The organism is Mesorhizobium sp. A556, assembly GCF_054489545.1.
Genome location: NZ_JBTMXA010000012.1, coordinates 55,804 through 110,294, shown reverse-complemented (window position 1 = coordinate 110,294; position 54,491 = coordinate 55,804). Strand labels below are relative to the sequence as shown.

Genomic DNA, 54,491 nt, shown 5'->3' with positions numbered 1-54,491 from the left:
GCGCTCACCAACATCAAGGCGTTGAACGCCATCGCCGGGCGGCGCGGCCAGAGCCTGGCGCAGATGGCGCTGGCCTGGGTGCTGCGCAAGGGCCGTGTAACCTCGGCGCTGATCGGGGCGAGCCGGCCGGAGCAGGTGGAAGACTGCGTCGGAGCATTGAAGAACCTTGACTTCAGCGATGCCGATCTGGCCGAGATCGACACATATGCCCACGACAGCGGTATCAATCTCTGGGCGGCTTCCGCCGAATTGAAAGGACCGGTGCGGAAGTAGGGGCCACCGTCCGGCCGCCGTGCCAGAGAGGATTTGATACCTTTTACGTGGCGGCAATCAAGAGGGCAGGCGGGGAACTGCGCCGGCACGGTAGCAAAAGGGGACGTTCATCGCTATTTCATGGGGGCCCGGAAAAACGGGCGATGATCAAGATCGAAGGCAGGGATCATGGCGGCAAGGAATGCGCTGACGAAAAATCAGACATGCGTGCTGGAAAAGCTTGAAGCCGCCGGCGCGCCGCTCAGCGCCTATACCTTGCTCGACCAGTTGCGCGAGCAGGGGTTTCGCGCGCCGCTTCAGGTCTACCGGGCGCTCGATACGCTGGTGAAGTCGGGGCTCGTGCATCGGCTGGAAAGCCTGAACTCCTTCGTCGCCTGTGTCGAGCCGCACGACCACAGCCATTCGATGACCGCCTTCGCCATCTGCGACATATGCGGCCAGGTGACCGAATTTTCCGATCCCGACGTCGGCCACCATCTGGATGAGTGGATGCACTCGACGGGTTTTTCCGCCAAGAAAGCCGTCATCGAGTTTCGCGGCACCTGCGCGAAGTGCCAGGTCGAGGCGGCGTAAGCGGCGGCTCGGCCAGCTACGGACGCCGCCCGGATTCCTGCACCAGTACCTCTCGCAGCACCTGGAACGACTGGTCATCCAGCATTTGCGAGACATTGAACCGCATATAGTTCGTGGCCGATTGTGAGGGGCTGAAGGCATTGCCCGGCGCCAGCACGATTTTTTGCTGGAGTGCCGCGCGGGCGATGTCTGCGGCATCGACGCCACCCGGCAGGCTGCACCATAGGAACATGCCGGCTTGCGGCTCGATCCAGGGCGCTATTCCGAGCGTTCTCAGTTTTGCCGAGACGTCGAACATGGCGCGCGCGAGACGGCTGCGCAGGCCCTCCAGATGCTTGCGATAGCCGCCGTCGCTCAGGGTCTTCAGGATCAGTTCGGCGGCAAGCCGCCCGCCGCCGAACGACGTTGCGATCTTGAGATCGATCAGGCTTTCGATCCATTCGGGCCTAGCTGCCACGAAGCCGCAACGAACCGAAGCGGACAGCGTTTTTGAGAAACTGCCGATGTGAATGACGCGATCCAGCCCGTCGAACGCCGCCAGGCGCGGGGCCGGGCTGTGCTCGAAATCGGCGAATATGTCGTCCTCGATGATGGTCAGCGCGAACTGGTCGGCAAGCTTGAGCACCCTGTGGGCAACGACCGGAGACAGGATCGCACCGGTCGGATTGTGGATGGCCGAATTGGTCAAATAGAGCCGCGGCCTGTGTTCGGAAAGGACGGCGGCGAACTGGTCGATGTCCGGACCGGCGGGGGTGTAGGACACGCTGACGATCTTGGCGCGGTGTGCGCGCAAAAGCGCCTGGAAATTGAAATAGCAAGGATCGTCCACCAGCACCGTGTCGCCGGGTTCGAGCAACATCCGGCAAAGCAGGTCCATCGCCTGGGTACCGGACTCGGTCAGCATGATCTGGTCCGGCGAGCACTCCATGCCTTTCTCCGCCATCCGGCGGGCGATGAGCTGACGCAGCGGCGGGAGACCCAAGGGAGAGCCGTAGTCACCCAGTGCGGGAACGTCCGCCCGCGACAGCGACCGCAGCGCCTTCCTGATGCCCGCTTCGGGCAACCACGATGTCGGCAGCCACCCGCAACCGGGTTTCATGGTGCTGTCGCTTGTCTCCAGCGATTGCCTCGAAATCCAGAAAGGATCGATGACCCGGTCCAGCTTCGGGCCGATTTCCGAAAGGGACAGGGGAGCCGTCAGGCCGGCGACATAAAAGCCGGAGCCGGGCCGGGAATGGATGACGCCTTCGGCGGCCAGCCGCTCATAGGCCTCCACCACCGTCGAGGTCGACACGTTCAACATGACGGCCAATCGCCGGATCGACGGCAGTTTCGCGCCTTGGGTCAGGCTGCGGGCGGCGGTGCGCTGCCGGATCGCGGCCATGACCATGGCCACCCGACTGGTTCCAGCCGCCTGCTCATCCATCTGTACTGCACCTTGCACCATTACAGTTTGGCGAAAGTGTACCGGACTGTCACTGGTAACACCAGCGGCCGCCATGGATAAGAGCGGCGCAATTGAAGGAGCGTGCCATGGACCGGATTAAAAGCGGGTGGACCAACGGTCTCATCGGCGTCGTGATCTTCAGCGGGTCGCTGCCCGCCACGCGCGTGGCGGTGATGCAGATCGATCCCGTCTTCCTGACCGTCGCCCGTGCGGCGATTGCCGGCGTGCTGGCTCTTTGCCTGCTGCTGGTGTTCAAGGAGAAACGCCCGTCGCGTGGCGACATGCTATCGCTGATCGTCGTCGCATTGGGAGTCGTGGTCGGCTTTCCCCTGTTGAGCGCGCTGGCGCTTCAGCATGTGACATCGGCACACTCGATCGTTTTTATCGGCCTTTTGCCGCTGGCGACGGCTATTTTCGGGGTTATTCGCGGTGGCGAGCGGCCGAAGCCGGCATTCTGGTTGTTTTCGGTGCTGGGCAGCGCGCTGGTGGCGGGTTTTGCCCTGACGCAGGGGCTCGCGGCCTCGCCCATCGGCGATACGCTGATGTTGGCGGCCGTCATCGTCTGTGGGCTGGGTTACGCGGAGGGCGCAAGGCTTTCGCGTCGGCTGGGAGGCTGGCAGGTCATTTCCTGGGCACTGGTGATATCGTTGCCGATCATGGCCGTGCTGGCGATGGTTCTCGTTCCCTCGACGTTTTCCGGCATCGAGACGCCTGCCTGGCTCGGCCTGGCCTATGTCTCGCTGTTCAGCATGTTGATCGGTTTCGTGTTCTGGTATCGCGGCCTGGCGCAAGGAGGCATCGCTGCCGTTGGCCAGTTGCAGCTTCTGCAACCGTTCTTCGGCCTGGCGCTGGCCGCGACCCTGCTGCATGAGCCGGTAACCGGGGCGATGCTGGCGGTGACCGTTGCGGTCATCCTGTGCGTGGTCGGCGCGCGCAAATTCGCCAGTTGAACCGGGGCTAACCCTCGAACCACGCTGTCAGTGCGCCTCGTCCCAGTTGGCGGCGGCGCGGGCGTCGACTTGCAGCGGCACGCGTAGCGCGACCGCCGGCATGGCGGCGTTTTCCATCACCGTCTTCACCACCGGCATGGTCACTTCGGCTTCCGCTTGCGGCGTCTCGAAGATCAGTTCGTCGTGCACCTGCAACAGCATGCGCGCCGACAGGCCGGCCTTGGCCAGCGCGCCGTCCATGCGCACCATGGCGCGGCGGATGATGTCGGCGGCCGAGCCCTGGATCGGCGCGTTGATGGCGGCGCGCTCGTTGTTGGCGCGGATCGAGGGGTTGGAGGCGCGGATTTCGGGATAGTGGGCGCGGCGCCCGAAGATGGTCTCGACATAGCCGTTTTCGCGCGCGAACGCCTTGGTCGCCTCCATATAGTCGCGAATGCCCGGAAAACGCTCAAAATAGCGCTTGATGTAGTCGCCGGCTTCCTCGCGGGCGATGGAAAGCTGGTTGGCCAGCCCGAAGGCGGATATGCCGTAGATGATGCCGAAATTGATGGCTTTGGCGCGCCGGCGCACGTCGGAAGGCATGCCTTCGACCGGTACGCCGAACATTTCCGAGGCGGTCATGGCGTGGATGTCGACGCCGTCGGAGAACGCCTGAACGAGCTGCGGGATTTCGGCCATATGTGCCAGGATGCGCAGTTCGATCTGGCTGTAATCCGCCGAAATCAGCACATTGCCCTTGTCGGCGATGAAGGCGGTGCGGATCTTGCGGCCCTCGGCGGTGCGGACCGGAATGTTCTGCAGGTTCGGTTCGACCGAGGAAAGCCGGCCCGTCGAGGTCGCCGCCAGCGCATAGGAGGTGTGGACGCGTTTCGTCTCGGGGTTCACATAGCCGGGCAGGGCGTCGGTGTAGGTCGATTTCAGCTTGGTCAACTGACGCCAGTCGACGATCTTGCGCGGCAGCTCATAGCCCTCGGCGGCCAGTTCTTCGAGTACTTGCGCGGTTGTCGACCATTGACCGGTCTTGGTCTTCGAGCCGCCGGGCAGGCCCATGCGCCCGAACAATATGTCGCCCAACTGCTTGGGCGAGCCGATCGTGAATGTCTCGCCGGCGAGTTGATAGACCTCGTCTTCAAGACCCGCCGCGCGCTGCGCGAGTTCGCCCGACAGCCGCGACAGGATCTGCCGGTCGATGGAGATGCCGCGCTGCTCCATGGCGGCCAGCGTGCGCACTAACGGCCGCTCCAGCCGCTCGTAAACGGAAACCAGACCCTTGGCGGCAAGGCGCGGCTTCAACACATGCCACAGCCGCAGGGCGATGTCGGCTTCCTCGCCGGCATAGGCGGTGGCGCGCTCCAGCGCGACATGGTCGAACGGGACGGCGCTCTTGCCGGTGCCGACGACTTCCTTGAAGGCCATGGCTGCATGGCCGAACCATTTTTCCGACAGCGATTCCAGATTATGGGCGTTGGTGCCCGCGTCGAGCACATAGGAGATCAGCATGGTGTCGTCATACGGCGCTATGTCGAGCCCGTGCCGCTGCAGGACCGTCATGTCGAACTTGGCGTTCTGCAGGATTTTGAGCACCGAAGCGTCGGTGAGCAGCGGCTTGATCGCGGCCAGCGCCTCGCGGACGGGAATCTGGTTCTCCACCAGCCCGCCGCCGAGCAGATCGCCGGCGCCCGATTGGTGCGTCAGCGGCACATAGGCGGCACGGCCGGGCCGGACAGCCAGCGCGAAACCGCACAATTCGGCCTGCATCGGGTCCTGGGTCGTGGTCAGGGTATCGAGCGCGACGATGCCGGCCTCCAGGGCCTCGGCAAGCCAGGCCTGCAGCGTCGGCAGGTCGCGGATCGTGACATAGGCGCTGGTGTCGAACTTGCTGGCGACAGCGGATTCGGCGCGTAGCGCGGAAAGCAGCGATGGCGTCCTGCCTTCCCCGGACCCGGCCGCTGGTGTCGGCTGGCCGGCTTCGTCGCTTGAAGAAAAGAGGGAGGGCTGACCGCTGCCCACATCCGGCCCATGCGCCGTGTCGGCCCGCTCCACGGCAATCTTGGCGGCTTCGATCTCGCCGGCGGCGGTGCCGGTTGCTTCGGCCACCCGGCGCGTCAGCGTGGAAAATTCCATCGTCTTGAGAAAAGCGATCAGTTTCGGGCCATCCGGCTCATGCAGCATGAAACCTTCCAGCCCGTCAGCAACCGGCACGTCGATCTTCAGCGTCACCAGTTCGCGCGAGATGCGGGCCTTGTCGGCATTGTCGATGATCGACTGGCGGCGCTTTTCCTGCTTGATTTCGCCGGCACGCGCCAGAAGCTGGTCCAAATCGCCGAACTGTTCGAGCAGGAGGGCCGCCGTCTTGGGGCCGATGCCCGGCACGCCCGGCACGTTGTCGACGGAATCGCCTGTCAGCGCCTGCAGGTCGATCATCTTTTCGGGCGGTACGCCCCATTTCTCGATGACTTCCGCAACGCCGATCTGGCGGTCCTTCATCGGGTCGTACATGCCGACGGTCGGGCCGACCAGTTGCATCAGATCCTTGTCGGACGAAATGATGGTGGTATCGCCGCCGGCCTCGCAGGCTAGCCGTGCATAGGTGGCGATGAGGTCGTCGGCCTCAAACCCTTCCATTTCGATGCAGGGCAGGTTGAAGGCGCGCGTCGCCTCGCGGATCAGCCCGAATTGCGGGATCAAATCCTCTGGAGGGGCTAACCGGTTGGCCTTGTATTCAGGATAGAGCTGGTTGCGGAAGGTCTTGGACGAATAGTCGAAAATGACGGCGAAATGCGTCGGCACAACGCCGGCGTCGGTGTTGCGGGCATCCACCATCAGCTTCCACAGCATATTGCAGAAGCCGGCGACAGCGCCGACTGGCAGCCCGTCGGACTTGCGCGTCAGCGGCGGCAATGCGTGATAGGCGCGGAAGATGTAGCCGGAGCCGTCGACAAGGAAGAGATGATCGCCTTTTTTCATGGGCGAAGGGATAGCGCGGCACGGCTTCGCGGTCCATGCCAAAGGCGTTTGCAAGCGACGGTTCCGGCAAAATCCTGACAAGCCGGCCGGTAACACGTATGTTACGAACTTGTAATTTTCGTGCCCTTGAATCGCCACCTTCCGGATCACAAATACAAGGCATCGGCAATTATCGCCGAGTCCGGAGCAAGGCCCGTCCCCCGCCTATACCGGACATTGCGGCAGCCTATCCCCCTCTCCGGGCTGCCGCACCGTTTAATGTGCCGCCGTGGTTCCCCCTCCGCCACGGCGGCATTTTTTTGCCGGGCTGGTCCATGCCTGCGGGCTTTTCGTTTTCGCCGTGTGGCTCTAGGGTGCCCGCAGAATCGAAAGGCCCTCAAAGAATGTCTTCTGTTGCTCCCGTTCTCGACCGTCTCGACCACAATCTCGATCAAAGCCTCGATCGGTTGTTTACCCTGCTCAAGCTGAAGTCGATCTCCACCGATCCGGCCTATGCCGCCGACTGCCGCAAGGCGGCCGAGTGGCTGGTCGCGGATTTGAAGACCATCGGCTTTACCGCCAGTGTGCGCGATACGCCCGGCCACCCGATGGTGGTGGCTCACCACGCCGGCCCTGCTGGTGCGCCGCACGTGCTGTTTTACGGCCACTATGACGTGCAGCCGGTCGATCCGGTCGAACTGTGGGACAACGACCCGTTCGCCCCTTCGATCAAGGAAATCGCACCCGGCCACAAGGTCATCACTGGACGCGGTTCGGCCGACGACAAGGGCCAGTTGATGACCTTCGTCGAAGCCTGCCGCGCCTGGAAACAGGTGCATGGCGGCTTGCCCTGCGAAATCACCATCCTGTTCGAAGGCGAGGAGGAATCCGGTTCGCCATCGCTGAAGCCGTTCCTCGCCGCCAATGCGGAGGAACTGAAGGCCGATTTCGCGCTGGTCTGCGACACCGGCATGTGGGACCGTGATACGCCCGCCATCGCGACGGCGCTGCGCGGGCTGGTGGGTGAGGAGATCACCATCCAGGCCGCCAACCGCGACCTGCATTCGGGCGAGTTCGGCGGCGCTGCCGCCAACCCGATCCGCATCCTGGCGAAAATCCTCGCCGACATTCACGATGTGGATGGCCGCGTCACCCTTCCCGGCTTTTATGACGGGGTCGAGGAAACGCCGTCGCAGGTGCTGAAATCCTGGGAGACGCTCGGCGAGACGGCGCAGGATTTTCTTGGGCCGATCGGCCTTTCGGTTCCCTCGGGCGAAAAGGGGCGGTCGATCCTGGAACTGGTCTGGGCGCGGCCGACGGCGGAGTTCAACGGCATCATCGGCGGCTATACCGGCAAGGGTTTCAAGACCGTGATCGCGGCGCAGGCATCGGCCAAGGTTTCCTTTCGCCTCGTCCACAAGCAGGACCCCGGCAAAATCCGCGCCGCCTTCCGCAAATTTGTCGAGGAGCGGTTGCCGGCCGACTGCTCGGTCGAATTCCATGAGCATGGCGGCTCGCCGGCGATCCAGCTTTCCTACGATTCACCCTTCCTGACCAAGGCCAAGCAGGCTTTGTCGGACGAATGGCCGAAGCCGGCGGTCATGATCGCCATGGGCGGCTCGATCCCGATTGTCGGCGATTTCCAGACCTATCTCGGCATGGAGTCGCTTCTGGTCGGGTTCGGCCTTTCCGACGACCGCATTCATTCGCCCAACGAAAAATACGAGCTTTCTTCTTTCCACAAGGGACAGCGCTCCTGGGCGCGCATCCTCGACGCTCTGACCCGCTGAAAGTTTTCTGATGACGAATATCCGCTTCCACAAGAACGACCTGCCTGACCTGTCGCATTATGATGTCGATGCGGTTGCCATCGATACCGAGACGCTGGGGCTCAATCCGCATCGCGACCGGCTATGCGTGGTGCAGATTTCGCCCGGCGACGGCTCGGCCGACGTGATCCAAATCGAGCAGGGCCAGAAGCGGGCGCCGAACCTGGTCAGTCTGCTTCGGAATCGCAAGGTGACCAAGCTGTTCCATTTCGGGCGCTTCGATATTGCCGTGCTCTATCACGCCTTCGGCGTCATGGCCGAACCGGTGTTCTGCACCAAGATCGCCTCGCGGCTGACACGTACCTATACCGATCGCCATGGCCTGAAGGACCTCTGCAACGAATTGTTGGGCGTCAGCCTTTCCAAGCAGCAGCAATCCTCGGACTGGGCGGCGGAAACATTGTCGCCGGAGCAACTCGAATATGCCGCTTCCGACGTGCTCTACCTACATCGACTACGCGACGAACTGGCCGGACGGCTTGCCCGCGAAAACCGCGAAAAGGAAGCCGACGCCTGTTTCCGTTTTCTGCCGACGCGCGCCAAGCTCGACCTGATGGGTTGGTCGGAAGCCGATATTTTCGCCCACAGCTAATTCGTCACCAGGCCTAAAGCGGGGAACTCTGACGGCAAAGCGGCGTTCATGTGTTCATCGGAACGTAGGGAGGGGAGAAAAAATGACAGCCAGACAACCGATTTCCACCGCACCCAAGGACGGCTCGCGGGTCACGGTCCACTGGACCGACGGCGATGGCGTGGCGAATGAATCCATCGCCCGCTGGGACAAGGAAGATGGCGCATGGTGGGCCTATACAGACGGCCATACGCAAAAGAAAATCGAGCCGACAAGCTGGCGGCCGGCTTCATCGGGCGATGACGACGACGAATAATCCCTATCTGGCGGGCAAGTCCGCTTTGCCATATTCTTTTAACGCAACTTGACCCGATTCGGAGCGTCGCTCCCGATCCCGTCTTTCTTTGGAGGGAACTGCCATGGGTATTGAAAGTCTGCTCGTCTTCCTCATCATCGGTGCAATCGCCGGCTGGCTGGCCGGGCTTATCGTCCAGGGTTTCGGTTTCGGCCTGATCGGCAACATCGTCGTCGGCATTGTCGGCGCTCTTATCGCCGGCTGGTTGCTGCCTCGCGTGGGCCTTGCCTTTGGCGGCGGCATGCTGGCCGCCATCATCCATGCCGTTATCGGCGCGGTGATCCTGCTGTTGATCATCCGGCTCGTAAAGCGAGCGTAGCCAAGCCTTCGACAAAGGCTGAACTTCAAAACGCCGCGCGTTCGATGAGACGCGCGGCGTTTTGTTTCGACTGAAGTCTGGTGGGTGGGTGGAATTCCGCCCCCGGGCGCCGCTTTAGCCGCCGCTCAGAATGTCCAGGATGGATGTCTCTCGCTTTTTCAGCGGCCCGCCGACATCGCCGGGCGGCACCGGGCGCTTGATCGACGCGGTCGGGCTGTCTTCGACCGGCATCGCAACCTTGCCTTGCGCCTGCGTCGGTTGTACGGCGCGCGCCGGCACGGGCGAGGCTGCAACGGCCCGGCCGACCGGGGCGGGCGGGGCAGGCTTCTGCGCCGGTACAACGGGCGAGGGCGCTTCATCCCGCGCGATATTTGCCATGGGCGTGGATTTCCAGGTGCCGGGCAGCGGCGCGATCTTCACGCCTTCATGGGCCGCGACCATGAATTCATGCCATGCCAATGCCGGCAGCGCGCCGCCCGTGACCCTTTTCATGGGCGTGCCGTCGTCATTGCCGAACCAGACCCCGGTCGTGAGATTGGCGGTGTAGCCGATGAACCATGCGTCGCGCGAATTCTGGCTGGTGCCGGTCTTGCCGGCCGAGGGCCATGCGAAGGCCGCTTTCTTCCCGGTGCCGGTCTCGACGGTGTCGGCCATCATGGCGTTCATCATGCCGACGACTTCCGGCTTGACCACCCGCGGCGCGTTCGCTGCCTTGTGCTGGTAGAGCACCTTGCCGCTGGCGTCGGTCACCTTGCGGATGAAGTGGATGTCCGGGCGAAAGCCGCCATTGGCGAAGGGCACATAGGCGGCCGTGAGTTCGAGCGGCGTCACTTCCGAGGTGCCGAGCGCGATCGAGGTGTTGGCCTTGACATCGGACTGGATGCCCATGCGGTGCGCGGCCTCGACCACGGCCTTGGGACCGACTTCCATGGTCAGTTGGGCTGCGACCGAGTTCAGGGACTTGGCCAGCGCCGTGGCCAGCGTGACCTTGCCGTAATACTTGCCGCCATAATTGTCCGGCGACCACTTGCCGATCTTGATCGGCGCGTCGTTGCGCACGCTGTCGGGCGTGCGGCCGGCTTCAAGCGCCGCCATATAGACAAAAGGCTTGAACGCGGAACCCGGCTGCCGGCGCGCTTCGGATGCGCGGTCGAACTGGCTGGTGGAATAATCATAGCCGCCGACCATGGCGCGTACCGCGCCGGAACCGTCGATCGAGACGAGCGCGCCTTGGGTGACGTCGAGCTTCTTGCCGTTTTCGTCGATCAGCCGCCGGATCGATTTTTCGGCCAGCTTCTGCAAGGTAAGGTCGACGGTGGTGTCGACGACGATATCGCCCTGCACATCGCCGATCAGGTCTGGCAGTTCCTCCATGACGGTGTCGGCGACGTAATTTTCGGAGCCGGTCCAGTAGGAGGGCGCGCGCGTGGCCGGTGCGCTCATGGCGCCGGACTGCTGCTTGGCCCCGATCATGCCTTCGTCGCGCATGGCGGCCAGGACGAGTTGCGCCCGTTCTTCGGCGGCTTTGGGATCGCGCGCGGGAGACAGCCGCGACGGCGCCTTGAGCAGGCCGGCAAGCAGGGCTGCTTCCGCCAGCGTCACGTCGTGAGCGGACTTGCCGAAATAGCGGCGCGAGGCGGCTTCGACGCCATAGGAGCCGGATCCGAAATAGACCCGGTTGAGGTACATCTGCAGGATCTGGTCCTTGGTGTGCTTGTGTTCCAGCCAGAACGCCAGCAGCACCTCCTGAACCTTGCGCTCCAGCGTGCGGTCGGGCTTCAGGAACAGGTTCTTTGCCAATTGCTGGGTCAGCGTCGACCCGCCCTGGCTGAGGCGGCCGCCGAGGACGTTGGTCACCATGGCCCGCGCCAGGCCGATCGGGTCGACGCCGAAATGCGAGTAGAAGCGGCGGTCCTCGATGGCGATGACGGCTTCGGGGATATAGGGCGACATTTCGTGCAGGCCGACGGCCTCGCCGCCGCTCATGCCGCGGTTGGCAACCAGTTGCCCGTCGGCGGAAACGATCTTGATGTTCGGCGCCCGGTCCGGGATGGCCCAGGTCGTCGCGGCCGGCATCTTCGCGCCGTAATAAACGACGATGCCGGCGGCGGCGATGCCGCCCCATATGGCAAGGACGAAGCACCAGTAAAGCAATCGGCTAAAAACGCCGAACAATCCGCGCCGGCCTTTGGCTCGACCGCGCCGCGAAGATCTTGACCGTGCGGATTTGCTTTTCGACGAAGCCTTGCGATTGCTTGGCACGACGCGGTCCTCCTCGCTCACCGAAAAGCCGTTCGACGCCCTTTGTTTCGACGATTCCTCGAAACGGGGCTCGATGCGTCTGTCTCTGCGGTCTGCCATGCCCTGCGCTTCAAGTCCCCGTGCGCGTCCCCATTGGACAGTAGATGCGGCGATTTAAGGGTGCGTTAAGGCGAGGGATTTCAATGTGCTGGAAAATCAGCCACTTGAGATCGAGCCGCTACCGCTTCGTTCACGGCCCTTCAGGCGGGGGTGTCCTGTGAGCCGTGCTATGATAGCCTGCGCTATTCTCGAGGAGGGCACGATCCTAATCGGAGGGTACGATGATTAGCTCGGCAATTTCCAAGGCTGCAATGGCGGCGTTGATATCATTATGCTTCGGTGCTGGCGGAAGTTTCGCCAAGGATGGCGCCGCAGCCAAGGTGGTCGTTGCGAATTTCGATTTCGTGGATACCTCAGGCGAAGTTAAGGACGAAACAGCGCGGCACGAGACGCAATTGCACGACTTCGAATCCGTGTTGCGGGAAACCATGGCAAAGGACCGCGGCATCGATCCTGTCGCGCTGTCATGCGAGGCAGGGCGGTGCTCCTTGGCCGACCCTGGGGTGGATCAGCTCCTGCGACAGGCCAAGGCGGCGAATGCGAGATACCTTGTTACGGGCGGCCTCCACAAAATGAGCACGCTGGTCGGCTGGGCCAAATTCGTTGTTTTCGACCTTGAAAAGAGCGGCCAGGTTTGCGACCGGCTTTTGACGTATCGTGGCGATACAGCCGAGGCGTGGCGGCGGGCGGCCAAGTTCAGCGCAGAAGACATCGTCAGGTACTGCTTCGCCGACGTTCGACAGCCCGGATAATAGCCCCTCCGCCAGCAATATGGCCGCCCGCCTGTCCGGATGGATGCGCCGGCGTGCCCAAAACTTACGCCGACGCAATGATGGCCGGTTCGCCTACCACTTGGTGCGGATGAGACTGTCGGGTTTGCCGACCAGGCCGTAGGTCTCGCGCAAAACCTTCTCGGCTTCCGCCGCACTGCCTTTTGGCAGGGTGTGCAGCCCGCCTCGGGGAAAATGCAGGGTGCTTCCTTCGAGACGGTAGCCGACTTCATAAGGATGGCCGCAACTGTCGAGGAAACGGTACTGCGTCTTCCCGTCTTTCTGCATGGGTTCAAGCTGGGGATAGACGCAATTACCGGCAAAAGCGGGCGATGCGGTTACGGCCAGAAGGGTGAAGACGAGTAGGGATTTCATGGCTGTCTCCTTTGCGACGATGTTAACAGGAGAACAGGCGAGTGCGGCAAGCTTAAGGAGAAAGCAGGACCGAGTGTCGTGTCTCTCGGATGAACCGAGCCATCGAATTCCGCACGGTCGGGCATCTGTTTTCGACAACCCGGCTGGTGCCGGTCTTCTCCCGATCGAGGCGGAGGGCCTTTTGCACCGTTGTGGGGTCAAAGAAAAACCCCGCCAGCCGAAGCCAGCGGGTCGATTGGTGGATCGCTCTCAGGTGGTAGGGTGATCAGGCGAAGACGATGTCCGCAGCGGTAATGCCAGGAACGCCCACCAGCTGAATAACGAGGTCGTTGGCGGCGTTGAAGTTGCCGTCATTATTAAGGTCGGCAAGTACGTAGGTGTTGCCGGCCTCCGTAAACGTCGCGACCGCGAGCGTGTCACCGCCCACATTGAAGAAGCCGGGCACACCGCCAGCAAGCTGCGCGATCGTCGTGGCGGTTGTGGTGCCTGCAGCGACGGTGTCCGTCTCGCCGGTGAGATTGAACGCCGACAGATCGATCGTGTCCGTACCCGCTGTGCCGAAATCAGTAACAGCGTCGAAGTTCACATAGGTCGAGTCAGCCTGTGCGGTGTAAACGAGGTTCTCATCGCCGGCACCCAGACCAATAAGGTCAGCACCAGCGCCGGCATTGATCGTAAGATCGGCTCCAGCACCTGTGACGGTCGCGTTAATGGTATCGGCGCCAGCACCGGTGTTTACAACAGCGCCATCAGAATTCGCGCCGATTTGAACGAGATCATCGCCAGCACCCGTGTTGATGACGGCATTTTCAGCGTCAAACGCGACGATATCGTTTCCCGAGCCCGTCGTCGCCGTTTCGAGAACGGCTGAGGTGGATAAATCGATAGCTACGTCACCGGTAGCTGTCGAAGCGTCAAATGTCTCAAGAACAGTCGAAACTGCGAGGATCGCGACATCCCCTGCACCGGTTACCGTCAAGCTTTCAATATTGATAAACGGGAGGAAGACAATGTCTGGCGAAGGTATGGCCGCAGCATCCCCGTTAGCTGCAAGTGTGATGTGCTCAATGCCGGCCGAGGTGTCTGCTAAAGCAGCATCTACCGTCTGGAAAATTCCAATGGGAGCATCGTCTACAGCCAGATGAAGCGTGTCGTTGGCTCCTGCAAGGCTTGCGTCGATGCCAATCAGGACAGCGGTGCCAAGAGGGGCGCCCGAAATTCCAAAGATGGTATCCAGCGAGGCATGGGAATAGGTAGCATCGGCAGAGGAATTTATCTGCTTGACGCCCGTGACGCTGGATAGGTCCAGAGTGCCGCCCGCAGCATTGTTGATGGTCTCGACATTCGAGATAACCGGAGCGGCACCTGAGACAAGGCCGCCAGCGCTGATGTTCATCACGTCGTTGCCGGCACCACCGTCGATGACGTCCGTGCTGTCGAGCGAACCACCAAAAATACCAGCAAATGCGCGAATTGTATCGGCGCCAGCCGTGCCATGAACGACATCGACGCCATCTGCAGCGAAGCCAGCAGCAGTGAGCGTGAAAATCTCGCCAGGGTTGTCGCCGCCAAAGAAAGCATCCGTCGCCGTGTTGGCGGCTTCGACCGTTGCCGGGTCAGCGGTGATGCCGTCGAGGATGCCATGCGACGAATCGCTGGCCTGGTCCGTCAGGCGACCGTTGTCCTGATAGATGTCGACAAACGTCGCCGCCGCTTCAAGCGCCCAATGAAGGCCCGCATCGACCTTGTTCTGCAGGAATGCCTGGTCAGGACTGCCATCGTTGGAGGCCGCGTTGCCGAGGATCGAGGCAACCACGCTGCCTGCCGATTCGCCGGCCGTCATGCGAGCGCTGTAATAGGCCAGGCCATCGGCGTCGATCGCGCGGCCGAACACATTCTGGTAGACCTGCTCCAGGAAATCGTTCTGGCTCAGCAGGTCCGGGTACGTGAAAAAGGGATAGGTATCGGAAGCTTCGGGCGAGGCAGCGAAGGAATCGCCGATATCCTGGATGGAGACTCCTGCCTCGACCCGACCAACCCAGTACTGCAGGCCAGCCGGGTCCGGAGCGCGATCGTAGAAGCCGATATATACTTGGGCAATGAGTTCTGCTGTGCTTGCCATTGTAGAGGATCCCTTGTTCCAATGGTCGGTGTACGTTAACGCCGGCCGTCGCCTAGCGTCGTGCAGATGATAATCTCTAACCCACCGCTACCGGTGAGCTACCCGAAGACCGAAGGAATTAAAGACCCCGCGAGAATACTCGCCATCAAAAGAAAAATTCGATCCCCAGCCTGAAAATTCTATTTAAAGATTAGAAAGGCTGCAAGCAGGAAATGCAGCGCGGAAAATTGATACACCGCACTGCGCTTGGCTTCCGTTATTCCATATCCGGCACATCGCCGGACCCGAACAGCGTGGTCGCGGCCCGTACTCCCCGATATCCGGATTGGCCTCACGGCTCCAGGCAATCACGCCGACGTGCTTATCGGCCAGTGCATGACTGTCGGTGCCGGGAAATCGCATCGGCGATGGAACCTTCCCGCGCGAAGGGTGTTGTTCGGATGATCCTTCCCCCCTTTGGATCGCCGGGTGTGTCCCCTCCACGCCCGCACAACTGAGGCCCGCTGCCGCCAAGCGACAGTGGGCCTTTCTCTTGCCATTTTCGTGGAACTAAAGTCGTAGGTGATCGTTAATCAACATTAACAGGCCTGCTTTGGAGTGTGGCGTATCCCCCGGATGCGCCGTTTCCTACGCCTGAATGAACCTTGGATCGATCCGATTGTCGGGTGGGCCCGAAGTTCCAACCGCACGGGAGGTATGCATGGATCGTTTGCAGTTTGTGTCAACGGTACGCGTCGCGCGCGGACAAGGCCATCCGGTCGAGGAGATCGACAGCGTCGCGGAAGCCATGGCATTCTTGCGCGAATGGCCCGTCGGGCGCCGTGGGCCGGTCTATCGCTGCGCGTTGAACTGTTGCGCCGCCGCGATTGCCGCGCAGATGACGGCGGAGGAAGCCAGAAAGTCGTTCGCGGGATTTGCCCGCATTACCGGACTGCTCGTCGAGGGCGAAATACAGGCCGCGCATATCGCGGATCAGCAAAATTTGAGCAAACGAGCAGCGCAGTAAGTTGCAGCGTCTTTTCGTAAGACGGCACTTCGACATTTTGATTGCGAATCGGGATAAAACCGGATTTCATTTTTCGATCTGATGCTTAGAGGCGTCCGGTTCACCTATCGTTTCGTCTCGCCCTAAAATCATCGATAGCGGCGTGGTCTGCCGGCTGTGCAGCGCCAGGCAAAAGACGCGGCGTCTCCGCTTTGTGCGCGGCCTTGCGGGTGGCGGCTCATCAAAGCGGAATGGTTTTCTCCAGCTTCTTCCGCTTTCAGAAAAGCGATTGCTTCCCACGGTGTCCGGCGCGAGCCGGTTTCTTCTGATTTTTCAGGCCGGCGCGTACAAATCCTGATCGTTCAGGAACACCGCGCCATGCCGTATGTGAAGCCAAAGCTGAATGCCTTTCCCATCTTCCTGCGGGTCGAAGGCAGGGTTGTCGTCATCGTCGGCGGCGGCGAGGAGGCGCTGGCGAAGGCGCGGCTGATCGGCCAGTCGAGCGCCCAACTGCATATCGTTGCAGACAATGTCTCAACCGAGTTGCTCGATTGGGCCAAGGCTAACGGCGCAACCCATATCGCCGCCGCCTATGCCGAAGAGCTTTTGCACGGTGCGGTCGTCGTGTTCGCGGCCACTAGCGAGGAGGCGCTTGACCGCCGCATCGTAGGCGACGCCCGCCGGCTCGGCATTCCGGCAAATGCGGTGGATCGGCCCGAACTGTGCGATTTCTTCACGCCCGCTCTGGTCAATCGCGCGCCCGTTGCGGTCGCCATCGGCACCGAAGGGGCGGGGCCGGTACTTGCCCAACTGATCCGCGCCCGTATCGACCAGATGCTGTCGCCGTCGCTCGGGCCGCTTGGCGCGCTTGCCGCCTCGTTTCGAGACGTTGCGGAAGGGCTGTTGCCGAAGGGTAATCTGCGCCGCCGTTTCTGGCGCGCGTTTTTCACGGGCGCTCCGGCCCAGGCCATGCAGGCCGGGCAGGCGTCGCTGGCGCACGATGCGGCCGTCGACCTGCTGCTCGCCAATGCGTCGCCGCTGGGGCACGTCGCGCTTGTCGGTGCCGGCCCCGGCGCTGAAGATCTGCTGACGCTGCGCGCGCAGCGGCTTTTGATGGAAGCCGATACCATCCTGTATGACGCACTGGTGCCGGAAGCGGTTGTCGCCATGGGCCGCCGCGATGCCGAGCGCGTTTCCGTCGGAAAGCGCAAAGGCTGCCATTCCAAGACGCAAGACGAGATCAACGCGCTGCTGGTCGAACTCGGCCGGCAGGGCAAGCGCGTGGTGCGGCTCAAAAGCGGCGATCCGCTGGTGTTCGGGCGCGCCGGCGAGGAAATGGCCGCGCTGCGCGATGCCGGCATTTCCTACGAGATCGTTCCGGGGATTACCGCCGCCTTTGCCGCCGCCGCCGATTTCGAACTGCCGCTGACGCTGCGTGGTGTCTCCTCGTCCATGGTGTTCACCACCGGGCATGACCTCAAGGGCAAGACGCTGCCGGATTGGGCGAAGCTGGCCATCTCGGGCGCGACAGTCGCGGTCTATATGGGGCGCTCCGTGGCGGCGGACGTTGCCGGCCGGCTGATCGCTTCCGGCCTTTCGCCCGACACGGCGGTCGCAGTGGTCGAGAATGCCAGCCTTGCCGATTGCCGGCGGTTCCATGGAACGCTGGCCGACCTGCCGTCGCTGGAAGCGCGTGGCGATCTTTCCGGCCCCGTCATGACCATTATCGGCGATGCCGTCGCTGGCGCCAATTTCGAGCGTTCGGAGCCGCTGGCAACTCACACGCCGGTAAGGGCTTCTCGCGCAACCGCCCGCACAAATCAGGGACTTCACGCATGAAAATCCTCACCGCCAACCGCCTCATCGACGGCGAAGCCGTCTGGTACGCGCACGGCCTCTGGCACGAGACGATCGACGATGCCGAAATCGCCGACGACAAGGCCGGAGAGGAAAGGCTGGAAGAGATCGGCAAGGCGGCGTTCGCGGCCAATCTGGTTCTCGACGTGGCCGTCATCGATGTCGAACTGCTCGACGGTGTAATCCGGCCGACCCGCCTGCGCGAGCGTATCCGCGCCGCCGGGCCAACCATTCGCAATGACCTTGGCAAGCAGGCCCGCCGTCTGGCGGCATAGATACAGCGCCCGGAGAGACGCCATGTACCGTTATGACGAGTTCGATCATGCCTTCGTAAAGGCCCGCGTCGAGGAGTTCTCCGAGCAGGTGGACCGGCGGCTGGCCGGAGAGATCACCGAGGATCAGTTCAAGCCGCTCAGGCTGATGAACGGCGTCTATCTCCAGCTTCACGCCTACATGCTGCGCGTCGCCATTCCCTATGGCACGCTGTCGTCGCGCCAGTTGCGGATGCTGGCGCATATCGCGCGCAAATACGACAAGGGCTACGGCCACTTCACTACGCGCCAGAACATCCAGTTCCACTGGCCGGCGCTCTCGGAAATTCCGGCAGCACTTGGCGACCTTGCCTCGGTCGAGATGCACGCCTTGCAGACCAGCGGCAATTGCATTCGCAATGTCAGCGCCGATCATTTCGCGGGGGCCGCCGCCGACGAGGTCGCCGATCCGCGCCCTTATGCCGAGATATTGCGGCAGTGGTCTTCGGTGCACCCGGAGTTCACCTATCTGCCGCGCAAGTTCAAGATCGCGCTGACCGGTGCCGAGCGCGACCGCGCCGCGATCCAGACCTACGATATCGGCCTGCATCTCAAGAAGGACGCCAACGGCAAGCTCGGCTTCGCCGTCTGGGTCGGCGGTGGCCAGGGACGCACGCCGCTGCTTGCCAAGAAGGTTCGCGACTTTCTGCCGGAACAGCATTTGCTTTCCTACATAACCGCGATCATGCGCGTCTATAATCTCTCCGGGCGTCGCGACAACAAGTGGAAGGCGCGCATCAAGATCCTCGTGCACGAGACCGGCGCGCAGGAATTCGCGCGCCAGGTCGAAGCCGAATGGGAGACGCTGAAGGATACCGAACTGAAACTGCCGGAAGCCGACATTCGCGCCATCGATGCCTATTTCGCGCCGCCGCCGCTGGTCGACCGGCCCGAAGGCGACGAGGCGGTAAGGCTGGCCCGTCTCGATTCCAAGAGCTTCTCCGAATGGTTGAACCGCAACGTCAACACGCATCGGCACCCGGACTATGCGTCGGTGACGATTTCCCTGAAGGGCATCGGCGAAACGCCCGGCGATATCAGCGACAGCCAGATGGAGGCGGTTGCCGACCTCGCCGAAAAATACGGTTTCGACGAGGCCCGCGTCAGCCATGAGCAGAACCTGATCCTGCCGCATGTCGCGCGCGCCGACCTGAAGGCCGTCTATGACGGGTTGGTCGAGATCGAATTGGCCACAGCCAATGCCGGCTTGATCAGCGACATCATCGCATGCCCCGGCCTCGACTATTGCTCGCTTGCCAACGCCCGTTCTATCCCGGTCGCACAGCAGATCGCCTTGCGCTTCGCTTCGCTGGAGCGGCAGCGCGACATTGGCGAGTTGAAGCTGAAGATTTCCGGCTGCATCAATGCCTGCGGCCATCACCATGTCGGCCATATCGGCATTCTCGGCGTCGAGAAGAAGGGTGCTGAACTCTATCAGGTGACGCTTGGCGGCTCCGGCGACGAGAATGCGTCGATCGGCGACATCATCGGACGCGGCTTCGGCCCGGACGAAATCGTCGACGCGGTCGAGACGCTGGTCGAGAAATATCTCTCCATTCGCAACACTCAATCGGAACGCTTCCTCGACGTGTATCGCCGGGTCGGACCGGCACCGTTCAAGGAGGCACTCTATGGAGCAGAAGCCAGGGCAGCTTGACCGGGTTTCCGGGGTCGAGGCAGGAGCGGCTGCCGATGCGGCGGGTCTTGACGCGCTCTATGGTCACCTGTCTGCGGTCGAGATCATCGAACGTGCGGTAACCGATCTGTTTACCGGCGAAATCGCCGCGGTTTCGTCGTTCGGCGCGGATTCGGCGGTGCTTTTGCATCTGATCGCGCAGGTCGATGCCGATTTGCCGGTGATCTTTCTGGATACGGGCAAGCATTTCGAGGAGACGTTCTCCTACCGCGACGCGCTGGCAGCGGATTTCGGGCTGACGAATATCCGCATCGTTGCCCCCGATGCCGTCGCGCTGGAGCGGATTGATCCGACTGGATTGCTGCACCAGACCGACGTCGATGCCTGCTGCGCTGTGCGCAAGGTAGAGCCGATGGCGCGGGGCGTGGAACCGTTCCAGGCATGGTTCACCGGCCGCAAGCGCTTTCAGGCCTCGACCCGCGCTGCCCTTCCCGTATTCGAGGCGGTCGGCCCGCGCATACGCGTCAATCCGCTCGCGCGCTGGACAACGGCCGACCAGGCCGACTACATGCGCGCCCATGCTTTGCGGGAAAATCCGCTGGTCGCCTATGGCTACCTCTCGATAGGCTGCTTTCCCTGCACAAAGCCGGTCGCGCCGGGCGAGGATGCCCGCAGTGGCCGTTGGGCGGGGCACGCCAAGACCGAATGCGGCATCCATCTTTCGGGGCTTGAAAAGTCGCTTACCGATGCGTCGCTTTAGGATGCCTGTATGACCGAACAGCAATCAGGGGAAGAGACCCGCCTGTGGACCCCGCAAGGGTTTCGCGAGGATGATTGGACCTATGCCGAAAACGCCGAGGCACTGGCGGACGCGGGGCGTTTCATACTGCCGCTCGCCGTCTTCCTCGAACTCGATCCGCAGACGCGGGCCCTGTCCAGGGATCGGCTAGGCGTGGTCCTGCAATCGGGCGATCGGCTGGACGACCTTGCCGAACGGCTCGACATGCTGGCGCTGGTGGCGCTGGTCTTTCCGGCCTTCACCGACGGCCGCAGCTATTCCAAGGCCGAACTGTTGCGCGGCCGCCTGGCCTACAGGGGCGTTCTGCGGGCAGTCGGGCAGGTGCTTGTCGACCAACTGCCGCATATGCTGCGCGTCGGCTTCACCGAGTTCGAAATATCGAACCCCGTCCTGTTGAAGCGCCTCGAAGTGGGCGACATCGGCGGCCTGCCGGTCTATTACCAGCCATCCGCAAAACTGGCGTCGGTGTCGGGGAAATATGCTTGGCGGCGGACGCCCGCCGGTTGACGGCTGTTGGCGCTTACCGACCCTGCGGGGCTTCGGCCTCGCTGTCTTCCAGCCGGTCGAGCAATTCTCTGAGATAATGCGGAATGTCGCTTGCCACCTTGAAGGTCGGCATCGACTGCATGTAGCGCGCCACCTTGCGGTCGCCAAGCTGACGCTTGATTTCGGTGGCGAGTTGTTCGCGCGTGGAAGTCGGTTTGCAGGCGATCATTTCAAAATCCTTTGTCGACTTCGAAACCCTCCGATACCGGTTAGGTTCCCACAATATGGTTCCACGGCAAGCGATCAGTGCAACTACGGTAAAGTTTGAATTAATTTTGAATCGCCTGCATCAGGCAGGTCTTTTGTTTCAAGGCTGCGCCCGAATCGGTCTTGCCCCTTGATTTTTGGGTGCCGAACCTCGATATCGGCAGCAAATCCGAACCACATGAGATGACAGGGATTGGCCATGAGCAATCAGCCGGACGACGAACATATGCCCGAGGAAATCGACGCTGCCGATACGGCGAGCGACCGGTCCGAAGGCGGTGTCGCCGACGACTATGAGGCGCTGGTGCGGCTCCTGAAGGAAAACGAGGAGCTGAAGGACCGCGCTTTGCGGACGGCAGCCGAGATGGAGAATTTGCGCCGCCGCACGGCCCGCGATGTCGTTGACGCCCGCGCCTACGCGGTTGCCAATTTTGCGCGCGACATGCTGCAGGTGGCGGACAACCTCCAGCGCGCGATGGACGCCATTCCCGTCGAGGCGAAGACATCGGGAGATGCGGGCTTTACCGCGCTTATCGATGGCGTCGAGATCACGGCGCGCGGCATGCTGGCGACGCTGGAGCGGCACGGCGTGAAGAAACTCGCGCCCGAGGGCGAGCGCTTCGACCCGAATTTCCACCAAGCGATGTTCGAGGTTCCCAATCCCGACATTGCCAGCGGCACCGTGGTTCAGGTCGTGCAGCCCGGCTACTCCATCGGCGAGCGCGTGCTGCGCCCGGCCATGGTGGGCGTTTCCAAGGGCGGACCGAAATACGGGGCTAACGAAGCGCCTGCCGAGCCCGGCCCCATCAACGAGCAGGCCGAGAAAGACGCGTAAGCGGGCGAATAGAGAGTAGCGAATAGGGAATAGGGAATAGGGAATAGGGAATAGGGTTTGGCAGGCTGTCCATTGACGCGGCGCGCATGTTCGCGTCTCCTGCCTACTCGCTACTCGCTACTCGCTACTCGCTACTCGCTACTCGCTACTCGCTACTCGCTACTCGCCGGGCCGCCTTCATGAACCTCATCACGCTGCTCGATTATGCCGGCGTCATCGTGTTTGCGGCGACCGGTGCACTTGCGGCGTCACGCAAGCAACTCGACATCATCGGTTTTCTTTTCCTGGCCAGCGTCACCGGCATCGGCGGCGGCACGTTTCGCGACCTGATCCTGGGCGTGCCGGTGTTCTGGGTGGAAAATCGCATCTATGTGCTGATCTGCGTGCTTGTGGCGATCGCTGTGTTCTTCACGGCGCACCGCGTCGAGTCCCGCTACAAATTACTGCTGTGGCTGGATGCCATCGGTCTTGCCGCCTTTTCGGTGATGGGGGCCGCCAAGGGGTTGGCGATTACCGGGTCGCCGGTGGTGGCCATCGTCACCGGCGTGCTCACGGCCACTTTTGGCGGGATCCTGCGGGATCTTCTGGCCGGCGAACCCTCGGTGTTGTTGAAGCCCGAAGTTTATGTGAGTGCGGCCCTTGCAGGTGCTACGATCTTCACGCTTGGCGATATCGCTCATCTGCCGCCGCTGTTTTCAGACATTGCGGGGTTTGCCGTCGCGTTCGCGGTGCGTGGCGGCGCACTGAAATTCGGCTGGACTATCGCTGGCTACAGGAGCCGGCCGGGGCGTCGGCCCGAAGACATTCCGTAAGGATTTAAGTGGGCCAACAGTTCACGCAGCGAAGCGATGGCCCTCGCCGCCATAATAGCTGACATAGCGCGCGGCGATCTCCTTGACCGGCATCACCACAAAGACATCGACCGTCGAAAAATCGTGGTCGATGACGCAGCCGTCGCCGATGCGCGCGCCGACCCGCAAATAGCCCTTTACCAGCGGCGGCATCGCCGCGATGGCGGCCTTGGCGTTGACCGCCTCTATCGGCATCATATCCATCGCATGGTAGCGGCCGGCAACCGCCCGCACGTCCCAGGCCGCGCCCGTCCGGCAATGATGGGCAAGATAGGTCAGCGCCTCGGCATGTGCGGCAGGGACGGTTCCGGGAAAAGATGCGCATCCCGTCATCACGCCGATTTCGTAGTGATTGATATAGGCCCAGATACCCTGCCAGAGCGCCTCGATGGTGCGCTTGGACCGGTATTGCGGCAGGACGCAGGAACGTCCCAGTTCCAGGAAGCGCTGGCCCGGATGGCGCGCGATCAGCCCTCTCAGCTCGAACTCGTCCTCGGAGTAGAACCCGCCGACGGAAGCCGCCGATTCCTGACGCAGCAGCCGATACGTGCCGACGATTCGGCGATGCTCCGGCCCCGGCAGACTGGTATCGAAGACAAGAAGATGGTCGCAGGCCCTGTCGAAACGATCGGCGTCGGTATGGACGCCGGACGCGCCGCTTGCCGCGCCGAGTTCGTCGTAGAAGACGCGGTAGCGGACCTGCTGGGCGGCAGTGACCTCGTCGTCATTACGCGCCAGACGGACTTCCAGATTGCCGATGCGGGCTAGCGGGGCGGCCGAAATCGTTAGGTCGGCCTTGTGACTCCATGTCCTGGAACCACCGGCTTTCGCATAGGCTTCACCTTCCGGCATTGCTGCTTGCACGAGCGATTCTCCTTCGAGCCATCTCTCTGGCATCGAGATGCGATTGTGGTGCAACATGATTGTGACAGCAACGTGAAAATGCGTGAAGGGGCCGCCGGCGGACCCGCGTGCAGCGCAAAGGCAAGCCGTTTTGCGGTCAGGCCGCAACCTGCTGTTCGACCGCAAGCGCCAGCGCTTCGGGGTCGAGCGGCTTGGTCAGGAAACCGCTTGCGCCATGCGCCAGCACCGTGTGGCGGGTGTTTTCCTGGCCATCGGCCGAAAGCACCATGATGGGCATCGGCGGCAGGCCGGCATCTTCCTCGTGACGGCGGATGGCGCCGATAGCGTCCAGCCCATCCATTACCGGCATATGCAGATCCATCAGGACGATATCGTAATGGTCGCCGCCCGCCATGCCGATGACGGCGTCGACGGCGGCCTTTCCGGTGCCGACGACGTCGACGCGGTGCCCGGCCTTCAGCAGGGTGGCGCGCGCCAGCATGGCGTTGATTTCATTGTCTTCCGCGACAAGCACCGACAGGCCCGTCCGCCGCCCGGTCGCCTCGGCGGCAACGCTGCGGCTGTCTTGTTGCGACGGCACAAGCGTCGCGACATTGCCCGACACCAGCATGCGCAGCAGCGTTTCCCCCCGCACCGGCCGCGCCAGAAAGGTTGCGTAGCCGTTGGAACGGAGATCCGCCAGCAGGCTGCGATCGGTTGGCGCGATCAGCGTGATCGCCTCGCAGGAAGGGAAGCCCGCCTGGCGAAGCCGTCTCAACAGCCGCGCTTCACGATCTTCCAGGGCGGCGTCGATCAGGATCACGTTGCAGCCCACTGCGAGCAGGGCGGCCTGCGCTGCGGTGGTGGCGATTTCGGCAACCCCGCCATGGTCATGGATGGTGCTGGCGATGGCATCGGCTTCGACGGCATTTTCTGAGAGAATGACTACACGCTTGCCCGACAGCATGGACTGGCGGCTCTGGAGGGTTTCGTTCGGCGAGACAATGGGGATTTCGAAGGTAAATTCGGACCCTTCGCCGAGCGTGCTGGATACGTTGATTTCGCCGCCCATGGCCAGAACCAGGCGTCGCGAAATGGCCAGCCCAAGGCCCGCGCCGCCATGTATTCGGGTGGAACTGCCGTCGGCCTGTTCGAATTCCTCGAATATGCGCTCCCGGTCGGCCTCGATCAAACCCGGCCCGGTATCGGCAACGGCGAAGCGGATGCGGTCGGCGGTTTGCGTGCGCACGCGCGATATCGTTACCAGCACCCCGCCGGTGTCCGTGAATTTTATGGCGTTGCCGATGAGATTGAGCAGTACCTGCCGAATGCGGCCCGGGTCGGCAACGATCGTCAGCGGGACGTCGGGTGCTGCCCGGCAGGCGAGGCCTATGTGCTTGCCATAGGCGCGGTTGGTCAGCAACTCGACGATGCTGTCGCCGATTTCGCGCGGCGACATCGGTTGCGGTTCCGGGTCGAAGCGACCGGCTTCTATCTTGGAATAGTCCAGCAGATCCTCGATCAGAGCCAGAAGGGCGCTTGTCGATGTCGACACGGCCCCGACATAGGTGCGCTGCTCGGGCGACAGGCCGGTGTCGGCGAGAAGCTTGGCCATGCCCATGATCCCGTTCATCGGGGTGCGGATTTCGTGGCTTACGGTTGCCAGGAAGCGGGATTTGGCCTGGCTGGCGTATTCGGCCCGTTCGCGGGCCTTGATCAGCGACGATTCCGCACTCTTGCGAGCGGTGATGTCGCGCGCGATGGCGCGGTGCGAAACGGCCCCGCTGTCCTTGTCGCGGACAGACAATTCTATCCATGAAAACCAGCGCGGTCCCTCCATCGTTCGGATCACCACGTCGGTCGAACTCAGGCATTCGCGGTCCGCGAATGCGGCGTCCGGCACGATGCCGACATCGATGCCGAGATCGGTCAGGGTCTTTCCCGAGACGTCAACCGGATCGATCCCCAGCAGGCTGGTAAAGACCCTGTTGGCGTGAACGATCCTGCCGTCGCGGTCGCGGTGAACGACGAGGTCGCCGAGCGCGTCGATCAGGTCGCGAAAACGCTCTTCGCTTTCCTGCAATTCCCACATGCGGTCAGCGAGTTTTTCGATTTCGACGCGGCTGTGCCGTGCATTGTCGCCCAGCGTCGCGACGGTCCGCTTGAGGCTGGCCTGCATGGCAAGCGCGCACGCGCCAAGCACCAGGAAGGCAATGCTGACGAAATGCGGCGCACCCGAGAGATAGGCAACGCCCGCCACGACGAATATGGCGCAGAGCGTAAGGAAAGGCAGAAGCTCGCGATCAGCGCGCCGTAGGTCGGGCATCAGCGGCGGTGGCTCGAGTTGCAGGCGTGCCGGGGAGGCCGCGCCTGTACCGGTCGCGCTTGCGGCTCGCTCGTCTGCGTTGCTGTCGGATTCCACGATCATGCGGCAATCCATGGCAGACAGAGATTATGGAATTTTGTGGCGGATCGTTCGCATTTTAGCGATCAGCCAGATTATGGGCGCGGTTCGCGCCGCCAGCCGATGAATTCGTCGAAAATCACGGCAATGGCCCCTACCGTTATGAAGGCGTCCGCCAGATTGAACACGGCAAACGACCAGGCCGGCGTGTGGAACAGGATATAGTCGATGACATGGCCGTAGATGGCGCGGTCGATGAGATTGCCGAGCGCACCGCCGACGATCAGCGCGAAGCCGATGCGGGCAATTCCTTGGCCCGGCGTTGTCTTCGCCGCCAGATAGAGCACGAAGGCGACCACGCAGACCGAAACGACGATCAATCCGGTGTCGCCGAAGGAATCCAGCATCGAAAAGGCGATGCCGGTGTTGTAGGTGCGATAAAGCGCCAGGAAAGGCAGGATTTCGACCATTTCCCGCAGGTTGAGCCCGGTTTCGACGAGGTATTTTATCCATTGGTCGAGCGCTATGGCGACGACGACCAGCAGGCCGTAGGGCAACAACCGTTTCACGAGCGGGAACCTTCCGGGTCGAGCGTGAGCGCGCTACGGCGAATCTCGAAAAGCATGATGCCGGTGGCGACCGCGAGGTTGAGCGAATCGGCGCGCCCGGCCTGCGGAATCCGCAACAGCCGGTCACAGCTTTCGGCGAGCATATCGGGCAGGCCCTGCTGCTCGTTGCCCATCAACAGAAGCGTCGGCCCGCGCGAAAAATCGACCGAGCGGAAGTCTACCGCGCCCTTCAAATGCGTGCCGGCGACGATGCCGGAAAAACTCCCGCGCCACGCCAGGAAGGCTTCGGGCGTCGCCTTGACCACCGGCACGGCGAAGATCGAGCCCATGGTGGCGCGCACGGTTTCGACCGAGAACGGATCGGTGGTTTCACCGACGAGGATCACGCCCTTGGCGCCGACCGCGTCGATCGTGCGGATGATTGTGCCGAGATTGCCGGGGTCGCGCACCCGGTCGAGCGCCACCCAGACGTCGCCGGGCTTGGCGTGAACGTCTTTCAGCGCCAGCAATTGCTGGACAAAGACGCCGACCACCATTTGCGGATTGTCGCGACGGGTGATCGCCGACAGCACTTTTTCCGACACTTCGAGCACGGTTCCGCCTTGGGCGACCGTGCGTGCGGCGACTTTTTCGACCGCCGCATTACCGCGCCCGGCCTTGGCAAAAACGAGCGTCCTGATCGACCAGCCGAGATCGAGCGCGTCGATGACCAGTTTCAACCCTTCGGCCATGAAGGCATGCTGCTGGTCGCGGAATTTCTTCAACGCCAGCGCCTTTATCTCCTTGATCAGCGGATTTGCGAGGCTGGTGACTTCCTTGACCTGACCGACCGCGCGGCGGGTTTCATGCTCGCTCATTTGGAGACCCAACGCGAGAACAGCGAGGTGGAGAGCGCTCGCCCTGCCGACTTTTCGCGAATGACCAGTTCGCCGGATTCAACCGTGCCGCCCATGCCGGCAAAGGTATCGCGCATCAGCGCATGGATGGCAAAGAACGAAGAACGGATCGAATAGGCGGTCAGCACCACGGCCAATGGCTTGGGGGTGAGGATCGCCCGGCAGAGATCGGTCAGCGCCGGCAAATCCTCGAACAATTGCCAGACCTCGCCCTTGGGGCCGCGCCCATAGGCAGGCGGATCGAACAGGATGATATCGTACTGGCTGCCGCGCCGCTCCTCGCGCTCGGCGAATTTCATGGCGTCGTCGACGATCCAGCGGATCGGTTTTTGCCCAAGCCCGGCCATTTCCTGATTTTCGCGCGCCCAGCCGATGGCCTTTTTCGAGGCGTCGACATGGGTCACTTCGGCGCCTGCGCGCGCCGCGACCAGCGAGGCGAGGCCGGTGTAGCCGAACAGGTTGAGAACCTTGACCGGGCGTTTGGCAGCCTGGATCAGGCCGGCCATATGGTTCCAATGCGAGGCTTGCTCGGGAAAGACGCCGACATGGCGAAACGAGGTGAAACGGCCGAGATAGTCGATGCCGTCATGCTTCATCGGCCATGTTTCGCCAAGCGGCTCCTTTGGGAAGCGCCAGCGGCCCATGCCTTCTTCCTCGGTGTCACCGGTGAAGACGGCATCGGCGCGGTCCCATTCCTTTTGCGGGAGAGCACGCTGCCAGATCGCCTGGCCTTCGGGCCGCACGATGCGATAGGGGCCGTATTGCTCCAGCTTTTCACCCGCACCGCTGTCGAGCAGCGCGTAATCGGTATTGGGGGCGACTTCGAGGATCAGCGGCAGGTTTTCGGCCGGCAACGCGCCTTCGCGGCGGGCAAGCACGCGCGGTTGGGATTTGTGCTCGTGCCGGATTTCGGCCTTCGGCTCGGTTTTTTTGGCAGGTTGTGGATCGCGTGGCCGCACCGGCCCGGTCCCGGCTTTCGCGGGCTGATGCGGGCGGTTGTCGCGGCGCTGATCGCGAAAGGATTTCAAGAAGGTAACCTCGTCAGGCGGATCGCCGCTTCTGCCACAGCAGGCCCGCCCGTGCAAGAAAAGGTGGTTTAGGCTTTAAGCGCACGGTAAACCGCGATTCCGGCGGCCAGATCCTCGAGTGCCGCACCGACCGACTTGAACAGCGTGATTTCCTGCGCGCTTTCACGGCCCTTCTTTTCGCCGCGCGCCAGTTCATGCAGGTCGGCGACGATCGCATCGGCCTTCAGCACGCCGGAGGCCAGCGGCTGGACGATGTCGCCGGCTTCCTTGGTCGCGCCGGCGCGGGTGTCGACATAGACGCGGGCGCGCGAAATCGCGTCGTCGTCGCTTTCGCGCATGTCGGGCGTGAAGCCGCCGACCAGATCCACATGCGTTCCCGCTTTCAGCAGCGCACCCTTGATCAGCGGCGTGGTCGAGATGGTCGCCGAGGAAACAATGTCGGTATTTGCCAGTTCGGCGTCGAGGTCGCTGACCGCTTCGGCGTCAAAACCGTCGGCGCGCAGATCGGCCACCACCTTTTCGGCATTGGCCGGCGTACGGTTCCAGATGCGGATTTCCTTGATCGGCCGCACCGCCGAATGCGCCCTTGCCAGGAAGGGCGACAGCGCGCCGGCTCCCACCACCAGCAGCCGCGAGGCGTCCTCGCGCGCCAAATAGGAGGCAGCGAGCGCCGAAGCGCAGGCCGTGCGCCACTGGGTCAGGCGCTGGCCGTCGATCAGGGCTTCCGGTTCGCCGGTCGCGCCGTTCAACAGCAGATAGAGGCCCATCACGGCGGGCTTGCCGATGGCGTTGTTGTCGGGCGACACCGTGACGATCTTGACGCCGATATGGCCGTTGGCCGAGGTGCCGGCGGCGTTGAAGTCGGTCCATGCCGGCATCAAAAGCAGGGTCGAGGCTGCGCCGTCCGGCCGCTCGACGCTGTGGTGGTGGCGCACCGGCTGCACCGCGCCATCCCGAAAAGCCGTGCGCAGCGTATCCACAAGACCCGGAAAGGTCAGCGCGCGGTCAATCTCGGCGGGCGAGATGTGCAGCATCAAAGAAACTCCATCTTGGAAAAAGCCGCGGTGTCAGGCCACCGGCTTCGGCAGCGCCGTATGGGATTGGCCTTGCGGCGTTGGCGCCGCGGTCTTGACCGCCTGGCGCAAATTCTCCGCCTCCACGCCGCGCTGGCGGGCAAGCTTGCGGTAACGGCCCTGCCGGAACCATGTCGCCAGGCCGCCGACGATCATGCCGAGGCCAAGCGCCAGGAACAGGAAGATGAACAACGGCAGGGTAAAGGTAAGTGCCGGGTTGCCGGGATTGAACGGATCGAAGGTAAAGGCGACCGCCGCGCGGTTGGCGACGGCCAGGGCGATCAGGATGACCGCGAGCGGCGCGAAAACCACGATGAGCATGAAGCGATTGAACATGGATGTATCCCGGCGAAAGTAGTCGTGCCTCAAACGTCCTTGAGGGTCTTACTTTCCCGCGTTCAGCCTTTCGCGAAGTTCCTTGCCGGTCTTGAAGAACGGCACCCATTTTTCCTCGACCTCGACCGAATCGCCGGTGCGTGGGTTGCGGCCGGTGCGCGCTGGGCGGTTCTTGACCGAAAAAGCGCCGAAGCCGCGCAATTCGACCCGGTTTCCTTCGGCCAGCGCGTCGGTGATCTCATCGAAGATGGCGCCCACGATGTTTTCGACGTCGCGCAAAAACAGATGCGGGCTGCGTGTGGCGATGATTTGTACGAGTTCGGATTTGATCATGAGGGCGGCCCTGCTGAAATGATGCGGACTGGCAATGGTACTGATTTTACTTGGTTTCGTTCATCTTGAGCGAGAGTTCAAGGGTGCCAGACGGAGACAAGACCGTCAAGGAACAAGCGATCCGCGCCCAATTCCTGGAGCATGTCGCTGCTTGCGTCGGATAGGCCGAGCGCCCGGCTTATCGTTCGCGCCAGCGCTTTCGAGAACAGGAAGCTGCTGCCGCTTTTCGTATCTTTCCATTCCACGACCTTCAGCTTGGCGTCGACGCCCTTGCTGGCGAGCCAGTCGACGGCCTCTGCCTCGCCGCCCACCGCATCGATCAACCCGTTGGCAAGCGCCTGCCGGCCGGTGAAGATGGAGCCGTCGGCCAGCGCCAGCACTTGCGGCCGCGTCATCGAGCGACGCTCGCCGACGAGGCCGACAAACCAGTCATAGCTGTCGAGAATGAGTTTTCGCACCATGGCGCGTTCTTCGTCGGTGGTCGGGTTGAAGGGCGACGGCTCTGCCTTCAACGGCGAGGACTTCACTTCTTCCAGCTTGACGCCGATCTTGTCCATCAGGCCGGTGACGTCGGGAAACTGGATGAGCACGCCGATCGAGCCGACGATGGAGGACTGGCGGGCGACGATGTGGTCGGCAGCACTTGCGATCATGTAGCCGGCGGAGGCGGCGAGCGTTCCCACCTGCGCGGTCACCGGCTTCTCGGCGGCCAGCTTGCGCACTTCCTCGAAGATCATCTCGCCGCCGGCGGTGGTGCCGCCGGGCGAATCGATGGCCAGGATGACACCCTTGACGTGCGGGGATTTGCGGATTTTCTCCAGCCGTTCGACCAGTTCTTCGTTTTCGGTGATGGTGCCGTCGATCCTGACCTTGGCGATGTGGTCGGCGGATGCGCCGGACAGGCCGTCGCCGTAAAACCAGCTTGCCAGAGCGACAAGGCCGAGCGCGGCAATGACGATCGCCGCGACGCGCCAGAATGTCAGCTTACGCCGCAACCGGCGGCGGTCGATCAGGTCGTCAGCTCTCAGCGCCATGGTCGGTCTCGCACTCGACAGGTCGATTGGACCTGAAACCCAGTTTGGAAGCAGGGACTTTTAGAGCATGCACCGCTCGACCGCTACCCATTTTGCGGCGGCGGTGCCTCTTTGCATGGGGGCGGCGCCCGCGACGGGGCCATCGTCGGTCGTTCTCGCCAAAGCGGGAAATGGGAAGAAGTTGCTTCTGAGTCGGCTGTATTTTCCATTCCGAAAAGTGTATCGGTCACATTTTGGCGATTTTTCCTACGTTTGTGCTTGCGCGCCCGCCCCGCCATCCCACCTATCAGGCTGGACGGCAGGGCAAAGAGCTGGGATCAATCGAAATACCAAGTTCCGATCGCCGGATGTCGGTTGGTCCTGAAGAAAGCAACCATGTTGGCACGACCAATCGATACGGCCGGCAGCGATGACGGTGTTGTCCTGCCCGAACCGGGCGGGACCGGGCCTGTGCGGGCGTCCGCTTTCGGGCGCGCCCAGCGCCATTCGCGCCGCGTCCGGCTGTTCAAGATCGTCCTGCCGCTGATCGCCGTCATCATCGCCATCGGCTTTCCGGTCTATTCCTACATGGTCGCGCCGCCGCCGATCCAGGTGAAGGCGGACGCCAGCGCCTTCTCCGATGGCAAGCTGGTAATGGCCAACCCGAAACTGGAAGGCCTGACCAAAGACAATCTTCCCTATGCGCTGAACGCCTTGCGCGCCATTCAGAGCGCAGGCAACGAGAGCCTGGTGGAGCTTGAAAAGATCGATGCCAAGCTGCCGGTGTCGGCCGAGAATATTGTGACCGTGGGCGCGGCGCACGGAATCTACAATCGTGACAACAACACGCTCGACCTCGACAAGGAGATAACGGTATCCACGACCGATGGCATTGTGGCACAACTGAAATCGGCCTTTCTGGATATGGCAAAAGGCACTATGAAAACGACACAGCCTGTCGACATTAGCCGACCCGGGTCGCGGATCACCGCTGACGGGATGACGGTGAAGGAAAACGGCAAGGTCGTGATCTTCGAAAAGCGTGTGCGTCTCAATATCGACCCCGCCACGCAAAAGGCGGCCCAGGGAAAGAGCGGAGAATAAGATGCTGGCCATTTCGACACGTTTTGCCGCCGCGGCTTCGGTTCTGCTGTTGCTCGGTGTTCCGTCCGCCATGGCGCAATCGAAGTCGCCCAGCACCATGTCGGGGCTGAAATTGAGCGGGGACCAGCCCATTCAGATCGAAAGCGACAAGCTCGAGGTTCGTCAGAACGAAAATCTCGCCATTTTCACCGGTAATGTCAGCGTCGTGCAGGGGCCGACCCTGATGAAGGCGGGCGTGATGAAGGTCTATTATGTGAAGGACGAAGGGGCTGCCAGCAAGAAGGCTGGGGCCAAGGCGTCGGATGCGACGGCATCCGGCGATGCCGCGGCCGCAGGCGTCTCGCCCATGTCCGCCGGGACCAACATCGACCATCTGGAAATCGACGGCAAGGTTTACATCAAATCGGACGACCAGGTCGCCACGGGCGACAGCGGCACCTTCGACATGAAGAGCCAGGTGCTGGTGCTGTCCGGCAAGAAAGTCGTTCTTACCCAGGGCTCCAACGTTCTGGTCGGCTGCAAGCTGACCGTGCAGATGCAGACCGGCCTTGCCCAGGTCGATGCTTGCGGTGGCCGTGTCATGATGTCGTTGACGCCGCAGAAATCCAAGTGATGGCTGTTATCGACTCCCCGGCGCAGCCCACTGGAAAGCAGGCGGAGCCGACAGCCAAACCGGACAAGGCCCTGTTCAAGGGCACGCTGATCGCCAAGGGCCTCTCAAAAAGCTACAAGGGCCGCAAGGTCGTAAGCAATGTGACGATCGGCGTTCGCGCCGGCGAAGCCGTGGGTCTGCTCGGCCCCAACGGCGCGGGCAAGACGACCTGCTTCTACATGGTCACCGGTCTGGTGCCGGTCGATGAAGGCACCATCGAGATCGACGGCTTCGACGTCACCTCCATGCCGATGTACCGCAGGGCGCGACTCGGCATCGGCTATCTGCCGCAGGAAGCCTCGATCTTTCGCGGCCTGACCGTCGAGCAGAACATCCGCGCCGTGCTCGAAGTCATCGAGAAGAACCACAAGACGCGGGAGCGCAACCTCGATGAATTGCTTGAGGAATTTCATATAAGCCATTTGCGCAAGGCGCCTTCCATGTCGCTGTCCGGCGGAGAGCGCCGGCGCCTGGAGATCGCGCGCGCGCTGGCGACGCGACCCGCCTACATGCTTCTGGACGAGCCGTTTGCCGGCATCGACCCGATTGCGGTGGCCGATATCCAGCAGCTTGTGCGCCACCTGACGGCGCGCGGCATCGGCGTTCTCATCACCGACCACAATGTGCGCGAGACGCTGGGGTTGATCGACCGGGCCTATATCATCCATGCCGGCGAGGTCCTGACCCATGGCAGGGCCGAACAGGTCGTGGCCAATGCCGATGTGCGGCGGCTGTACCTTGGCGAAGGCTTTACGCTGTAACCCGCTGAAGATCCCGATAACGCGCTGGTAAGCCGTCCCTGCTATCTGTTGCCTTGACAAGCAAGAGCCGGGCCAGTTCCTATGTCCGGCTGGAAAATTGTTTTCGGCGTTCATGAGGCGATAAATCCGGCTATGGCGCTCGGCGCGAAATTGCAGCTCAGGCAGAGCCAGTCGCTGGTGATGACCCCGCAACTGATGCAGTCGATCCGGCTGCTGCAGCTCACCCATGCCGAACTGGAGCGCTTCATCGACGAGGAGATCGAGCGCAACCCATTGCTTGAGCGCGCCGAGAGGCAGGACGATGTTGGGGCCGACGCTGGGGACGAGCCGGCTGCGGACGGCGGCGACGTGCCGCGTTCGGGCGATCAGGAAGACTGGTTCGACAAGGACGCACCGCTGAGCGCGGAGGCGATGGCCGACAGGCTGGACACGTCGCTGGAAAACATTTTCCCGGACGATCCTGGCACCAGCGACCGGCTCGGCCCCACGCTGGACGCGCAATGGAAAACCACGTCCGGCACCGGGGCCGGCCCATTTTCCGCGTCCTTGGACATGGAGGCGGTCGCCGCAAGCGCCGTTACGCTGCGCGATCATGTCGGCGGGCAGATCGCGCTTGGCTTCCGCGATCCGGCACTGAGGCTGATTGCCGCCGAACTGGCCGACAATCTTGACAATGCAGGCTATCTGCACGCCGACATGGCGGAAATCGCGGGCCGTCTCGGGGCGGACGAAGCGGCGATGGCGCAAGTGCTGGCGCTGTGCCAGACATTCGAGCCAGCGGGCATCTTTGCCCGCGACCTTGCCGAGTGCCTGGCGCTGCAGCTTGGCGCGCGCGACCGCTTCGACCCGGCCATGAAGATACTGGTTGCCCATCTCGACCTGTTGGCCAAGCGCGACTTTCACACCCTGAAACGGCTCTGTGGCGTCGACGAGGACGATATTGTCGACATGCTGGCGGAAATCCAGGCGCTGGACCCCCGACCGGGCATGGCCTTTTCAGGCGGAACTAGCGAGGCAATCGTCGCCGACGTCGAGGTGCGGGCTGCCGGCGATGGCGGCTGGGCGGTGGAGCTCAACCCGGATACGCTGCCTCGGGTGCTGGTCGATCAGGTTTATTTCGCGCATGTCTCCAGCCATGCAAAGAGCCAGGCCGACAAGGATTTCCTGGCCGAATGCCAGCAAAATGCGAGCTGGCTGACGCGCAGCCTCGACCAGCGGGCCAAGACCATTCTCAAGGTCGCTTCCGAGGTCGTGCGCCGGCAGGATGCGTTTCTCGTCCATGGCGTGCGCCATCTGAAGCCGCTCAACCTGAAGGCGGTGGCCGATGCCATCGGCATGCACGAATCAACGGTCAGCCGCGTCACCGCCAACAAATACATGCTCACCCCGCGCGGCGTATTCGAACTGCGCTATTTCTTCACCGCTTCGATCGCCTCCTCGCAAGGCGGCGAAGCGCATTCGTCCGAAGCGGTGCGCGACCGCATCCGGCAGTTGATCGACGAGGAAAAGCCCGCGGACGTGCTTTCCGACGATGCTATCGTGGATATGCTGGAGGCCGTTGGCATCGACATCGCCCGGCGTACGGTTGCGAAGTATCGGGAAGGCATGACTATCGCGTCGTCCGTGCAAAGGCGGCGCGAAAAGCGCGCGCTGGCGAACGCCGGACGCTGAATCCGGTGGAATTTTCCTGCTTCGACCTTATTTGACAAGCCGCGGGGAAGTGGCTAGAAGCCCGCCCGCATGAGGTGGGCTAACGGCCCGCATGCGGAAGCGTCGCCATAATGACGGTAATAGGGCGGTCTGTGAGCAATCTGAAAGCTCGGACGTAAAAACGGCGCAGGAAACGTCGCGAAGCTTGTGCGCACGGAGCACGGGTATAAACTCCAGACAATGTGAAGCCCTAAAACAGGAAGGTCGATTTCCAGATGACGCTGCGCATATCGGGAAAACACATGGATATCGGTGATGCGTTTCGCACCCGCATCACGGAACGTATCGGCGAGGCGATTGAAAAATATTTCGACCGGGGTTTTTCGGGTCAGGTAACGGTCATCAAATCAGGATCGCGCTATTCGGCCGACTGCATGATTCGGCTGGATTCGGGGGCTTCCCTGCAGGCCGCAGGCGATGCCCAGGACCCGAGCCAAGCCTTCGATGCCGCAGCCGAGCGGCTTGAAAAGCGCCTTCGGCGCTACAAGCGCCGTCTGAAGTCGCATTACCCCAACAATGTCGGCAGCAGCGCCGATGCCGTCGAAATGGCCTATGCGGTGATGGAGCCGCTGGCCGACGACGACGAGGAAATTCCGGAGAATTTTGCGCCCGCGATCGTGGCCGAATCGTCCATGGCGTTGAAAACGATGTCGGTGGCCTCGGCGGTGATCGAACTCGACACCAAGGACAGCCCTGTCTTCGTCTTCCGCAACGCCGGAAGCGATCATCTCAACATTGTCTATCGCCGGCCCGATGGAAATATCGGCTGGATCGACCCCTCGACGACCAAGCTCTCGTAGGGATAGGGACCATCCGCGCTGGAGTGGGGACTCCGGCGACGGTGAAGCAAGGGATAGTCACAATGGATCTGACCGATCTGATCGACGCAAAAGCGATCATGCCGGCGTTGAAAGTCAACTCGAAGAAGCAGTTGCTTCAATCGCTGTCCGAGCGGGCGGCAGCGATTTCCGGGATTCCGGAGCGGGAGATATTCGAAACCATCCTGCAGCGGGAGCGGCTCGGCTCTACGGGTGTCGGCAACGGCATTGCCATCCCGCATGGCAAGATCGTCGGGGTCAAGCACATCACCGGCGTATTCGCCAGGCTGGAGACGCCGGTCGATTTCGAAGCGCTGGACGACCAGCCGGTCGATCTGGTGTTTCTGCTGCTCGCGCCGGAAGGGGCAGGTGCCGACCATCTCAAGGCGCTGTCACGCATTGCGCGGGTGCTGCGCGACGCCGACACGGTAGCCAAGATCAGGGGGACGCACGATGCGTCCGCCATCCATGCCCTCCTGTCGGAGACACGGGCTTCGCACGCGGCCTGAGCTTATTTTGATAAAACGAGTTCAAAGGGCCGCTGATTGCGGCCCTTTTCGTTGAGGTCATTATTTTAGTGGATAGCGACCGTCACGAGATCGTTTTCCATGGCGCCGGCCAAAGCACGATCGCGCGCATCCGAAAGCAGGATCGGCTGGCCGTTGGCGGAAAACAGCGCCCACAATTCCATGCCGGGCGCGATTTCGCCCAGAGTGGGGAAACGGCCGCGCAGATCGTCGCTGGACACCTTGCGCAGGTAGGCCACCGAGCCTTCGCCAAGCAGGGCGAATTCGCCCTTGGTCATGGCCGGGGTCATGGCGGTATTTTCTTGGGTTCTGGTCATTTCAGCCTCCTTTTCGCGTGGATGCCGCTTCGGGCCATCCCGCATAAGAGCCATCGGTAAAGATCAGTCTTTCACCGATATGTTTATTTTCCGTACCAGCCGCTCGCATTCCGGGCGGTCGAGATCGATCGACAACAGCCCGTTCTTCAGTTCCGCCGCGATCACGCGCATGCCGTCGGCCAGTACGAAACAGCGCTGGAACTGGCGTGCCGCGATGCCCCGGTGGAGAAACTCTCGGTCAGTGTCGTCGGTCTGGCGACCGCGCACCATCAACTGGCTTTCCTCGACGGTAATGTCGAGATCGTCATCTGCAAAGCCGGCCACCGCCAGCGTTATCCTCAACCGCTCGGCGCACCCTTCGGTTCCGCGCAAGCGCTCGATATTGTAGGGCGGGTATCCGTCGCCGGATTTGGCGAGGCGTTCCAGCGTCTTTTCCATGGCGTCGAAGCCAAGCAGGAGCGGGCTGGAAAAGGGCGTCATTCTGTTCATACCACCGCGTGTCCTCTGAAGAGCGACATAACTGGAAAAACCCGACTGGCATTTTTCCCGATGGTGTTGATATGGTCCGCCTTGCGGCCAAGTTCAAGCGCCATTTACCTGCCCGAAACGTAGCACCCGACAAGGAATTCCCATGCCAGCCCAACGCAGGATCATCATCGACACCGACCCCGGCCAGGACGATGCCGTCGCCATCCTGCTGGCACTAGGCAGCGCCGAGATCGAGGTGGTGGGAATTACCGTCGTCGCCGGCAACGTGCCGCTGAAGCTGACGGAGAAGAACGCGCGCAAGATCTGCGAGTTGGCCGGGCGCAGCGACATCAAGGTTTTCGCCGGCGCGATACGCCCGCTGATGCGGCAATTGGTGACGGCCGAGGAAGTACACGGCCAAACGGGCCTGAATGGGCCGGACCTGCCGGAACCCGTCATGAAGTTGCAGGACCAATATGCGGTGGATTTCATCGTCGAGACGCTGATGCAGGAGGAAAGCGGGTCGATCACGCTGTGCGCGCTCGGGCCGCTTACCAACATCGCGCTGGCGCTTGTGCGGGACCCGAGGATCGCACCGAGCATCCGTGAAATCGTGCTGATGGGCGGCGGCTTCTTCGAGGGCGGCAACGTCACGCCGGCGGCCGAATTCAACATCTATGTCGATCCGCACGCCGCCGATATCGTGCTGAAATCGGGCGTTCCCATCGTCATGATGCCGCTCGACGTCACGCACAAGGCGCTGACGTCAGCGGCGCGCACGGCTTCCATCCGCAACATCGGCAGCAGGGTCGGGCAGGCGGTAGCCGATATGCTGGAATTCTTCGAACGCTTCGACGAGGCCAAATACGGCACCGATGGCGGGCCGCTGCACGACCCTTGCGTGATCGCCTATCTGCTCAAGCCGGATCTGTTCAAGGGCCGCGACTGCAATGTCGTGGTGGAGACGGCATCGGAACTGACCATGGGCATGACCGTCATCGACTGGTGGGGCGTGACGGGACGGCCGAAGAACGCGCTGGTCATGCGCGACATCGACCATGACGGCTTCTTCGCGCTGCTGACCGAGCGGCTGGCGCGGCTGTAGCTTTTTTCAGGCGCCAGTCGGCCATGGCAAGGTTGCTTCGTAAGCGGCGGCCGCACGCAGCACCGCCATGTCGCCGCGCGGGCGGCCGATCAGCTGCATGCCCATCGGCCTGCCCTGCGTATCGAAACCGACCGGCACATTGACGGAGGGGCAGCCGCCCAGCGTCGCAAAGCAGGTCACCTGCATCCAGCGGTGATAACTGTCCATGGGCTGGCCCGCGATGCTGTTAGGCCACGGCGTCTCGATATTGAACGGGAAAACCTGCGCCGAGGGCATGGCTATGATATCGAATCGCTCGAACAGCGCCAGTAAAGCCTGATGCCAGGCGGTGCGAATACAGGCGGCGGCATGGATTTGCGGAGCGGTCAGGCGCGCGGCGCCGTCTGCTTCCCACAGCGCCTCCGGCTTGAGCAGGCGGCGGCGCTCGGGGTCTTGCGCCAGAAGGTTCAGGGCGCAGCCGCTGGACGCATGGCGCAGCGTGACGAAGGCTTGCCACAAGGCCTCGACGTCGAAATCCAACGGCAAGGGCTCGCTGTCGAAAGAGGCATCGCCAAAGCGTTTCATCGCTGCTTCGCAAAGGCTGAGAATGCCTTGTTCCATCGGCACCCTGCCGCCGAAATCCCCAAGCCAGCCGATGCGCCCGCCGGAAGCCGGAACATCGAGGCCGGCAAGGAAGGAACCCGGCTTTTCATAGGAAAGTGGCGCTTGCGGATGATAGCCCGCCTGCACGTCGAGCAGGAGTGCCATGTCGCGAACGCTGCGGCCCATCGGTCCGTCGACGCCCATCTGCGCGTAAAAGGTTTCGGGCGAAGGGCCGCCGGGAACCAGCCCCTGCGAGGGCCGGAAGCCGAACACATTGTTGAAGGCGGCCGGATTGCGCAGGGAGCCGCCAAAGTCGCTGCCGTCTGCGACGGGCACCATGTCGAGCGCCAATGCTACCGCAGCACCGCCGCTGGACCCGCCCGCCGTCCACGCCGGATCGAAGGCGTTGAGCGTCGGGCCGAATACCGGATTATAGGTGTTGGAGCCGAGGCCGAATTCGGGCGCGTTGGTCTTGCCGATGATGATGGCGCCGGCCTCGCGAATGCGCTGGACGAAGAAATCGTCCTCTTGCGGCACGAAATCGGCGAAAATCGGCGAGCCGAAGGTCGTTTTCAGGCCCTTGGTCAGCGCCAGATCCTTGATGGCGATGGGTAAGCCGAACAGCGGCCCCGATGGCGCAGCCACCTTGTCCGCCGCATCCGCTTCGCGCAACAGATCGGCTCGCTCGCGCAGCGAGACGATTGCGTTGACGTGCGGATTGACCGTTTCGATGCGGTCGAGAAAGGCCACCATGATCTCGCGCACGGACAAGGTCTTGCGCTTGACGGCATCCACCAGATCGACGGCGGAAAGGCGGCAGATGTCGTGCGCCGGCGGTATCTTATGCCTATTTGGCGAAATGGCATCCATCGCTTCAGTCCTCATTTCGCGGCTTCCAGTGCGGCGTCGACATCCTTGGCAAAGGGAATGGACGGTTGTGCGCCGGGCTTCAGGCAGGCGAGCGAGCCAGCGGCGGCGGCGCGTTCCAGTGCTTTTTCGAGCGGCAGGCCGGCGGCAAGCGCCGCACCCAGATAGCCGCAGAACGTGTCGCCCGCGCCGACGGTATCGACGGGTTTTATCTTGAGCGCCGGCACTTGCAGAAAATCGTCTGCGGTGGCGGCGATAACGCCGTCGCCGCCCAGCGTGACGACAATGGTGCGGCCCGTCTTTTGCGCAAAGGCGCGCATACGGGCGGGGCGGTCGCGGCCGGCAAGCGCCAGCGCCTCGCCATAGAGGTCGAATTCCGTCTCGTTGGCCACGACATAGTCGGCCTTGTCGAGAAAGCCGGCCGCCTCGGTGCGGAATGGCGCGGTGTTGAGCACGGTGATCGCGCCCGCCTTTCGGGCCGCATCGAGCGCGGCTTCGACGGTCTGCAAGGGGATTTCTTGTTGCAGAAGGACGATGTCACCCTTGGCCAGGAAGGCCTTGGCAAGATCGCCCGGCAGTACCGAATCGTTGGCTCCCGGCGCGACCGCGATCACGTTCTCGCCGGCATCGTCGACCAGGATGGCGGCGGTGCCGGTGCTCGCATGCATCTGGCCCACGCCCGAAAGATCGATTGCAGCTTGCTCAAGACAGGTCAATGCCTCGGCAGCGAAGCTGTCCTTGCCGACTGCGCCAACCATGCGGACCTTGGCTCCGGCCCGCGCTGCCGCCAGCGCCTGGTTGGCGCCCTTGCCGCCCGCGGACGTCTTGAAACCCGAGCCGCGAACCGTTTCGCCCGGGCTGGGCAAACGGTCGACCGTGGTGATCATGTCGAGATTGATCGAGCCGATGACGATAATCATGAAAGGAAATGCCTCCCGGAAGTTGCCGGGAGGCTAGCCTTTCCAAACGGGTCTTTCCAGACGGCAACGCCCGGAAAATCAGGCGGAAAGCTTTCCCGCCTCCCAGCCCAGGATCGCACGCTTGCGCGTCAGGCCCCAGTGATAGCCTGTCAGTGCGCCGGATTTGGCAAGCGCCCGGTGGCAAGGCACGACGAACGATACCGGGTTGGCCCCGCAGGCAGCACCCACGGCGCGCGACGCGTCCGGCGCGCCGATATCGGCGGCAAGGGAGGAATAGGTGCGGGCCTTGCCGAGCGGAATCCGCAGCAGCGCCTCCCACACGCGCACCTGAAAATCGGTGCCGATCATGACGACACGCAGCGGCTGGTCGGCGCGCCAGCGGGAGGGATCGAAGACGCGCGCGGCATAGGGAGCCGTTGCGGCCATGTCTTCCACATAAATGGCGTTCGGCCAGCGGCCGGCCATATCGGCGAACGCCGCCCGCTCTTCGCCGGGGTCGTTGAAGGCAAGGCCGGCAAGGCCGCGATCCGTCACCATGATCAGCGCGATGCCGAACGGCGAAATGTGGTAGCCATAGCGGATGGTCAGGCTGGCGCCGCGCGTCTTGTAGTCGCCGGGCGACATGGCCTCATGGGTGACGAACAGGTCGTGAAGCCGGCCGGGACCCGACATGCCGAGTTCAAGCGAGGTTTCGAGCAGCGGCAGGCCGCTATCGAGCAGTTTTCGCGCATGGTCGAGCGTAACGGCTTGCAGGAAGGCCTTGGGTGACAGGCCGGCCCAGCGCGTGAACAGTTTCTGCAGGCCGGTCGGCGTCTCGCCTACTTCCTCAGCCAGCACTTCGAGCGAGGGCTGGTCGCGATAGTCGAGGCTTATCTTTTCGATGGCGCGGCGCACGATCTCATAGTCGCCACCCTCCGGTGTAATATCTTTTTCGAGGATGGCGCTAGGGGCTAGTGGCATCGGCGCATTCATAAGCATCTGGGTGTTCATGGCAATGTCTCCTTGGCCATGAATATCGTCGCCTTGGCTCCCGGCTTCCACCCGAAACTTGCCTTGCTTCCCGCGAAATGCCGGACTTGTGCCGCTATCCGGCCTTGGCCGTCGCCAGCGCACGGGTAAAGGCCGTGGCGAAGCTGTCGCGATCGTCGGGGTTGAGGAAGCCGCCGATCGATACGTGCTGCCCCTGCGCTTCCACTTCCATTCTGGTGATGCCGATTTCGCTGTGGCGGGCCACGGAAAAGCGTGTCCAGAACGGGTTGAAGTGGTGCGCTTCCAACTTGCCTGACGGGGCGATCTTGCGGATATCAAGCGCCGTGCGCGATACCGATACTTCCTCGCGGGCGCGGGCGGCGCGATAGTTGATGCGGAAGGCGATGTAGACGCCGAGGACGTCGAGCCCGAAGAAGCCGAACACCGGCCATGCGCCATGCGACAGGAAGATGGCTCCTGTCACGGCCCAACTGAACATCAGTCCGATCATGATGAGCGTGAAGCCGGTGCGGCCCAGCGAACGGTGCGGCGTCAGCAGCGCCCGGAAAAAGGGCTCGTCGGCTCGAAATGACGCGCCTGACATGGGGTCGCCAGGGAAAGAGGCGTTTGTGTCGCTCATGTCTAGATATTATAGGAGGAATATGGCCAATCCCAAGCCCAAAGATACATCGCCGCCCAAAAATAAAATGCAGGCAGGCAAGCGCGGCGCGTCGACCGCCAAGCCGCGCGCCGCTCGCGTCCGCTCGCGCTACAGCGAGGCGGAAGTGCGCGAAATCTTCCGACGCTTTGCCGTCCAGCGGCCGGAGCCGAAGGGCGAGCTGGAGCATGTCAACGCCTTCACCCTGCTGGTTGCGGTCGTGCTTTCGGCGCAGGCGACCGATGTGGGCGTGAACAAGGCGACGCGCGCCCTGTTCGCGATTGCCGATACGCCGCAGAAGATGCTGGCGCTGGGCGAGGCCGAGGTCGGCGCTCATATCCGCACCATCGGCTTGTGGCGCGGCAAGGCGAAGAATGTCGTGGCGTTGTCCGCGGCGCTGATCCGCGACCATGGCGGTGAAGTTCCCGGCAGCCTCGAAGAACTGGTCAAATTGCCGGGGGTAGGGCGCAAGACCGCCAATGTGGTGCTCAACATGGCGTTCGGCCAGCACACGATGGCCGTCGACACGCATATTTTCCGCATCGGCAACCGGCTGGGGCTGGCCCCCGGCAAGACGCCCGAGCAGGTCGAGCAGGGATTGCTGAAAATCATTCCCGACGAATATATGCGCCACGCGCACCATTGGCTGATCTTGCATGGCCGCTATGTCTGCAAGGCGCGCAAGCCCGACTGCCCGGCTTGCGTCATCGCCGATATCTGCAAGGCGGCCGTAAAGACCAGCGGCATTCCGGCTCCGCTGGTCGAGGTCACGCCGCTCGGGCCGGTGGACCCGGGCTAGCCTTCAGCTTGGATCAAAGCCCATAGCCGCGCGCCATGGCGGCGGCAAATACCGGTATCAGCAGGAACACGACCGCCTGCGTCCGCACGGCACTGCGTACCGATGCGAGTTCGCCTGCCGGCACCTGGAATTGAGGGTCGGCGCCCGCGTGCCGGTTCCAGGCGATGTAGCGCATGGTCGGGCGGATCGATAACAGGCCGACGGCAAGAAATGCGGCCATCTTGGCCCAGAAAACCCAGTTGTAGACGTAGAATTCCCAGCCCTTGAGGCCATAGACGACGCGGCCGACGCCGACGAGAATGATCAGCATCGCGACAAGCCCGTAATGGCGATCGATGCGGGCCAGCCGGTTGATTGTGGACCGCGAAGGGTCGCCGCGCACCAGCACGAATTCGGCGCCGATGATGCCGGCCAGCGAAAACACCAGCAGATGGTGAAGAATGGCAAGTCCGAGATCGGCGGTGTCCATGGGGCTTCCTTGTGTTTTAGTAGAGCGGTTCTAGGTCAAGAGCTGGCGTTCCGGCTGTGCAGGGACCGAATCATCTTCAGGCGGGGTCAAGGTGCGGATCAGCGTCGCCAATTCCGGTTCGTCGACGAGCAGGGCGGCTTCGCCAGGCGCAAGCCACGCGCGCTTGCGCGTTTTTCGTTCGCGCCAACCGGCCAGTTCTTCCGTCACCGACAGCAGGTAAACCACCACGTTCACCCGCACGAAGCTGCTCGAGAGCCGCTTCCAGTAGGAATAGGCGCCACCGGGGGCCTTTTGCATGTTGCCGATGACGCCGGCTTCCTCGGCCGCTTCGATCGTGGCGGCCTTGCGCCCGCTTTTGCCCTTCATGGGCCAACCTTTGGGGACGATGAAGCGCCGGGTTTCGCGCGACGTGATCAGCAGAACCTCCAATTCGCCATTTTGATCCAGCCGATAGGGGACGGCGGCAACCTGCCGAATGACCTCTCCCTTCCTGGCCTTCTTTAGCGCGTTTTTCTTGGTGGCTGCCATTGCATGCGATTTCCCGAACAGGAAAGCCCTTAGACCATCTGGCCGGAAAGTGGAATCCGGTTTCGGTGCGGAGCATCCTACGGCAGCGCGCCCGAAGCGGTGCGCGGCGGTTTCGTGCTCGGGAATGGCCGGCTACCGGCAGACCGTCCTGAGGCTGCTGGCGTATGGTTCCGTCCGGCATGTCGGCCTCATGGTGGGTACTTGCGGCTGCGGCAGGGGCAGTACGCGCCGATCCAACTCGCGGTTCTGCTGCTGCAACTGCTGGAACTGCTGGCGCTGAAACTGGTCTTGCAACGCCCGCAATTGGGCATCGTTTTGCCTTGAAAGAGCGCCCTGGTTAGCCGGATTGATCATATCTATGGCGAACGCGGCCGGGCCCAGGCAAGGCGAGGCCCCCAATGCCAGGGCAAAGACTGCCGCTATCTTGTACCGTGACATCCGCCGCTCCATGATCCAACGCAAACCTATCATTAAGATAGGAGGCTTTGTCCTTTTCGCCAGCCATTTGACGGTTCCTGTTTTGGTCGGGGGAAAGTGCCGTGACCCCGCACCGGAAGGGGACTTCAAGGCAGTCGCCATAGGGTGCTATCAAGCGGCAAAGCAGTGAGGCTGCCTCACACGAACCAGATGCCATCGCTGAGGGCGTCTGCGGTGCCGGCGATGTTCTCGTTGCTGTCGGAGAAGAAAGCCAAAAGGTCGCCGTGTTTGGTCTGGCCGGTGTCGAGCTTGTTGGTCCAGTAGGCAAAGCCGTCGGCATCGGGTTCGCGCCCAAGCACGTTCTCGTAGAGCAGGTTGATGAAGGGGGTGTTGGAGAGCGAGTCCTCGCTGCCATAGTGCTGAGCGAATTCCGGCCTGCCGACGTTCGGCTTGAAAAATATCGGATCGAGACGGCCGGCTGAAACCGGAACGACCGTGCAAGCCCCAACCGTTCGAGACGAGCCATCGTGGCGACGAACATCGCCACCGATGCGCGAGACGAGGACGTCGCCTGCGCCGTCGCATCGGCACATCGCAGTATCTGTCGCCCGAATGGGGTAGGAGGTCACCCCATCGGCCACGATGCTCGTACCCTGCATTCTCTGTAGCTTACCTGTCGCGGCGGCATCTGCCCGGACGAAGCGCTCGGGCGAGGCGAACGGGGACACGATCGGTTCAATGACACGCCTGCACGTCTCGTTCCTGTTCTCCGCCACAGACAAATACCTGTCGTTGCTCGTCACGATCGCCATGACCGCGATCGTTGCGCGGCTCCTGTCGCCGGAGGAGATCGGCGTCTTTGTGGTCGCGAACGCGGTACTCGTGCTTTCGGAGACCCTGCGAGACTTTGGAACCGGGACTTACATCATCCAGGAGAGAGTGCCGAGCCGCGAAGGCGTGCGCACTGCCTTCACCGTGATGGCCGGAATCGGCGGAGCGGTTTCGCTCGCACTATTTTCTGCTGCGCCGCTGTTCGCCGAATTCTACGCCGAGCCGCGTCTCGTCACCGCATTGCGGATCGCCTCGCTGGGCATCCTGGCGAGTTCTTTCGCGGCAGTCTCGATGTCGGTTCTCAGGCGCGATATGGATTTCAGGACCCTGGCGTTCATCAATGTCGGCGGGATCGTCGTCAATCTCCTGGTAGCGGTCGGGCTGGCATTGGCCGGATGGAGTTACCTTGCCCTAATCGTCGGGGGGGTCACGGGTCAATTCTTCGTCGCCCTTGCGGCGATGATCTGCCGACCCAACTTCTGGATGTTCGTGCCATGCCTTTCGAAGTGGCGGGAAGTGCTTGCCTTCGGCGGCTGGTCCAGCATGACGACCCTTCTCAACAATCTCTATGCGTTGCTGCCGCAGCTTTTGCTGGGACGGACGGCCGGGTTCGACGCAGCCGCGCTCTACAACCGCGCGACGATTCTGTGCCAGCTTCCCGAGCGTGCAGTGATTGGAGCCGTACAGCCGCTGCTGCTGCCCGCGCTGACGGCCAAAGCCAGGATGGGCGCAGACCTCAAGCGCGCCTACCTCCATGCGCTCAGCCTGCTGTCTGCGGTCCACTGGCCGCTGCTCCTGGGGCTGGCGATATTGGCCGAGCCGGCGGTGCGGATCGTGCTCGGCCCGCAATGGGACGCGGCTGCACCGCTTTTACGCATCATGGCGCTGGCGTGGCTGACGACGGCCGCGGCGGCGCTCACCTTCCCGGTGCTCGTCGCCGTCGGGCGGGTACGCGACACGCTGATCGCGAGCCTTATATCGCTGCCGCCTTCAGCGCTCGTCCTGGTGCTGGCGGCGCCCCATGGCGTGACGGCGGTGGCGGCAAGCATGCTGGTCGCGCTTCCGCTGCAGGTTGGCGTCGCCCTGGTCACGATCCGCCGCCATGTCGGATTTACCTGGACCGAGATCGCGTCCGCCGTGTGGAAGAGCGCCGCTGCTGCGTCGGCCTCGGCCGCAGTCCCTTTGGCGATCGCCTCACACAGCGGCTTCCGCGCCGACCTGTCCTTCTTCCTGCTGACTATGGCCGTTGCCGGCGCGGGTGCCGGCTGGCTTGCCGCACTGGCCATCACGCGCCATCCACTGCTCGCGGAGATTCGCGCGGCCAGCGGTTTCGTGACGCGGCTTGGACCTTCTTCCGCAACCTCTCGGGCGCGGCCATGACGATCATCTTGCCAGACACGAATGACGAATGCGCGCTCGCGGACCCGCCGCCCCCGACTACCGAGAACCTTGAGCCCTTCGTGGCGCGGTGGCTGGAGGATGGGCCGAAGCGCCTGCGCGCCAACCACGGCCTCTTCCGCGAACTCCTGACGGAGGCGCACGACTTGCTGGCGGCCGGCGACGCCACCTCGGCGGCGGCATGGTGCGAGATCGCAGGCTTCCAGGCAGCGGCGGCGCACTCCGCCCTCTTTGCCAGTCCGGAACTGGAAGCCATGGTACGCGCGCTCGCGCAGCGCAGCTTCGGCGATGCTCCGATCCCGCGCGGCCCCGGACTGGCCCTCCCAGGCCGCCGCATCCTGCATGTCGTCACCTATGTTCAGCCGATCGGCGGCCTTTCGCGAATGATCTGGCGCTGGATCGAAGCGGATGGAGATGGGGTGCATTCGGTCGCGCTAATCCGTCAGCGCCGCAAAATACCGCAGCAACTCGTCGCGGCGGTAAAGGAGAGCGGAGGAAAGATCCACGACCTGAGCAGCGAGGGGCCGGCAGACCTTTTCGGTCTGGCTGAATCGCTGCGCCGTGCTGCCGCCGGCGTCGATCTCGTTGTCCTGCATATCGACACGCGGGACATCGTACCGCTTCTGGCCTTTTCCACTGCCGGCGAGAGGCCGCCGATCGCCTATCTTGATCACGCGGATCACGCCATGTGGATCAGCGTGTCGATCGCCGACATCGTCATCGCGCTCAGAAATTCCGGAAAGCAACTGGCGCTCACGCGCCGGGGCGTTGCGCCGGAACGCTCCGTGCTCCTGCCTATACCGCTTCCCCGCATCGAGCGCACCCTCACGAGGGCAGAGGCCAAGCGCATGCTCGGGATACCCGAGGAAGCCCTGCTTCTCGTCTCCGTCGCCCGCAAGGTGAAGTACCGCAGCGTGGAAGGCGCCAGCTTCGCCGACGCCCATGTGCCTTTCCTAGAACGCTGGCCGGGCGCACGCCTTGTTGTCCTTGGAAGCGGTAGCCCCCCCGAATGGGCGGCTGCCGAGGCCCGTGTCCCCGGCCGCATCGAGGGCCTGCCGGAAAGTGACCAGACGACACTCTACTACCAGGCCGCAGACATCTATGTGGATTCCTTTCCCTTCGTCTCGACGACTTCCCTGCTCGAGGCAGGAGCATACGGCACGCCTCTTGTCAGCCGCTATCCGTTCGGACCGGGCGCAGAGATACTCGGCGCGGACATGCCCGGCCTGGAAGGACATCTGGTGCGCGCGCTGGACCTCGCTGCCTACAACGCCGCTCTCGATGAGCTGGCCGCTGATCCGGCGGGCAGGGAGAAACGGGGTGATGCTACCCGCCAGGGAGTAACAACCCACCATCAGGGACCAGCATGGAGTGCGGCGGTTGCTGCGGTCTACAAGGCCGCGGGAGCCGTGTCACAAGTCCAACCCGCCGCCATCGCCCTGGATGTCCCGCATCTAGGCTCGCCGGACGTGTTTGTGCCCTTCGTCCACGGCCAGATGCTCCGCCGTGACCAACTCATCTGCTCCCAGCTCGCGCTGATGCCGCCGGGACGGCGCATGCGGCACTGGCTTGACCTGGCGTTCAGGCATGGACTGCGCTTCGGCGGGCGCGGTGACCTTCTTAAATGCTGGGTGCCGTCGCGCCTGGTGGCCCGGATTCGACGGTCTTGACTGCCTGGGCGGGACCAATCGCTCCTGAATGGCGCCGCCGTCGTTCGCGGGCGCACGGCAGGGGACGCGTTTTCGCTCAGCCGCACTAAAGTACGTTTCAGCGATTGTGCGCCCGTGCAAAGGCCCCGAGTGTCCTGCGGCCGAGATGGCGGGCATGATGGAGCGAAAGTCCTGCGGCGACGCCGAAGGCAAAGGTGACAGGCGCCAGCACCGAGCGCCGCCACTGCGCATAACGCTGCATGATCTCTCCTTGGAGGAGCATTTCCCACTTCGCCGCGATCGTTTCTGACGTGTATTCCTGTGCCACGGCTTCGCCGTTTCTGACCAGGCTTGCGTAAAGTTCCGGATCTTCGGCCAGCCGCAGCACATGGTCGAGCGCCTCGCGGCCGGACGACGCGACGAGGTAGTCGCGCCCTGGCGTCGCAACCTGCCGATAGGCCGAATCGTGCCCGCCGATGAAGGGAATTTTCGCGTGCCAGGCATTGAAGAGCTTGCTCGGGGGCTTCGTGCCGTGTGGATTGCGGTCGAAGCTGCGTATGCCGATGACGACGTCGGTCTCGCGCATGTCGTGCCACTGCTCGCGGGCCGGCACCTCAAATGCAATGCCGTGCGCGGCGAACATAGCGCGCCAGTCGACAACCGTTCCGGCGAGGTTGCGGTCGATCTGTCCGAAATAGGCGACTGTGCGCACACCGCGCCGGCCGGGATCGCGCTCTTTGATGCCGGCCTGTACCCAATGAGGCATGTAGCCCGCCGCGCGTCCCGCCTGGTCGCGGTTCTGGACGATGTGGTAGTTGGCCCATTTCCGCTTCGGATAGTCTGCCCGCACGCAGACGACGAAGGCGCGGGAATCCGGCCGCAGCCCGAGCAGCGTATCGGAATGGACGAGATTGACGGCCGCTGGATCGAGCCGGTTGGTGCAAGTCACGTCGAGGCGCCCGCGTCGGGCGAGTAGCACAAAGGTCTGCAGGCACCAGGAGAGTTCCCCATTCGAGAAGATGTCCGTGGAGGCCACTGCGGTGTCTATGTCGTCATAGCATCCGACAAGACGGGCGATTTCCGCCTCGCTCCGCCCCACGACAAAATTGAAGCGCATGGCCGCTCCCTTACGGATGCATGTCGAAGCCAAAGCCCGATGCTAGCAACGCCAGGACGCGCCGCGCAGGGGGCCTTGCGTCGTATGGTGTCCTCATTTCGGTGTAGAGGTCATCCGGAAGTGTACGGCCTGCATCGGCACCGCCCTCGAGTCAGCCTGTTCATTGGCATTCATTGGCGGTGTGATTCGCTATGCCGATCCGGGGGCAATAGGGGTCCATAAATCTTCCTTCAGTGGTGACTTGGCTATCAGCACAGAGGACGCGGTTTCCGTTGTTCAACAAATGACGGCCGAAATCATTACGTATATGGTCGAGATGGGGGTGGACCCGGCGCTGCTACAACTGGCCCTTCAGTATAACAGCGACGATTATCCGTTATCTCTCCAAAAGCGAGATGGAAAAATATAGAGTTGTGACGCCCGAGGCTGGCTCGCGTCAGCAATCGGTTGTGCAATCTCAGCCAGCCCCATTGCCCGTACCTCAGCCGATGCAGCCGCAATCCACCACCGCTGCGGCACCGCAAGCCCCCGCTAGTTCAGCCCTAGCTATACCGTCAGCCAACTCTGGCCGCATTAGGCACCCGAAAGGCTCGGCTCCAGTCAAGGCGCTCCCTGACGGAAAGTCAGCCACAGTCGCCAACCTCCGTAATGGGAGCCGAGTAGCAATAATCGGGAGTGAGGGCCGTTGGTATAGGGTCAGATCGGGCAATCGCATCGGCTATATGCATGACACATGGGTCTATGTGGACCAGTTTGAGAGCGGCCCCTTCAGCCAACGTCACGTCCAAATCAAAAGTTTCGACAACCTGTCGGATGCGGAGGCTTACGTGCGCTCCGCGCCTATCCCCTTGTCCGCGTATCTCGCCACCAATGGGTGGTTTGCCATCACGTTAGCCGACACCTATCCCCAAGAGATGGCAACCAATCTGGCCAAGCAGATGAAGGACAGGGGAGCCATCCCGGATGACGCTTACGTCACGTACGGCAACACTTACGTCCGCATGGTTTGTTGCCGATAGCCTATGCCGGAGACTGTGAGACGCAGCTAACACACTCGTCCCTTAGGGAGCCATCGTGCAACAAATTGGGGCACCAGCAATGCGGGGCACTGTCTCAATCTACTGATATTGCAGCATTATATGCGTCGAAAAATAGATGGCGGAGAGAGCGGGATTCGAACCCGCGTTACGGTCTCCCGTAAACACACTTTCCAGGCGTGCGCCTTCAACCACTCGGCCACCTCTCCGTCGTTGCGCTTCGTCGCGGCCGGTTAAGCCGCGGGGGTTGGGGATATGCGCAAATCCCTTGGGATGTCGGCGCTTGTGCGCGCCGCAGGCGCCGCCAACCAGCAACACCCTTCCCGTGCGGTTGAGCCGTCGAAGCATCAGCCGCGCGGCTCATCTAGTCGATCCTGGGTCGAATGCCAAGTCATAATGGCGTTGCTGTGCCATTGTTCGTGTCGCCAGGGCAAAGATCAGCCTCCTCATGTCCCGCGCCCTTCAAAAACAGGGTGCCGCGATTGCGAAGATGCCTGTCTCCCCCTATCAGTGAAATCGAACGGACAGTTAGAAGGTCTGCATGCTTCGTTTCCTATTCCGTCTTGCAGCCATGGTGGCGCTGTCGATCTCGGTCATCATGGCGGTGCTCGATACAACGCGCACGGTTGCCGCGTCGGCCCTGGTGCTGACACCACTCAAGACAAGCTGGCTCGCCGTCTCGCCCGATACGCTGAGCGCTTTCGAAATTTTCGTGCGCGAGAAAATCAGCCCCCTTTTGTGGGACGGGCTTGTTACGCGCGTGCTCGATTTGCCCGGATTCGGGGTGTTTGCGGCGCTTGCGGTGTTGCTCTACGCAATCGGCTACAGACGGCAACGGCGGACCGGACCAAATTGAAACCGGCGCCGGTCGACCGACCCTGAAGGAGACGACCCTGTTCTTTTTGGCAGACATGCTGAACAAGAAGCTCCATCTTCCGACGCGGCAAGAGGCGCTGCCGGGCCGCCCCAGGCCCATCCGCACGGCTTCCAGGCATTTTGTTTCGAAGCGCGCACTCAAGGGGCCTTACGCGCCGGGGCTGGAAACGGCCTTGTTCGGGCTGGGCAATTTCTGGGGCGCGGAGCGCCTGTTCTGGCCGCTCGAGGGTGTATGGGCGACGGCGGCCGGGTTTGCGGGCGGCCTGACCGCCAATCCGACCTATCAGGAGGTTTGCACCGGGCTGACCGGCCACACTGTGGTGGTCCAGATCGTCTTCGACCCAACGATCGTATCCTATGGTGCGTTGCTGAAGCTGTTCTGGGAGAGCCACAATCCGACACAAGGCATGCGCCAGGGCAACGATATAGGCACCTTGTACCGTTCGATGATCCTGGCATCGGGCGAGGCCCAGCATGAGGCAGCGCTTGCCTCGCGCGGTGTCTACCAAAAGGCGTTGTCGGCGGCTGGCTTCGGCACGATAACGACGGAGATCGCGCCGGCATCGGAATTCTACTTCGCGGAGCAGGAGCACCAGCAATATCTGGCACGGAATCCGGCCAGCTCCTCTTTGAAGGGCACGGGCGTGGCGTTTGCGATTCTGGGCTAGGCCCTGCCTGCCATATTCCAACGCCTATTTTGATCGACCAAGATTCCAGATGAATTTTGCCTCGGGCCATGCAAGATTGCAGCCAAGCGGGAGGCTTGCGCTCCTGCCAAATGTCGCCTTCAACCCCGATATCGGCCGGTGATGGCGGAAAATGAAAAAGCAAACCGACAGGGTGTGGATCACATGAAACGACTAGTTCTAGGCCTTCTGGCAGCGGCTGCGATGGTTCTTCCGGCGTTTGCCGCCGACGTCCAGCCGGCGCTTCTCTACGATCTGGGTGGAAAGTTCGACAAATCCTTCAACGAGGCCGCCTATCACGGCGCCGAAAAGTTCAAGACCGAAACCGGCATCCCCTATGTCGAGTTCGAGGTTTCCAATGCTTCGCAGCGCGAGCAGGCCTTGCGTCGTTTCGCCGAGGATGGCCGCAACCCTATCGCCATGGCGGGCTTTGCCTGGGTCGATGCGCTGCAGAAGGTGGCCGCCGAATACCCAGAACTGAACTTTGTGATCATCGACGACCATGTCGATCTGCCCAATGTGCGCTCGGTCAAGTTCAAGGACAATGAGGGCTCTTATATCGTCGGCGTGCTGGCCGCGATGGCCTCCAAGACCAAGAAGGTGGGCTTCATCGGCGGCATGGACGTGCCGTTGATCCGCAACTTCGAATGTGGCTATGTCGGCGGGGCAAAGGCGGCGGGCGCGACGGAAGTCATCCAGAACATGACGGGTGATACGCCGGCGGCGTGGAACGATCCGGCCAAGGGCGGCGAAATCGCCAAGACGCAGATCGACCAGGGCGCGGACGTGATCTATGCGGCGGCCGGCGGCACCGGCGTCGGCGTATTGCAGGCGGCGGCGGATGCAGGCAAGCTCGGCGTCGGCGTCGATTCCAACCAGAACGGCCTGCAGCCCGGCCATGTGCTGACCTCGATGCTCAAGCGCGTCGACGTTGCCGTCTACAGCGCCTTCATGGACGGCAAGAACGGCACCTTCAAGGGCGGCATGAACGACCTCGGGCTCAAGGAAGGCGGCGTCGACTACGCCATGGACGACAACAACAAGGATCTGGTTACGCCCGAGATGAAAGCCGCCGCCGACAAGGCCAAGGCCGAGATCATCGCCGGCACCATCCAGGTGCACGACTACAACACGGACAACGCGTGCCCGTATTGATCGCGTCTGAAGCAATTCCAGGAAAAGTGGGAACCGGTTTTCTGTCCGGAATTGCGCAAAACAAAACATGATCGCCAGCCGCCGGGCATCGTCCCGGCGGTTTTTTGTTTCGAGGTGACAATGTCGGTTATCGTGGAACCCATGCGGGAAGCTGACATGGAAGCCGTTGTGCGGCTGCGTTTCGAGGCGTTTTTCGTCGGCAGTTCAAGAACACGGGCCGAGGAAGTGGCGGGTCTTTCCGCTTTGATGACTGGCGACGGTTTCGAGTGCGCGCTGGTTGCGCGGATCGACGGTGCGCCGGTCGGGTCGGTCTTGATGGTCCGCCATGAACTGGAATCGCCGCACAGCCTGTCGCCATGGCTGGCCGGCCTGGTGGTCGCGCCTGAGCATCGGCGGACCGGGATCGGCGCAGCGTTGGTTCGCGCGGTCGAAGCGCATGCGTTGGCGGTTGGGGTGGCGGAACTGTATCTCTATACTTGGCAGTCACGGGATTTCTATGCGGCTCGCGGCTGGGCAGATGCCGAGACATTCGAGCAGCACGGCGATCCGATGCTGCTGATGGCGCGAAGCATCCGCGCCAATCCTGAGTAGGCTCCCCCCACTCACCAGTGCGGCGGCTTGGTTATCGGTACATCCGGGGCCGACTGCTCTTCGAGTT

The 54,491-nt window shown here is 62.6% G+C and carries 59 protein-coding genes and 1 tRNA gene (2 of these 60 only partly in view); 33 read left to right on the top strand and 27 right to left on the bottom strand.

Features of this window, described 5'->3' with window-relative positions; genetic code table 11:
- On the top strand, positions 1-273 hold the 3' end of the coding sequence (mgrA, locus tag ACX3P0_RS20390) for an L-glyceraldehyde 3-phosphate reductase (protein WP_459091358.1). The gene continues 774 nt to the left of window position 1, outside the view; 273 of the gene's 1,047 nt are visible here — the last part of the coding sequence; its start codon lies beyond the left edge, outside the window; its stop codon occupies positions 271-273.
- A gap of 168 nt (positions 274-441) precedes the next feature.
- Positions 442-846, top strand: a complete 405-nt coding sequence (locus ACX3P0_RS20385; RefSeq protein WP_459091356.1) for a Fur family transcriptional regulator — start codon at positions 442-444, stop codon at positions 844-846.
- 16 nt (positions 847-862) lie between these two features.
- Here the strand turns inward: ACX3P0_RS20385 and ACX3P0_RS20380 are convergent, their stop codons facing one another.
- The gene (locus tag ACX3P0_RS20380; protein ID WP_459091354.1) at positions 863-2,293 is read right to left on the bottom strand and encodes an aminotransferase-like domain-containing protein; all 1,431 of its coding nucleotides are present in this window, start codon (positions 2,291-2,293) and stop codon (positions 863-865) included.
- Positions 2,294-2,379: 86 nt separating this feature from the next.
- Between ACX3P0_RS20380 and ACX3P0_RS20375 the strand changes: the two genes are divergently transcribed.
- Complete coding sequence (locus tag ACX3P0_RS20375) at positions 2,380-3,243, top strand: DMT family transporter (protein ID WP_459091352.1); 864 nt, start codon at positions 2,380-2,382, stop codon at positions 3,241-3,243.
- Positions 3,244-3,270: 27 nt separating this feature from the next.
- On the opposite strand, the gene polA is transcribed toward ACX3P0_RS20375, so the two are convergent.
- The gene (polA, locus tag ACX3P0_RS20370) at positions 3,271-6,210 is read right to left on the bottom strand and encodes a DNA polymerase I (protein ID WP_459091350.1); all 2,940 of its coding nucleotides are present in this window, start codon (positions 6,208-6,210) and stop codon (positions 3,271-3,273) included.
- Between the two features lie 383 nt (positions 6,211-6,593).
- Between polA and ACX3P0_RS20365 the strand changes: the two genes are divergently transcribed.
- The 4 genes from ACX3P0_RS20365 (at position 6,594) to ACX3P0_RS20350 (ending at position 9,263) form a co-directional block, all read left to right on the top strand.
- Positions 6,594-7,979: a M20/M25/M40 family metallo-hydrolase gene (locus ACX3P0_RS20365; protein WP_459091348.1), complete on the top strand. Its 1,386-nt coding sequence runs from the start codon at positions 6,594-6,596 to the stop codon at positions 7,977-7,979.
- Between the two features lie 10 nt (positions 7,980-7,989).
- The gene (locus tag ACX3P0_RS20360) at positions 7,990-8,610 is read left to right on the top strand and encodes a ribonuclease D (RefSeq protein ID WP_459091346.1); all 621 of its coding nucleotides are present in this window, start codon (positions 7,990-7,992) and stop codon (positions 8,608-8,610) included.
- Between the two features lie 82 nt (positions 8,611-8,692).
- Complete coding sequence (locus ACX3P0_RS20355) at positions 8,693-8,905, top strand: hypothetical protein (RefSeq protein ID WP_459081273.1); 213 nt, start codon at positions 8,693-8,695, stop codon at positions 8,903-8,905.
- Positions 8,906-9,008: 103 nt separating this feature from the next.
- Complete coding sequence (locus tag ACX3P0_RS20350; RefSeq protein WP_459081272.1) at positions 9,009-9,263, top strand: GlsB/YeaQ/YmgE family stress response membrane protein; 255 nt, start codon at positions 9,009-9,011, stop codon at positions 9,261-9,263.
- 114 nt (positions 9,264-9,377) lie between these two features.
- Here the strand turns inward: ACX3P0_RS20350 and ACX3P0_RS20345 are convergent, their stop codons facing one another.
- Entirely contained in the window at positions 9,378-11,624 is a 2,247-nt protein-coding gene (locus ACX3P0_RS20345) for a transglycosylase domain-containing protein (protein ID WP_459091344.1), read from the bottom strand.
- Positions 11,625-11,845: 221 nt separating this feature from the next.
- On the opposite strand from ACX3P0_RS20345, the gene ACX3P0_RS20340 reads away from it, so the two are divergent.
- Entirely contained in the window at positions 11,846-12,376 is a 531-nt protein-coding gene (locus tag ACX3P0_RS20340; protein ID WP_459091342.1) for a DUF2380 domain-containing protein, read from the top strand.
- Positions 12,377-12,469: 93 nt separating this feature from the next.
- Here ACX3P0_RS20340 and ACX3P0_RS20335 read toward each other — a convergent pair whose 3' ends face one another.
- Both ACX3P0_RS20335 and ACX3P0_RS20330 read right to left on the bottom strand, forming a co-directional pair.
- On the bottom strand, positions 12,470-12,769 hold the full coding sequence (locus ACX3P0_RS20335; protein WP_459091341.1) for a hypothetical protein: 300 nt from the start codon (positions 12,767-12,769) through the stop codon (positions 12,470-12,472).
- 265 nt (positions 12,770-13,034) lie between these two features.
- Entirely contained in the window at positions 13,035-14,891 is a 1,857-nt protein-coding gene (locus ACX3P0_RS20330) for a DUF4214 domain-containing protein (RefSeq protein ID WP_459091339.1), read from the bottom strand.
- A gap of 700 nt (positions 14,892-15,591) precedes the next feature.
- Here ACX3P0_RS20330 and ACX3P0_RS20325 point away from each other — a divergent pair.
- The 6 genes from ACX3P0_RS20325 to ACX3P0_RS20300 all read left to right on the top strand — a co-directional run bounded on the left by ACX3P0_RS20325 (position 15,592) and on the right by ACX3P0_RS20300 (position 20,986).
- Complete coding sequence (locus tag ACX3P0_RS20325) at positions 15,592-15,897, top strand: DUF982 domain-containing protein (RefSeq protein ID WP_459081268.1); 306 nt, start codon at positions 15,592-15,594, stop codon at positions 15,895-15,897.
- Positions 15,898-16,254: 357 nt separating this feature from the next.
- A complete protein-coding gene (gene cysG / locus ACX3P0_RS20320) occupies positions 16,255-17,715 on the top strand; it encodes a siroheme synthase CysG (RefSeq protein WP_459091337.1) in 1,461 nt (486 codons plus the stop codon).
- Positions 17,712-18,008: a DUF2849 domain-containing protein gene (locus ACX3P0_RS20315; RefSeq protein WP_459091335.1), complete on the top strand. Its 297-nt coding sequence runs from the start codon at positions 17,712-17,714 to the stop codon at positions 18,006-18,008. The genes cysG and ACX3P0_RS20315 overlap by 4 nt, the downstream gene beginning before the upstream one ends.
- 22 nt (positions 18,009-18,030) lie before the next feature.
- Complete coding sequence (locus tag ACX3P0_RS20310) at positions 18,031-19,701, top strand: nitrite/sulfite reductase (RefSeq protein ID WP_459081265.1); 1,671 nt, start codon at positions 18,031-18,033, stop codon at positions 19,699-19,701.
- Positions 19,676-20,440, top strand: a complete 765-nt coding sequence (locus ACX3P0_RS20305; protein WP_459091333.1) for a phosphoadenylyl-sulfate reductase — start codon at positions 19,676-19,678, stop codon at positions 20,438-20,440. Before ACX3P0_RS20310 ends, ACX3P0_RS20305 begins: the two co-directional genes overlap by 26 nt.
- Before the next feature lie 9 nt (positions 20,441-20,449).
- Positions 20,450-20,986 (top strand): DUF934 domain-containing protein, encoded by a 537-nt coding sequence (locus ACX3P0_RS20300; RefSeq protein ID WP_459091331.1) that lies wholly within the window; start codon positions 20,450-20,452, stop codon positions 20,984-20,986.
- A gap of 13 nt (positions 20,987-20,999) precedes the next feature.
- On the opposite strand, the gene ACX3P0_RS20295 is transcribed toward ACX3P0_RS20300, so the two are convergent.
- The gene (locus ACX3P0_RS20295) at positions 21,000-21,194 is read right to left on the bottom strand and encodes a hypothetical protein (RefSeq protein ID WP_459091329.1); all 195 of its coding nucleotides are present in this window, start codon (positions 21,192-21,194) and stop codon (positions 21,000-21,002) included.
- Positions 21,195-21,431: 237 nt separating this feature from the next.
- On the opposite strand from ACX3P0_RS20295, the gene grpE reads away from it, so the two are divergent.
- Together grpE and ACX3P0_RS20285 are read left to right on the top strand one after the other, a co-directional pair.
- Positions 21,432-22,067 carry a nucleotide exchange factor GrpE gene (gene grpE, locus ACX3P0_RS20290; RefSeq protein WP_459081260.1) on the top strand — a complete coding sequence of 212 codons (636 nt, stop codon included), beginning with the start codon at positions 21,432-21,434 and terminating at the stop codon, positions 22,065-22,067.
- Positions 22,068-22,246: 179 nt separating this feature from the next.
- A complete protein-coding gene (locus ACX3P0_RS20285) occupies positions 22,247-22,879 on the top strand; it encodes a trimeric intracellular cation channel family protein (RefSeq protein ID WP_459091398.1) in 633 nt (210 codons plus the stop codon).
- Between the two features lie 21 nt (positions 22,880-22,900).
- On the opposite strand, the gene olsB is transcribed toward ACX3P0_RS20285, so the two are convergent.
- The 9 genes from olsB to sppA form a co-directional block, all read right to left on the bottom strand.
- Positions 22,901-23,782: a l-ornithine N(alpha)-acyltransferase gene (gene olsB / locus ACX3P0_RS20280; protein WP_459091327.1), complete on the bottom strand. Its 882-nt coding sequence runs from the start codon at positions 23,780-23,782 to the stop codon at positions 22,901-22,903.
- Between the two features lie 136 nt (positions 23,783-23,918).
- Positions 23,919-26,189, bottom strand: coding sequence for an ATP-binding protein (locus ACX3P0_RS20275; protein ID WP_459091325.1), 2,271 nt, complete (start codon positions 26,187-26,189; stop codon positions 23,919-23,921).
- A 71-nt stretch (positions 26,190-26,260) separates the two neighbouring features.
- Complete coding sequence (gene lspA, locus ACX3P0_RS20270; RefSeq protein WP_459081257.1) at positions 26,261-26,734, bottom strand: signal peptidase II; 474 nt, start codon at positions 26,732-26,734, stop codon at positions 26,261-26,263.
- The gene (locus ACX3P0_RS20265; RefSeq protein WP_459091323.1) at positions 26,731-27,591 is read right to left on the bottom strand and encodes a TrmH family RNA methyltransferase; all 861 of its coding nucleotides are present in this window, start codon (positions 27,589-27,591) and stop codon (positions 26,731-26,733) included. Before ACX3P0_RS20265 ends, lspA begins: the two co-directional genes overlap by 4 nt.
- A complete protein-coding gene (locus ACX3P0_RS20260; RefSeq protein ID WP_459081255.1) occupies positions 27,588-28,658 on the bottom strand; it encodes a class I SAM-dependent methyltransferase in 1,071 nt (356 codons plus the stop codon). Before ACX3P0_RS20260 ends, ACX3P0_RS20265 begins: the two co-directional genes overlap by 4 nt.
- Positions 28,659-28,726: 68 nt before the next feature.
- Positions 28,727-29,692 (bottom strand): bifunctional Delta(1)-pyrroline-2-carboxylate/Delta(1)-piperideine-2-carboxylate reductase, encoded by a 966-nt coding sequence (gene lhpI, locus ACX3P0_RS20255; RefSeq protein WP_459091321.1) that lies wholly within the window; start codon positions 29,690-29,692, stop codon positions 28,727-28,729.
- A gap of 33 nt (positions 29,693-29,725) precedes the next feature.
- On the bottom strand, positions 29,726-30,067 hold the full coding sequence (locus ACX3P0_RS20250; protein WP_459091319.1) for a LapA family protein: 342 nt from the start codon (positions 30,065-30,067) through the stop codon (positions 29,726-29,728).
- 48 nt (positions 30,068-30,115) lie between these two features.
- Positions 30,116-30,400 carry an integration host factor subunit beta gene (locus ACX3P0_RS20245; protein WP_459081252.1) on the bottom strand — a complete coding sequence of 95 codons (285 nt, stop codon included), beginning with the start codon at positions 30,398-30,400 and terminating at the stop codon, positions 30,116-30,118.
- Positions 30,401-30,477: 77 nt separating this feature from the next.
- Positions 30,478-31,434 carry a signal peptide peptidase SppA gene (gene sppA, locus ACX3P0_RS20240; RefSeq protein ID WP_459091317.1) on the bottom strand — a complete coding sequence of 319 codons (957 nt, stop codon included), beginning with the start codon at positions 31,432-31,434 and terminating at the stop codon, positions 30,478-30,480.
- A 111-nt stretch (positions 31,435-31,545) separates the two neighbouring features.
- Here sppA and lptC point away from each other — a divergent pair, with 111 nt between their 5' ends.
- From lptC to ptsN, 6 genes are all read left to right on the top strand, one after another.
- Positions 31,546-32,517, top strand: coding sequence for an LPS export ABC transporter periplasmic protein LptC (gene lptC / locus ACX3P0_RS20235; protein ID WP_459091315.1), 972 nt, complete (start codon positions 31,546-31,548; stop codon positions 32,515-32,517).
- 1 nt (position 32,518) lies between these two features.
- Positions 32,519-33,130, top strand: a complete 612-nt coding sequence (locus ACX3P0_RS20230; RefSeq protein WP_459091313.1) for an LptA/OstA family protein — start codon at positions 32,519-32,521, stop codon at positions 33,128-33,130.
- Positions 33,130-33,930: an LPS export ABC transporter ATP-binding protein gene (gene lptB, locus ACX3P0_RS20225; RefSeq protein ID WP_459091311.1), complete on the top strand. Its 801-nt coding sequence runs from the start codon at positions 33,130-33,132 to the stop codon at positions 33,928-33,930. The genes ACX3P0_RS20230 and lptB overlap by 1 nt, the downstream gene beginning before the upstream one ends.
- A gap of 132 nt (positions 33,931-34,062) precedes the next feature.
- Positions 34,063-35,601 (top strand): RNA polymerase factor sigma-54, encoded by a 1,539-nt coding sequence (rpoN, locus tag ACX3P0_RS20220; protein WP_459091396.1) that lies wholly within the window; start codon positions 34,063-34,065, stop codon positions 35,599-35,601.
- Positions 35,602-35,855: 254 nt separating this feature from the next.
- Positions 35,856-36,440, top strand: a complete 585-nt coding sequence (gene hpf, locus ACX3P0_RS20215; RefSeq protein ID WP_459081247.1) for a ribosome hibernation-promoting factor, HPF/YfiA family — start codon at positions 35,856-35,858, stop codon at positions 36,438-36,440.
- A gap of 62 nt (positions 36,441-36,502) precedes the next feature.
- Entirely contained in the window at positions 36,503-36,967 is a 465-nt protein-coding gene (ptsN, locus tag ACX3P0_RS20210) for a PTS IIA-like nitrogen regulatory protein PtsN (protein WP_459081246.1), read from the top strand.
- A gap of 65 nt (positions 36,968-37,032) precedes the next feature.
- Here ptsN and ACX3P0_RS20205 read toward each other — a convergent pair whose 3' ends face one another.
- Complete coding sequence (locus ACX3P0_RS20205) at positions 37,033-37,302, bottom strand: BQ00720 family protein (protein WP_459091309.1); 270 nt, start codon at positions 37,300-37,302, stop codon at positions 37,033-37,035.
- A gap of 63 nt (positions 37,303-37,365) precedes the next feature.
- On the bottom strand, positions 37,366-37,791 hold the full coding sequence (locus tag ACX3P0_RS20200; RefSeq protein ID WP_459081244.1) for an Hsp20 family protein: 426 nt from the start codon (positions 37,789-37,791) through the stop codon (positions 37,366-37,368).
- A 142-nt stretch (positions 37,792-37,933) separates the two neighbouring features.
- Between ACX3P0_RS20200 and ACX3P0_RS20195 the strand changes: the two genes are divergently transcribed.
- The gene (locus ACX3P0_RS20195) at positions 37,934-38,875 is read left to right on the top strand and encodes a nucleoside hydrolase (RefSeq protein ID WP_459091307.1); all 942 of its coding nucleotides are present in this window, start codon (positions 37,934-37,936) and stop codon (positions 38,873-38,875) included.
- 6 nt (positions 38,876-38,881) lie between these two features.
- Here the strand turns inward: ACX3P0_RS20195 and ACX3P0_RS20190 are convergent, their stop codons facing one another.
- The 4 genes from ACX3P0_RS20190 to ACX3P0_RS20175 form a co-directional block, all read right to left on the bottom strand.
- A complete protein-coding gene (locus ACX3P0_RS20190) occupies positions 38,882-40,327 on the bottom strand; it encodes an amidase (protein ID WP_459091305.1) in 1,446 nt (481 codons plus the stop codon).
- Positions 40,328-40,338: 11 nt separating this feature from the next.
- Positions 40,339-41,244, bottom strand: a complete 906-nt coding sequence (locus tag ACX3P0_RS20185; protein WP_459091303.1) for a ribokinase — start codon at positions 41,242-41,244, stop codon at positions 40,339-40,341.
- 78 nt (positions 41,245-41,322) lie between these two features.
- Positions 41,323-42,216 (bottom strand): methylated-DNA--[protein]-cysteine S-methyltransferase, encoded by an 894-nt coding sequence (locus tag ACX3P0_RS20180; RefSeq protein ID WP_459091394.1) that lies wholly within the window; start codon positions 42,214-42,216, stop codon positions 41,323-41,325.
- 112 nt (positions 42,217-42,328) lie between these two features.
- Entirely contained in the window at positions 42,329-42,853 is a 525-nt protein-coding gene (locus ACX3P0_RS20175; protein ID WP_459091301.1) for a DUF2244 domain-containing protein, read from the bottom strand.
- Between the two features lie 22 nt (positions 42,854-42,875).
- Between ACX3P0_RS20175 and nth the strand changes: the two genes are divergently transcribed.
- A complete protein-coding gene (gene nth / locus ACX3P0_RS20170; RefSeq protein ID WP_459091299.1) occupies positions 42,876-43,670 on the top strand; it encodes an endonuclease III in 795 nt (264 codons plus the stop codon).
- 13 nt (positions 43,671-43,683) lie between these two features.
- On the opposite strand, the gene ACX3P0_RS20165 is transcribed toward nth, so the two are convergent.
- Both ACX3P0_RS20165 and ACX3P0_RS20160 read right to left on the bottom strand, forming a co-directional pair.
- Positions 43,684-44,139: a DUF2214 family protein gene (locus tag ACX3P0_RS20165; protein WP_459091297.1), complete on the bottom strand. Its 456-nt coding sequence runs from the start codon at positions 44,137-44,139 to the stop codon at positions 43,684-43,686.
- Positions 44,140-44,169: 30 nt separating this feature from the next.
- The gene (locus ACX3P0_RS20160) at positions 44,170-44,667 is read right to left on the bottom strand and encodes an NUDIX hydrolase (protein ID WP_459091295.1); all 498 of its coding nucleotides are present in this window, start codon (positions 44,665-44,667) and stop codon (positions 44,170-44,172) included.
- 201 nt (positions 44,668-44,868) lie between these two features.
- On the opposite strand from ACX3P0_RS20160, the gene ACX3P0_RS20155 reads away from it, so the two are divergent.
- Entirely contained in the window at positions 44,869-44,991 is a 123-nt protein-coding gene (locus ACX3P0_RS20155; RefSeq protein ID WP_459091293.1) for a hypothetical protein, read from the top strand.
- A gap of 290 nt (positions 44,992-45,281) precedes the next feature.
- Here ACX3P0_RS20155 and ACX3P0_RS20150 read toward each other — a convergent pair whose 3' ends face one another.
- A complete protein-coding gene (locus ACX3P0_RS20150) occupies positions 45,282-45,812 on the bottom strand; it encodes a DUF4214 domain-containing protein (protein ID WP_459091291.1) in 531 nt (176 codons plus the stop codon).
- Positions 45,813-45,822: 10 nt separating this feature from the next.
- Between ACX3P0_RS20150 and ACX3P0_RS20145 the strand changes: the two genes are divergently transcribed.
- Together ACX3P0_RS20145 and ACX3P0_RS20140 are read left to right on the top strand one after the other, a co-directional pair.
- Positions 45,823-47,295, top strand: a complete 1,473-nt coding sequence (locus ACX3P0_RS20145) for a lipopolysaccharide biosynthesis protein (protein ID WP_459091289.1) — start codon at positions 45,823-45,825, stop codon at positions 47,293-47,295.
- Complete coding sequence (locus tag ACX3P0_RS20140) at positions 47,292-48,983, top strand: glycosyltransferase family 4 protein (RefSeq protein WP_459091287.1); 1,692 nt, start codon at positions 47,292-47,294, stop codon at positions 48,981-48,983. Before ACX3P0_RS20145 ends, ACX3P0_RS20140 begins: the two co-directional genes overlap by 4 nt.
- Before the next feature lie 97 nt (positions 48,984-49,080).
- On the opposite strand, the gene ACX3P0_RS20135 is transcribed toward ACX3P0_RS20140, so the two are convergent.
- Positions 49,081-50,079 carry a glycosyltransferase gene (locus ACX3P0_RS20135; protein WP_459091285.1) on the bottom strand — a complete coding sequence of 333 codons (999 nt, stop codon included), beginning with the start codon at positions 50,077-50,079 and terminating at the stop codon, positions 49,081-49,083.
- A 163-nt stretch (positions 50,080-50,242) separates the two neighbouring features.
- Between ACX3P0_RS20135 and ACX3P0_RS20130 the strand changes: the two genes are divergently transcribed.
- Both ACX3P0_RS20130 and ACX3P0_RS20125 read left to right on the top strand, forming a co-directional pair.
- On the top strand, positions 50,243-50,488 hold the full coding sequence (locus ACX3P0_RS20130; protein WP_459091283.1) for a hypothetical protein: 246 nt from the start codon (positions 50,243-50,245) through the stop codon (positions 50,486-50,488).
- A 313-nt stretch (positions 50,489-50,801) separates the two neighbouring features.
- Positions 50,802-51,098, top strand: a complete 297-nt coding sequence (locus ACX3P0_RS20125; RefSeq protein WP_459091281.1) for a hypothetical protein — start codon at positions 50,802-50,804, stop codon at positions 51,096-51,098.
- 137 nt (positions 51,099-51,235) lie between these two features.
- On the opposite strand, the gene ACX3P0_RS20120 is transcribed toward ACX3P0_RS20125, so the two are convergent.
- Positions 51,236-51,325: transfer RNA gene (locus tag ACX3P0_RS20120), tRNA-Ser, on the bottom strand.
- A gap of 332 nt (positions 51,326-51,657) precedes the next feature.
- Between ACX3P0_RS20120 and ACX3P0_RS20115 the strand changes: the two genes are divergently transcribed.
- The 4 genes from ACX3P0_RS20115 to ACX3P0_RS20100 all read left to right on the top strand — a co-directional run bounded on the left by ACX3P0_RS20115 (position 51,658) and on the right by ACX3P0_RS20100 (position 54,424).
- Positions 51,658-51,972 carry a hypothetical protein gene (locus tag ACX3P0_RS20115; RefSeq protein WP_459081604.1) on the top strand — a complete coding sequence of 105 codons (315 nt, stop codon included), beginning with the start codon at positions 51,658-51,660 and terminating at the stop codon, positions 51,970-51,972.
- A gap of 55 nt (positions 51,973-52,027) precedes the next feature.
- A complete protein-coding gene (gene msrA / locus ACX3P0_RS20110; protein ID WP_459091392.1) occupies positions 52,028-52,660 on the top strand; it encodes a peptide-methionine (S)-S-oxide reductase MsrA in 633 nt (210 codons plus the stop codon).
- Positions 52,661-52,843: 183 nt separating this feature from the next.
- Positions 52,844-53,833: a BMP family lipoprotein gene (locus ACX3P0_RS20105; protein ID WP_459091279.1), complete on the top strand. Its 990-nt coding sequence runs from the start codon at positions 52,844-52,846 to the stop codon at positions 53,831-53,833.
- A 120-nt stretch (positions 53,834-53,953) separates the two neighbouring features.
- Positions 53,954-54,424: a GNAT family N-acetyltransferase gene (locus tag ACX3P0_RS20100; protein WP_459091277.1), complete on the top strand. Its 471-nt coding sequence runs from the start codon at positions 53,954-53,956 to the stop codon at positions 54,422-54,424.
- Between the two features lie 11 nt (positions 54,425-54,435).
- Here the strand turns inward: ACX3P0_RS20100 and ACX3P0_RS20095 are convergent, their stop codons facing one another.
- Positions 54,436-54,491, bottom strand: the 3' end of a protein-coding gene (locus ACX3P0_RS20095) for a SlyX family protein (RefSeq protein WP_459091275.1). It continues 154 nt past the right edge of the window; 56 of the gene's 210 nt are visible here — the last part of the coding sequence; its start codon lies off the right edge, out of view; it ends in the stop codon at positions 54,436-54,438.

Coding starts and splice junctions, on each gene's coding strand:
- ACX3P0_RS20115 (WP_459081604.1), top strand. CDS start 51,658: ATGCTTCGTTTCCTATTCCGTCTTGCAGCCATGGTGGCGCTGTCGATC.
- ACX3P0_RS20385 (WP_459091356.1), top strand. CDS start 442: ATGGCGGCAAGGAATGCGCTGACGAAAAATCAGACATGCGTGCTGGAA.
- ACX3P0_RS20195 (WP_459091307.1), top strand. CDS start 37,934: ATGCCAGCCCAACGCAGGATCATCATCGACACCGACCCCGGCCAGGAC.
- ACX3P0_RS20360 (WP_459091346.1), top strand. CDS start 7,990: ATGACGAATATCCGCTTCCACAAGAACGACCTGCCTGACCTGTCGCAT.
- ACX3P0_RS20300 (WP_459091331.1), top strand. CDS start 20,450: ATGACCGAACAGCAATCAGGGGAAGAGACCCGCCTGTGGACCCCGCAA.
- lptB (WP_459091311.1), top strand. CDS start 33,130: ATGGCTGTTATCGACTCCCCGGCGCAGCCCACTGGAAAGCAGGCGGAG.
- ACX3P0_RS20335 (WP_459091341.1), bottom strand. CDS start 12,769: ATGAAATCCCTACTCGTCTTCACCCTTCTGGCCGTAACCGCATCGCCC.
- ACX3P0_RS20275 (WP_459091325.1), bottom strand. CDS start 26,189: ATGATCGTGGAATCCGACAGCAACGCAGACGAGCGAGCCGCAAGCGCG.
- grpE (WP_459081260.1), top strand. CDS start 21,432: ATGAGCAATCAGCCGGACGACGAACATATGCCCGAGGAAATCGACGCT.
- msrA (WP_459091392.1), top strand. CDS start 52,028: ATGCTGAACAAGAAGCTCCATCTTCCGACGCGGCAAGAGGCGCTGCCG.
- ACX3P0_RS20105 (WP_459091279.1), top strand. CDS start 52,844: ATGAAACGACTAGTTCTAGGCCTTCTGGCAGCGGCTGCGATGGTTCTT.
- ACX3P0_RS20135 (WP_459091285.1), bottom strand. CDS start 50,079: ATGCGCTTCAATTTTGTCGTGGGGCGGAGCGAGGCGGAAATCGCCCGT.
- ACX3P0_RS20180 (WP_459091394.1), bottom strand. CDS start 42,216: ATGAATGCGCCGATGCCACTAGCCCCTAGCGCCATCCTCGAAAAAGAT.
- ACX3P0_RS20185 (WP_459091303.1), bottom strand. CDS start 41,244: ATGATTATCGTCATCGGCTCGATCAATCTCGACATGATCACCACGGTC.
- ACX3P0_RS20250 (WP_459091319.1), bottom strand. CDS start 30,067: ATGTTCAATCGCTTCATGCTCATCGTGGTTTTCGCGCCGCTCGCGGTC.
- ACX3P0_RS20245 (WP_459081252.1), bottom strand. CDS start 30,400: ATGATCAAATCCGAACTCGTACAAATCATCGCCACACGCAGCCCGCAT.
- sppA (WP_459091317.1), bottom strand. CDS start 31,434: ATGGCGCTGAGAGCTGACGACCTGATCGACCGCCGCCGGTTGCGGCGT.
- ACX3P0_RS20330 (WP_459091339.1), bottom strand. CDS start 14,891: ATGGCAAGCACAGCAGAACTCATTGCCCAAGTATATATCGGCTTCTAC.
- ACX3P0_RS20100 (WP_459091277.1), top strand. CDS start 53,954: ATGTCGGTTATCGTGGAACCCATGCGGGAAGCTGACATGGAAGCCGTT.
- ACX3P0_RS20295 (WP_459091329.1), bottom strand. CDS start 21,194: ATGATCGCCTGCAAACCGACTTCCACGCGCGAACAACTCGCCACCGAA.
- ACX3P0_RS20365 (WP_459091348.1), top strand. CDS start 6,594: ATGTCTTCTGTTGCTCCCGTTCTCGACCGTCTCGACCACAATCTCGAT.
- ACX3P0_RS20265 (WP_459091323.1), bottom strand. CDS start 27,591: ATGAGCGAGCATGAAACCCGCCGCGCGGTCGGTCAGGTCAAGGAAGTC.
- ACX3P0_RS20375 (WP_459091352.1), top strand. CDS start 2,380: ATGGACCGGATTAAAAGCGGGTGGACCAACGGTCTCATCGGCGTCGTG.
- ACX3P0_RS20380 (WP_459091354.1), bottom strand. CDS start 2,293: ATGGTGCAAGGTGCAGTACAGATGGATGAGCAGGCGGCTGGAACCAGT.
- cysG (WP_459091337.1), top strand. CDS start 16,255: ATGCCGTATGTGAAGCCAAAGCTGAATGCCTTTCCCATCTTCCTGCGG.
- ACX3P0_RS20175 (WP_459091301.1), bottom strand. CDS start 42,853: ATGAGCGACACAAACGCCTCTTTCCCTGGCGACCCCATGTCAGGCGCG.
- ACX3P0_RS20340 (WP_459091342.1), top strand. CDS start 11,846: ATGATTAGCTCGGCAATTTCCAAGGCTGCAATGGCGGCGTTGATATCA.
- ACX3P0_RS20345 (WP_459091344.1), bottom strand. CDS start 11,624: ATGGCAGACCGCAGAGACAGACGCATCGAGCCCCGTTTCGAGGAATCG.
- ACX3P0_RS20190 (WP_459091305.1), bottom strand. CDS start 40,327: ATGGATGCCATTTCGCCAAATAGGCATAAGATACCGCCGGCGCACGAC.
- ACX3P0_RS20315 (WP_459091335.1), top strand. CDS start 17,712: ATGAAAATCCTCACCGCCAACCGCCTCATCGACGGCGAAGCCGTCTGG.
- ACX3P0_RS20310 (WP_459081265.1), top strand. CDS start 18,031: ATGTACCGTTATGACGAGTTCGATCATGCCTTCGTAAAGGCCCGCGTC.
- ACX3P0_RS20160 (WP_459091295.1), bottom strand. CDS start 44,667: ATGGCAGCCACCAAGAAAAACGCGCTAAAGAAGGCCAGGAAGGGAGAG.
- ACX3P0_RS20230 (WP_459091313.1), top strand. CDS start 32,519: ATGCTGGCCATTTCGACACGTTTTGCCGCCGCGGCTTCGGTTCTGCTG.
- ACX3P0_RS20305 (WP_459091333.1), top strand. CDS start 19,676: ATGGAGCAGAAGCCAGGGCAGCTTGACCGGGTTTCCGGGGTCGAGGCA.
- ACX3P0_RS20355 (WP_459081273.1), top strand. CDS start 8,693: ATGACAGCCAGACAACCGATTTCCACCGCACCCAAGGACGGCTCGCGG.
- hpf (WP_459081247.1), top strand. CDS start 35,856: ATGACGCTGCGCATATCGGGAAAACACATGGATATCGGTGATGCGTTT.
- ACX3P0_RS20140 (WP_459091287.1), top strand. CDS start 47,292: ATGACGATCATCTTGCCAGACACGAATGACGAATGCGCGCTCGCGGAC.
- ACX3P0_RS20285 (WP_459091398.1), top strand. CDS start 22,247: ATGAACCTCATCACGCTGCTCGATTATGCCGGCGTCATCGTGTTTGCG.
- ACX3P0_RS20125 (WP_459091281.1), top strand. CDS start 50,802: ATGCATGACACATGGGTCTATGTGGACCAGTTTGAGAGCGGCCCCTTC.
- ACX3P0_RS20200 (WP_459081244.1), bottom strand. CDS start 37,791: ATGAACAGAATGACGCCCTTTTCCAGCCCGCTCCTGCTTGGCTTCGAC.
- ACX3P0_RS20350 (WP_459081272.1), top strand. CDS start 9,009: ATGGGTATTGAAAGTCTGCTCGTCTTCCTCATCATCGGTGCAATCGCC.
- ptsN (WP_459081246.1), top strand. CDS start 36,503: ATGGATCTGACCGATCTGATCGACGCAAAAGCGATCATGCCGGCGTTG.
- ACX3P0_RS20145 (WP_459091289.1), top strand. CDS start 45,823: ATGACACGCCTGCACGTCTCGTTCCTGTTCTCCGCCACAGACAAATAC.
- lhpI (WP_459091321.1), bottom strand. CDS start 29,692: ATGCTGCACATCTCGCCCGCCGAGATTGACCGCGCGCTGACCTTTCCG.
- ACX3P0_RS20325 (WP_459081268.1), top strand. CDS start 15,592: ATGGATCGTTTGCAGTTTGTGTCAACGGTACGCGTCGCGCGCGGACAA.
- ACX3P0_RS20205 (WP_459091309.1), bottom strand. CDS start 37,302: ATGACCAGAACCCAAGAAAATACCGCCATGACCCCGGCCATGACCAAG.
- nth (WP_459091299.1), top strand. CDS start 42,876: ATGGCCAATCCCAAGCCCAAAGATACATCGCCGCCCAAAAATAAAATG.
- rpoN (WP_459091396.1), top strand. CDS start 34,063: ATGGCGCTCGGCGCGAAATTGCAGCTCAGGCAGAGCCAGTCGCTGGTG.
- polA (WP_459091350.1), bottom strand. CDS start 6,210: ATGAAAAAAGGCGATCATCTCTTCCTTGTCGACGGCTCCGGCTACATC.
- ACX3P0_RS20165 (WP_459091297.1), bottom strand. CDS start 44,139: ATGGACACCGCCGATCTCGGACTTGCCATTCTTCACCATCTGCTGGTG.